The 57,671-nt window shown below is 42.7% G+C and carries 54 protein-coding genes, 1 tRNA gene, 1 rRNA gene, 1 other RNA gene and 1 pseudogene (1 of these 58 running past the window's edge); 10 read left to right on the top strand and 48 right to left on the bottom strand.

The genetic code is table 11. The annotated features are described in order from the left end of the window. Both DB729_RS08320 and DB729_RS08315 read right to left on the bottom strand, forming a co-directional pair. Positions 1 to 675, bottom strand: the 5' portion of a protein-coding gene (locus DB729_RS08320) for a carbohydrate-binding domain-containing protein (protein WP_109290243.1). 573 nt of this gene lie to the left of the window's left edge; only the first 675 of its 1,248 coding nucleotides appear in the window; its start codon is at positions 673 to 675; its stop codon lies off the left edge, out of view. A gap of 285 nt (positions 676 to 960) precedes the next feature. Beyond that, entirely contained in the window at positions 961 to 1,524 is a 564-nt protein-coding gene (locus DB729_RS08315) for a sugar O-acetyltransferase (RefSeq protein WP_109290242.1), read from the bottom strand. A 187-nt stretch (positions 1,525 to 1,711) separates the two neighbouring features. Here DB729_RS08315 and DB729_RS08310 point away from each other — a divergent pair, with 187 nt between their 5' ends. From DB729_RS08310 to DB729_RS08300, 3 genes are read left to right on the top strand one after another with little or no spacing between them, the layout of a single operon-like run. Next, complete coding sequence (locus tag DB729_RS08310) at positions 1,712 to 2,020, top strand: rhodanese-like domain-containing protein (RefSeq protein WP_000468875.1); 309 nt, start codon at positions 1,712 to 1,714, stop codon at positions 2,018 to 2,020. A gap of 20 nt (positions 2,021 to 2,040) precedes the next feature. After that, the gene (locus DB729_RS08305; RefSeq protein WP_109290241.1) at positions 2,041 to 3,696 is read left to right on the top strand and encodes an FAD-dependent oxidoreductase; all 1,656 of its coding nucleotides are present in this window, start codon (positions 2,041 to 2,043) and stop codon (positions 3,694 to 3,696) included. Next, a complete protein-coding gene (locus DB729_RS08300; protein ID WP_084872143.1) occupies positions 3,686 to 3,982 on the top strand; it encodes a rhodanese-like domain-containing protein in 297 nt (98 codons plus the stop codon). Before DB729_RS08305 ends, DB729_RS08300 begins: the two co-directional genes overlap by 11 nt. 305 nt (positions 3,983 to 4,287) lie before the next feature. Here DB729_RS08300 and DB729_RS08295 read toward each other — a convergent pair whose 3' ends face one another. Then, a complete protein-coding gene (locus DB729_RS08295; RefSeq protein WP_000185161.1) occupies positions 4,288 to 4,545 on the bottom strand; it encodes a metal-sensitive transcriptional regulator in 258 nt (85 codons plus the stop codon). A 147-nt stretch (positions 4,546 to 4,692) separates the two neighbouring features. On the opposite strand from DB729_RS08295, the gene DB729_RS08290 reads away from it, so the two are divergent. Genes DB729_RS08290 through DB729_RS08280 form a run of 3 tightly spaced genes read left to right on the top strand, consistent with a single transcriptional unit; the run spans position 4,693 to position 7,230 of the window. Then, positions 4,693 to 5,313, top strand: coding sequence for a GTP pyrophosphokinase (locus DB729_RS08290; RefSeq protein WP_009729517.1), 621 nt, complete (start codon positions 4,693 to 4,695; stop codon positions 5,311 to 5,313). A gap of 9 nt (positions 5,314 to 5,322) precedes the next feature. Beyond that, positions 5,323 to 5,997: a response regulator transcription factor gene (locus DB729_RS08285; RefSeq protein WP_109290240.1), complete on the top strand. Its 675-nt coding sequence runs from the start codon at positions 5,323 to 5,325 to the stop codon at positions 5,995 to 5,997. Further along, positions 5,998 to 7,230, top strand: coding sequence for a sensor histidine kinase (locus DB729_RS08280; RefSeq protein ID WP_109290239.1), 1,233 nt, complete (start codon positions 5,998 to 6,000; stop codon positions 7,228 to 7,230). Between the two features lie 113 nt (positions 7,231 to 7,343). Here DB729_RS08280 and DB729_RS08275 read toward each other — a convergent pair whose 3' ends face one another. The 9 genes from DB729_RS08275 to DB729_RS08235 form a co-directional block, all read right to left on the bottom strand. After that, positions 7,344 to 8,198, bottom strand: a complete 855-nt coding sequence (locus DB729_RS08275) for a VOC family protein (protein ID WP_109290238.1) — start codon at positions 8,196 to 8,198, stop codon at positions 7,344 to 7,346. 110 nt (positions 8,199 to 8,308) lie between these two features. Then, positions 8,309 to 9,346 (bottom strand): aldose epimerase family protein, encoded by a 1,038-nt coding sequence (locus DB729_RS08270; RefSeq protein ID WP_000649407.1) that lies wholly within the window; start codon positions 9,344 to 9,346, stop codon positions 8,309 to 8,311. A gap of 145 nt (positions 9,347 to 9,491) precedes the next feature. After that, the gene (gene lacD, locus DB729_RS08265) at positions 9,492 to 10,487 is read right to left on the bottom strand and encodes a tagatose-bisphosphate aldolase (RefSeq protein ID WP_025169605.1); all 996 of its coding nucleotides are present in this window, start codon (positions 10,485 to 10,487) and stop codon (positions 9,492 to 9,494) included. 10 nt (positions 10,488 to 10,497) lie between these two features. Further along, positions 10,498 to 11,664 carry an SIS domain-containing protein gene (locus DB729_RS08260; protein WP_033606297.1) on the bottom strand — a complete coding sequence of 389 codons (1,167 nt, stop codon included), beginning with the start codon at positions 11,662 to 11,664 and terminating at the stop codon, positions 10,498 to 10,500. A gap of 269 nt (positions 11,665 to 11,933) precedes the next feature. After that, entirely contained in the window at positions 11,934 to 12,338 is a 405-nt protein-coding gene (locus DB729_RS08255) for a PTS sugar transporter subunit IIA (protein WP_109290237.1), read from the bottom strand. 3 nt (positions 12,339 to 12,341) lie between these two features. Further along, entirely contained in the window at positions 12,342 to 13,163 is an 822-nt protein-coding gene (locus DB729_RS08250; protein ID WP_000185285.1) for a PTS system mannose/fructose/sorbose family transporter subunit IID, read from the bottom strand. Further along, positions 13,150 to 14,055, bottom strand: a complete 906-nt coding sequence (locus DB729_RS08245; RefSeq protein ID WP_109290236.1) for a PTS mannose/fructose/sorbose/N-acetylgalactosamine transporter subunit IIC — start codon at positions 14,053 to 14,055, stop codon at positions 13,150 to 13,152. Before DB729_RS08245 ends, DB729_RS08250 begins: the two co-directional genes overlap by 14 nt. A 26-nt stretch (positions 14,056 to 14,081) precedes the next feature. Then, positions 14,082 to 14,558, bottom strand: coding sequence for a PTS sugar transporter subunit IIB (locus DB729_RS08240; protein WP_000156968.1), 477 nt, complete (start codon positions 14,556 to 14,558; stop codon positions 14,082 to 14,084). Beyond that, on the bottom strand, positions 14,555 to 16,342 hold the full coding sequence (locus tag DB729_RS08235; protein WP_109290235.1) for a glycoside hydrolase family 35 protein: 1,788 nt from the start codon (positions 16,340 to 16,342) through the stop codon (positions 14,555 to 14,557). Before DB729_RS08235 ends, DB729_RS08240 begins: the two co-directional genes overlap by 4 nt. A 280-nt stretch (positions 16,343 to 16,622) precedes the next feature. Here DB729_RS08235 and DB729_RS08230 point away from each other — a divergent pair, with 280 nt between their 5' ends. Continuing rightward, on the top strand, positions 16,623 to 17,381 hold the full coding sequence (locus DB729_RS08230) for a GntR family transcriptional regulator (protein ID WP_162281877.1): 759 nt from the start codon (positions 16,623 to 16,625) through the stop codon (positions 17,379 to 17,381). A gap of 294 nt (positions 17,382 to 17,675) precedes the next feature. Beyond that, a complete protein-coding gene (strH, locus tag DB729_RS08225) occupies positions 17,676 to 21,707 on the top strand; it encodes an LPXTG-anchored beta-N-acetylhexosaminidase StrH (RefSeq protein WP_109290234.1) in 4,032 nt (1,343 codons plus the stop codon). Between the two features lie 57 nt (positions 21,708 to 21,764). Here the strand turns inward: strH and purB are convergent, their stop codons facing one another. From purB to DB729_RS09575, 8 genes and pseudogenes are all read right to left on the bottom strand, one after another. Next, on the bottom strand, positions 21,765 to 23,063 hold the full coding sequence (gene purB / locus DB729_RS08220) for an adenylosuccinate lyase (RefSeq protein ID WP_109290233.1): 1,299 nt from the start codon (positions 23,061 to 23,063) through the stop codon (positions 21,765 to 21,767). 33 nt (positions 23,064 to 23,096) lie between these two features. Beyond that, complete coding sequence (locus DB729_RS08215; protein WP_084939640.1) at positions 23,097 to 24,071, bottom strand: hypothetical protein; 975 nt, start codon at positions 24,069 to 24,071, stop codon at positions 23,097 to 23,099. Further along, complete coding sequence (locus DB729_RS08210; protein ID WP_084852965.1) at positions 24,061 to 25,194, bottom strand: DUF262 domain-containing protein; 1,134 nt, start codon at positions 25,192 to 25,194, stop codon at positions 24,061 to 24,063. Before DB729_RS08210 ends, DB729_RS08215 begins: the two co-directional genes overlap by 11 nt. 56 nt (positions 25,195 to 25,250) lie before the next feature. Then, the gene (gene purK, locus DB729_RS08205) at positions 25,251 to 26,345 is read right to left on the bottom strand and encodes a 5-(carboxyamino)imidazole ribonucleotide synthase (RefSeq protein ID WP_084852964.1); all 1,095 of its coding nucleotides are present in this window, start codon (positions 26,343 to 26,345) and stop codon (positions 25,251 to 25,253) included. Next, entirely contained in the window at positions 26,332 to 26,820 is a 489-nt protein-coding gene (gene purE, locus DB729_RS08200; protein WP_033605793.1) for a 5-(carboxyamino)imidazole ribonucleotide mutase, read from the bottom strand. Before purE ends, purK begins: the two co-directional genes overlap by 14 nt. A 19-nt stretch (positions 26,821 to 26,839) precedes the next feature. After that, the gene (locus tag DB729_RS08195) at positions 26,840 to 28,033 is read right to left on the bottom strand and encodes an ATP-grasp domain-containing protein (RefSeq protein ID WP_084852963.1); all 1,194 of its coding nucleotides are present in this window, start codon (positions 28,031 to 28,033) and stop codon (positions 26,840 to 26,842) included. 59 nt (positions 28,034 to 28,092) lie between these two features. After that, positions 28,093 to 29,352, bottom strand: a complete 1,260-nt coding sequence (gene purD, locus DB729_RS08190; protein ID WP_084852962.1) for a phosphoribosylamine--glycine ligase — start codon at positions 29,350 to 29,352, stop codon at positions 28,093 to 28,095. Positions 29,353 to 29,472: 120 nt separating this feature from the next. After that, positions 29,473 to 29,541 (bottom strand): annotated as a pseudogene (locus DB729_RS09575) (IMP cyclohydrolase); the annotation flags it as partial. Positions 29,542 to 30,000: 459 nt separating this feature from the next. Here DB729_RS09575 and DB729_RS08175 point away from each other — a divergent pair. Continuing rightward, a complete protein-coding gene (locus DB729_RS08175; protein ID WP_084852961.1) occupies positions 30,001 to 31,173 on the top strand; it encodes an AIPR family protein in 1,173 nt (390 codons plus the stop codon). Positions 31,174 to 31,329: 156 nt separating this feature from the next. Here the strand turns inward: DB729_RS08175 and purH are convergent, their stop codons facing one another. The 16 genes from purH to DB729_RS08095 form a co-directional block, all read right to left on the bottom strand. After that, the gene (purH, locus tag DB729_RS08170) at positions 31,330 to 32,877 is read right to left on the bottom strand and encodes a bifunctional phosphoribosylaminoimidazolecarboxamide formyltransferase/IMP cyclohydrolase (RefSeq protein WP_109290232.1); all 1,548 of its coding nucleotides are present in this window, start codon (positions 32,875 to 32,877) and stop codon (positions 31,330 to 31,332) included. A 15-nt stretch (positions 32,878 to 32,892) separates the two neighbouring features. Beyond that, complete coding sequence (gene purN, locus DB729_RS08165; RefSeq protein WP_109290231.1) at positions 32,893 to 33,438, bottom strand: phosphoribosylglycinamide formyltransferase; 546 nt, start codon at positions 33,436 to 33,438, stop codon at positions 32,893 to 32,895. Further along, complete coding sequence (purM, locus tag DB729_RS08160) at positions 33,435 to 34,457, bottom strand: phosphoribosylformylglycinamidine cyclo-ligase (RefSeq protein WP_109290230.1); 1,023 nt, start codon at positions 34,455 to 34,457, stop codon at positions 33,435 to 33,437. Before purM ends, purN begins: the two co-directional genes overlap by 4 nt. Positions 34,458 to 34,495: 38 nt before the next feature. Beyond that, complete coding sequence (purF, locus tag DB729_RS08155; protein ID WP_109290229.1) at positions 34,496 to 35,938, bottom strand: amidophosphoribosyltransferase; 1,443 nt, start codon at positions 35,936 to 35,938, stop codon at positions 34,496 to 34,498. A gap of 12 nt (positions 35,939 to 35,950) precedes the next feature. Further along, the gene (locus tag DB729_RS08150) at positions 35,951 to 39,676 is read right to left on the bottom strand and encodes a phosphoribosylformylglycinamidine synthase (protein ID WP_109290228.1); all 3,726 of its coding nucleotides are present in this window, start codon (positions 39,674 to 39,676) and stop codon (positions 35,951 to 35,953) included. A gap of 66 nt (positions 39,677 to 39,742) precedes the next feature. Further along, on the bottom strand, positions 39,743 to 40,450 hold the full coding sequence (gene purC, locus DB729_RS08145) for a phosphoribosylaminoimidazolesuccinocarboxamide synthase (protein WP_165442250.1): 708 nt from the start codon (positions 40,448 to 40,450) through the stop codon (positions 39,743 to 39,745). A 169-nt stretch (positions 40,451 to 40,619) separates the two neighbouring features. Further along, on the bottom strand, positions 40,620 to 41,969 hold the full coding sequence (gene comB, locus DB729_RS08140) for a competence pheromone export protein ComB (protein WP_109290226.1): 1,350 nt from the start codon (positions 41,967 to 41,969) through the stop codon (positions 40,620 to 40,622). Between the two features lie 12 nt (positions 41,970 to 41,981). Further along, the gene (comA, locus tag DB729_RS08135; protein ID WP_109290225.1) at positions 41,982 to 44,135 is read right to left on the bottom strand and encodes a peptide cleavage/export ABC transporter ComA; all 2,154 of its coding nucleotides are present in this window, start codon (positions 44,133 to 44,135) and stop codon (positions 41,982 to 41,984) included. A 210-nt stretch (positions 44,136 to 44,345) separates the two neighbouring features. After that, a complete protein-coding gene (locus tag DB729_RS08130; protein WP_000869800.1) occupies positions 44,346 to 44,555 on the bottom strand; it encodes a hypothetical protein in 210 nt (69 codons plus the stop codon). A gap of 24 nt (positions 44,556 to 44,579) precedes the next feature. Next, a complete protein-coding gene (locus DB729_RS08125) occupies positions 44,580 to 44,768 on the bottom strand; it encodes a hypothetical protein (protein WP_109290224.1) in 189 nt (62 codons plus the stop codon). Between the two features lie 9 nt (positions 44,769 to 44,777). Next, positions 44,778 to 44,945: a bacteriocin gene (locus tag DB729_RS08120; protein ID WP_000415691.1), complete on the bottom strand. Its 168-nt coding sequence runs from the start codon at positions 44,943 to 44,945 to the stop codon at positions 44,778 to 44,780. Positions 44,946 to 44,962: 17 nt separating this feature from the next. Then, positions 44,963 to 45,151, bottom strand: coding sequence for a class IIb bacteriocin, lactobin A/cerein 7B family (locus DB729_RS08115; protein WP_049501355.1), 189 nt, complete (start codon positions 45,149 to 45,151; stop codon positions 44,963 to 44,965). Positions 45,152 to 45,591: 440 nt separating this feature from the next. Further along, positions 45,592 to 45,828, bottom strand: a complete 237-nt coding sequence (locus DB729_RS08110; protein ID WP_000136435.1) for an acyl carrier protein — start codon at positions 45,826 to 45,828, stop codon at positions 45,592 to 45,594. A 5-nt stretch (positions 45,829 to 45,833) separates the two neighbouring features. Further along, positions 45,834 to 46,826 (bottom strand): phosphate acyltransferase PlsX, encoded by a 993-nt coding sequence (plsX, locus tag DB729_RS08105; protein ID WP_109290223.1) that lies wholly within the window; start codon positions 46,824 to 46,826, stop codon positions 45,834 to 45,836. Continuing rightward, the gene (gene recO / locus DB729_RS08100) at positions 46,823 to 47,593 is read right to left on the bottom strand and encodes a DNA repair protein RecO (protein ID WP_096422951.1); all 771 of its coding nucleotides are present in this window, start codon (positions 47,591 to 47,593) and stop codon (positions 46,823 to 46,825) included. Before recO ends, plsX begins: the two co-directional genes overlap by 4 nt. Next, positions 47,590 to 48,759 (bottom strand): pyridoxal phosphate-dependent aminotransferase, encoded by a 1,170-nt coding sequence (locus DB729_RS08095; protein ID WP_045616604.1) that lies wholly within the window; start codon positions 48,757 to 48,759, stop codon positions 47,590 to 47,592. Before DB729_RS08095 ends, recO begins: the two co-directional genes overlap by 4 nt. Before the next feature lie 148 nt (positions 48,760 to 48,907). Here DB729_RS08095 and DB729_RS08090 point away from each other — a divergent pair, with 148 nt between their 5' ends. Then, complete coding sequence (locus DB729_RS08090; RefSeq protein WP_109290222.1) at positions 48,908 to 49,918, top strand: YeiH family protein; 1,011 nt, start codon at positions 48,908 to 48,910, stop codon at positions 49,916 to 49,918. A 29-nt stretch (positions 49,919 to 49,947) separates the two neighbouring features. Here DB729_RS08090 and DB729_RS08085 read toward each other — a convergent pair whose 3' ends face one another. The 12 genes from DB729_RS08085 to rrf all read right to left on the bottom strand — a co-directional run. Then, a complete protein-coding gene (locus DB729_RS08085; protein WP_109290221.1) occupies positions 49,948 to 50,385 on the bottom strand; it encodes a CoA-binding protein in 438 nt (145 codons plus the stop codon). 119 nt (positions 50,386 to 50,504) lie between these two features. Further along, complete coding sequence (locus DB729_RS08080) at positions 50,505 to 51,473, bottom strand: ribose-phosphate diphosphokinase (protein ID WP_000010175.1); 969 nt, start codon at positions 51,471 to 51,473, stop codon at positions 50,505 to 50,507. Between the two features lie 213 nt (positions 51,474 to 51,686). Beyond that, the gene (locus DB729_RS08075; RefSeq protein WP_002876632.1) at positions 51,687 to 52,181 is read right to left on the bottom strand and encodes a beta-class carbonic anhydrase; all 495 of its coding nucleotides are present in this window, start codon (positions 52,179 to 52,181) and stop codon (positions 51,687 to 51,689) included. A gap of 72 nt (positions 52,182 to 52,253) precedes the next feature. Then, positions 52,254 to 53,615, bottom strand: coding sequence for a DNA repair protein RadA (radA, locus tag DB729_RS08070; RefSeq protein ID WP_081021137.1), 1,362 nt, complete (start codon positions 53,613 to 53,615; stop codon positions 52,254 to 52,256). A gap of 13 nt (positions 53,616 to 53,628) precedes the next feature. Beyond that, on the bottom strand, positions 53,629 to 54,168 hold the full coding sequence (locus DB729_RS08065) for a histidine phosphatase family protein (RefSeq protein WP_000691249.1): 540 nt from the start codon (positions 54,166 to 54,168) through the stop codon (positions 53,629 to 53,631). Position 54,169: 1 nt separating this feature from the next. Further along, positions 54,170 to 54,613 carry a dUTP diphosphatase gene (locus DB729_RS08060; protein ID WP_000701988.1) on the bottom strand — a complete coding sequence of 148 codons (444 nt, stop codon included), beginning with the start codon at positions 54,611 to 54,613 and terminating at the stop codon, positions 54,170 to 54,172. 58 nt (positions 54,614 to 54,671) lie between these two features. Continuing rightward, positions 54,672 to 54,765, bottom strand: an RNA gene (gene ffs, locus DB729_RS08055) — signal recognition particle sRNA small type. A gap of 32 nt (positions 54,766 to 54,797) precedes the next feature. Next, positions 54,798 to 55,265 carry a tRNA adenosine(34) deaminase TadA gene (gene tadA, locus DB729_RS08050; protein WP_033583534.1) on the bottom strand — a complete coding sequence of 156 codons (468 nt, stop codon included), beginning with the start codon at positions 55,263 to 55,265 and terminating at the stop codon, positions 54,798 to 54,800. Between the two features lie 197 nt (positions 55,266 to 55,462). After that, complete coding sequence (locus DB729_RS08045; protein WP_033583615.1) at positions 55,463 to 56,749, bottom strand: adenylosuccinate synthase; 1,287 nt, start codon at positions 56,747 to 56,749, stop codon at positions 55,463 to 55,465. A gap of 242 nt (positions 56,750 to 56,991) precedes the next feature. Next, positions 56,992 to 57,228, bottom strand: a complete 237-nt coding sequence (comW, locus tag DB729_RS09495) for a sigma(X)-activator ComW (RefSeq protein ID WP_000939505.1) — start codon at positions 57,226 to 57,228, stop codon at positions 56,992 to 56,994. A gap of 266 nt (positions 57,229 to 57,494) precedes the next feature. Beyond that, a tRNA-Asn gene (locus tag DB729_RS08035) sits at positions 57,495 to 57,568 on the bottom strand. Positions 57,569 to 57,573: 5 nt separating this feature from the next. Next, positions 57,574 to 57,671: ribosomal RNA gene (gene rrf / locus DB729_RS08030) — 5S ribosomal RNA — on the bottom strand; the annotation flags it as partial.

Here is a 57,671-nt window from a genome sequence, read left to right as displayed (position 1 = left end):
ACCAGTGATATTGAGTTCATCATTAACATTAAAGGCATCGCCAACTGCTGTGATGTTATAGGTTCCACCCGTGATGTGGAGGGTGTCGTTGGCCTTGATACCATTGTTTTTCTTGCCATCTACATTGAGAGTTCCTTTCCCGTTGATGGTCAAATCCACCTTAGAAAAGAGAGCTGCGTCTGCTTTTTCGTCGCTGTTAGAGCTTGAGTCAGAGAGACTGTTGGTGGTTCCCTCTGCTAGAGTCAAGTAGACATGGCCAGCTGATGTCGCTGAAATCGCTGCATTTGTATTGGTCATGGTCGCACCTTTTAGGACTAGGTGAACATCTGCAGACTTATCTGCCTCGACCTTGATCTGCACTCCGTCAGACTGACCTGAAATCACATAGGTCCCAGATTTTGTGATGGTCACTGTGGATTCAGAGACTGTCACCCCATCTCCAGAGACGTTTGCTGATGAGCCAGATAACTCAATCTTAGAAGCTGTGCTTTCATCATAAGAGGTATCATTGTCCTTCTCTGTAAAATAGGATGATTGGCTTGTCTTTGTTGCAGTTGTTGTGGCACTATTTGTCGTTGCATTGGTATTGGATGTAGTTGTTGACTGGGCACATGCTGCCATCAACACCATTGCCGTTAAACTCGTTGCGAGCAGGGTCCATTTTTTTGATTTCATACCTTTTTCCTCTCCTTCGTATGATATAGCTAGACAGTCTACAGAAGATTCCTGAAACAAAACTAAAACTTTTCTGAAAGTTCCCTTAAATTCAGTTTCAGTTACGTTTCGCTTAGTAATTTTTTAGAAAGGACTGCTAAAAACAATTTTTGAACTCTAGGCTACATTTAATAGGTTTTTTAACACAACATTCTTCAGTGCGATGTCTCCTTGACCAAGAAAGCTAGAAAGAAGAAAAATTTATAAGAATTAAGCTCATAAAAAGAACAGCCGAGGCTGTTCTTTTTAGTTTTCTTTCACAGGGATTTCCTTAATTACGCGCGCAGGATTGCCGCCTAGGACAACATTGTCTCCAAAGGACTTGGTGATAACGGCCCCCGCTCCTGCAACTACGTTATTTCCTAGTGTCACTCCAGGAAGAACAATGACACCACCTCCAGCCCAGAAATTGTCACCGATGGTGATGGGCTTGCCGTATTCGACCCCTGAATTGCGTTCATGCGGGTCCAGTGGATGAAGAGGTGTTAGAAACTGGCAGTTGGGACCAATCATGGCATTGTTCCCGATGCGAATCGGACAAACATCCAGCATGGTCAAATTCCAATTAGAATAAAAATTTTCCCCGAGATGGATATTGATACCGTAGTCCACCATCAAGCGAGTATTGATATAAAGATTTTGCCCGGTTGAACCAAACCAAGTCTTGATGATTTCAGCTCCCTTCAAGGAATCTTCTTCCTTGTTAAAGGCAGCCTGTTTTTGGCGAGAAGCCTGCCCCAAGGTCCGTAATTCTGGGGCCGACGGACGATAAGGCTCCCCTGCTATCATTTTCTGGTATTCACTGGTCATCTTTATACCTCACACTTACTTTGACGCCATCATATCAAAAAGACTTTGAAAGGTCAAGAATAAGCTGGTCTAGGACTTCTTTCTGAACTCTCGAAACCATTCCCCATCCCAACTCAAAACAACTTGCTTGACAAAATCTTAACTTCATGGTTTAATATACCCCATAAGGGTATATTTGGAGGTGCCTATGTTTCACTTATTATTTACAAAAATTGACAGTATTTCTACCAGCGAGTTAGAAGCTAAACTCAGAGAACCGATTCAGCTACTGGATGTTCGGACGCCTACGGAATTCCATAGAGGTCATATCAAAAATGCCAAAAATGTCCCTCTATCCGAAATCGGATCTTATACACCAGCGACAAAAGAAACACTTTATGTCATTTGTCATTCTGGTGTGCGAAGCAAACTAGCTGCGAAGAAGTTAAAGAAAAAAGGCTACGATGTCATCAATGTCCGAGGCGGTATGAGTGCTTGGACAGGCAAGGTCATCTAGATGTATAAAGGAGAAAGTCAATGAAAATTATCATTGTCGGGGGAGTTGCAGGCGGAATGTCAGCAGCAACCCGTCTCAGACGTCTCATGGAAGACGCTGAAATCACTATTTTTGAGAAAGGTCCCTTTGTTTCCTTTGCAAACTGCGGACTTCCTTACTATGTTTCAGGAGAAATTGCAAACCGTGATAGTTTATTGGTCCAAACTCCTGAAAGTCTCAAGGCCCGCTTTAATCTCGATGTGCGACCATTTCACGAGGTCATCCAGATTTCGCCAGCAGAACACACTGTGACAGTGCGACACGATGGACAGGAATTCACAGAAAGCTATGACAAGTTGATCCTCTCCCCAGGGGCTAAACCATTTGTTCCTACCATTGAAGGCTTGGCAGAAGCTAAGAACGCCTACACGCTCCGCAATGTTCCCGATCTCGATGAAATCATGGCAGCCTTGGACAATCATCCAAAAGAAGCTGTCGTTATCGGTGCAGGCTTTATCGGGCTTGAAATGGCTGAAAATCTGGCCAAACGTGGATTGCAAGTTACTATCGTTGAGAAAGCACCCCATGTCTTGCCACCATTAGATCAAGAAATGGCAGCCTTTGTCCAAGCAGAATTGCTGGCAAATGGTGTTCGCGTTATCACTTCCCAGTCTGCAACTCGATTTGAAGACCAAGGAAAAGTCATCGCTCTCGAAAACGGTCAAAAGATCACTTCTGACCTCACCATCCTTTCTGTCGGTGTTGAACCTGAAAATGGACTAGCTAAGGCTGCAGGGATTGAACTGGGACTTCGTGGTGGGATCCTGGTCGATGAACATTATGAAACCAGTCAAAAAGATATTTTTGCAGTTGGGGATGCCATCGTCGTCAAGCAAGAGATTACGGGCCAAGACGCCCTCATCTCTCTCGCTTCTCCTGCCAATCGTCAGGGACGCCAAGTGGCGGACGTCATCGCAGGACTCGGGCGTACAAACAAGGGCAGTATCGGCACTGCTATCGTTCGTGCCTTTGATATGACAGCTGCTTCTACCGGTCTCAGCGAGCGTATCCTTAGCATGAATCAACTTCCTTACAAGGCACTTCATGTCAGCGGTAAAGACCACGCTGGTTATTATCCTGGCGCTACTGATATGACCTTGAAACTTCTCTTTGACCCAACCACTGGAAAAATCTATGGTGCCCAAGGAGTTGGGGAAAAAGGTGTTGACAAGCGAATTGATATCCTAGCAACTGCTATCAAGGGAAATCTCACCGTCTTTGACTTACCAGAATTGGAGTTCACCTATGCGCCACCATTTGGCTCTGCTAAGGATCCCGTCAATATGCTGGGCTACGCAGCCTTGAACCTTATCGAAGGTCTCAGCGACAATATTCAATGGTACCAGCTCGAAGACGAACTAGCCGCCGGTAAGAAATTCCTAGATGTACGGACAAGTGGCGAATTCCAGAGCGGTAGACTCAAAGTCGATACCATCCACATCCCCCTAAACGAACTACGGGAACGCTTGGACGAACTGGATAAGAACCAAGCCTACATCGTTAGCTGCCATAGTGGTTTGCGCAGCTATATCGCAGAGCGTATCCTCAAACAAGCAGGATTTACCGTCCAAAACCTTGACGGCGCTTATTCACTATACAAAATGGCTAATCCAGAAGGAGTAGAGTATGGAAACTAGTATCAGCATGGCTGACTTTTATGAAAAATATCAAAATGAAAATCTAGAGCTTATCGATGTCCGTGAAGTACATGAATTCCAAGCAGGACATGCACCAGGTGCCAAAAATGTTCCGTTAAGTACCTTAGAACAAGGCTACAAAGAACTCAAACCTGACCATGCATATCATGTCATCTGTCAAGGTGGAGTGCGTTCTGCCTCTGCCTGCCAATTTCTCAGCGCCCAAGGTCTCACCGTTATCAACGTAGAAGGTGGTATGAATGCTTGGCCTGGGCAAGTAGAATAAGCAAAAAAAGCTGAGCAACAACTCAATTTCAGGAGAAAATGAAGTAATACTAAATGAAAATCAAAGTGCAAACTAGGAAGCTAGCTGCAGGCTGTACTTGAGTACGGCAAGGTGAAGCTGACGTGGTTTGAATTTGATTTTCGAAGAGTATAAATCTCCCCACAATAAAACGCATACTATCAAGGTTTTTCAACATCTGATAGTATGCGTTTTTTAATTTTAAAGACTTTTTCCAGCCTCGCTTGATTCACATTAAACTATCCTAATAGTAGAGATCTTTGCAACTATCGTCTCAAAAAATTAGTTTATTTCCGTTTAATCAAGTATCGGATGGCCTTTTCTAGGCGTTCCTTTTGAGCCTCGGGATCATCTAGTGGTTGGTTGATGCAGGCGGTGAGATTTTCCGTAATCATCATCTCAATCACGCGCTCAACACTCGATTTCACTGCTGTCAATTGCGTCACAATATCAGCGCAGTCACGATCTTCTTCTATCATCTTTTGAATCCCACGCAACTGGCCCTCTGAACGTTTCAAGCGTGTTATATACTTTGAGTTTGTCATTTCTTTTTCCTTGCTCGATTTTTCTTCATTATATCTCGAATAAGGGGCTTTGTCAAAATTCTCATCCCATCTGTCTTTGTAGGAACTTATCTCATATCGGTGTTTTCATGATATAATAGTAAAAAACTGTTCAGAATGGACGTTCTTATGAATTCTATCTATGATAGCTGTGAAGCCTATTTACCCATCATCTTGCAAACCTTTATTCAAGACATAGAAGAGGCCGCAGCCAATTACAAAAAAGAAACCAACCTCAAACTATATGAGCATTTGCATGCGCGCATCAAAACAGAAAAAAGCATGCGTGAAAAATGCCAACGCAAGGGCCTTCCTCAGACAAGTCAATCTGCTCTTAAAGAAATACGAGATGCTATTGGCGTTCGAATTATCACAGGCTTTACAGATGATATCTACCGCATCGTAGAGTATATTCGCCAGATGCCAAGCATCCATATTTTCAAAGAGAAAGACTATATCCGTCAGGTCAAACCCAACGGCTACCGTTCCTATCATCTGATTCTAGAGGTGACCACTCCCTATCCAGACTGTCTGGGAAATGACCAGGGTACCTATTTTATCGAGATTCAACTGCGCACAATTGCTATGGACTCCTGGGCTAGCCTCGAACACCAGATGAAATACAAGAAAAACATCCAAAATCCTGAGCGAATCACGCGCGAGCTCAAACGTTGTGCCGATGAGCTTGCTTCTTGTGACTTGACCATGCAGACCATCCGTGATTTGATTCAGCGCTCTGATCAAGACTAAGGAGAACCTATGAAAATCCTACTTGCCGAAGATGAAACCCAACTAAACCGTGTTATCACTGTTGCGTTAGAACGCGAAGGCTACAGCGTTGATTCTGTTTTTAACGGACAAGACGCTGTCGAAAAGGCTAAATCTAACCACTATCACCTCATGATTTTTGACATCATGATGCCAATTAAAACTGGAATCGAAGCCCTCAAAGAAATTCGCCAGGCAGGCAATACGACTCACGTCATCATGTTGACAGCCATGGCCGAAGTGGATGACCGCGTAACTGGACTTGATGCAGGTGCTGACGACTACTTGACCAAACCTTTCTCGCTCAAGGAACTCTTAGCTAGACTCCGTTCTACTGCACGCCGCCTGGAAGACTACACCCCGGATACAGTCCAATTAGGAAATACTCGCTTGGATATTGAGGAACAAGAATTGGCTGCTACAAACAGCATTCGTTTAGGGAAAAAGGAAACCCAACTCTTGACTCTCCTCATCCAGCACGCTAACCAACCCCTCAGTTGTCAACAACTACTAGAGCAGGTCTGGCCAGATGAGCTGGAAGAACAGGATCACGAGCTCGTCTTTCTCTATATCTCCTACCTACGCCAAAAACTCCAAAGTGTCCAGTCTAGCTTACAAATACTTGGAGCTGCAGAAGGCCCCTTCCAATTGACAGGAGGTGACTAGATGTTTCGAAAACTTCGTATCAAATTTATCGCAACGGCCACTCTTGCCATTGCTCTGATTCTAACCTTCTTTCTAGTCTTGATGAATAGTATCGTCTACACTCAGACGGAGGGTAACATCCACACCGTCCTCTCTATCTTAACCAAGAATGAGGGCGAACTTCCTATTACAGACGAAATCAAGGAAAGTCTGACTGAGAAAAATATCCAAGAAGGAATTGTCTACAATTTTCAATACTTCTCCGTCAGAGAAAAGGAAAATGACTACGCCATCTCCCTCACAAATGTCCAGTCCTTAACTGAGGCTGAAGTCAAAAGTTTTCTCCCAAACATCCTCAAAAAGCAAGAAACTTATGGTTCTATTACTCATAAGGGACGCTATTTTACCTACCAAGTGAGCCAATCTACGACTGGGAAACTACTGGTTTTCTTTGAGACAACTAACTATATCCGCGAACGCGACACCCTACTTCAGGTCTCTATCTGGCTGGCCCTAGCTAGCTTACTCCTCCTCATACTGCTCTTCACCTTGATTTCAGGGATTGTCATTCGTCCTTTTATCAAAAACTATGAAAAACAACGGATGTTTATCACCAATGCAGGACACGAACTCAAAACGCCTCTAGCCATCATTTCGGCCAATACCGAGCTACAGGAGTTAATGGAGGGAGAGACTGAGTGGAGTATCAGCACTAAAGAACAGACGGAACGACTCAACCACCTGATTGGAAGACTCATCCGACTTGCTCGGCTCGAGGAGCAAGAGGATATCAAATTAGCTCCTCAAAATATCTCCGTCATCGCTGAAAAGGTTGCCTCAGATTTTGCTCCTCTCTTTACCAAAGAAGATAAAAAATTTGAAAGTTCTATTGAAGCAGACGTTGTAGAAAAAGTAGCCCAAGAAGAATTTTATGAGCTTCTTAGCATCCTTCTTGACAATGCCCGAAAATACTGCGATCCCGCTGGAACAATTCGCTTGACACTCCAACGCAAAAATTACCTACTACGCAAACGAACCTGCATCACTATTTCTAATGATTACAAGGATGGACAAGCAGCTAATATTAAGCGTTTCTTTGATCGCTTTTATCGTGCGGAGACTTCTCACAACAACCAAACCATATCTGGACACGGAATTGGCCTCTCCATGGCTCAGCATCTCGTCAGCCTATTTAGAGGTAAAATATTTGTCACCTACAAAAAACAAGTGATTACCTTTACAGTCTGGTTATAGCTATAGCTCTTTTACCCTTTATCATTTCATAAAAAAGCGAACAAGTCCGCATTCTAAAAACAGAATACGAGCTTGTCCGCCTTTTTCTATGTCTATGATGTGTTTTTCATATCTCATCGTGCCAAGCGAATACGGGTCACAATCCCATCTGGATCTACCAAATCCAACTCACTCGAATTTAACCACTTGATCGGTGCTTCTAGCTCTTGTGCTTGCTTAACGATGTTCAAAAGTTCCTCCTTGCTTTCGACCTCAAGGACATAGTAGACCAAGCCCGGCAAGCCTTGTTCACGCGGAGCTAGCCCTTTTCCAGCCCATTCGTTGACAGCCAGGTGGTGATGGTACTGACCAGCCGCTATCCAACTAGCACTAGGAATGCTAAATTTATCTTCTAGCCCTAACACCTTTTGATAAAACTGACTCGCCGCGCGGCTATCCTTCACCGATAGATGGATATGCCCCATTCTCGTCCCTTCAGCTAGGATAAAGGGATCCACCTTTTCCCCTAACTCATAGATATCCTGTGCCGCAAGGGCTTCGGTCACACCGATAATGCGGCCGTCTTCTCGAATATCCCATGAAGACACTGGCTTATCACGGTAGAGTTCAATGCCATTTCCTTCCAAATCCTCTAGATAAAGAGCCTCGCTGTATCCATGATCTGCACCCCCAACCAGAGGAATGCGTAAATCACTTAGGTGTCTCAAGACATCTGCCAAGGCTTTTCGTGTCGGCAACAAAATCGCCAGATGGTAGAGTCCATAATACTCCCTTACTTCCCCTGTCTTTTCTGCCTGAATCAAGTGAACCAAGGCTTTTCGACCAAGTCCCAAAATCGCTTCTGTCTCTGTTTGGGATAAAATCTCCAAGCCAATAATCTGGTGATAAAAAGCCGTTTGACTCGTCAAATCCTTGACATTTAAAACAGCCTCTGCTAGATAAATGTGGCTTTGGTATGCATAAGTCATCGGGTGTCTCCTTTCGTTTGTTGTAACTTAATTAATTACATCAATTATACACTATTGAGATAGAATGTCAACGAAGACAACTCAAAAGAGCTGGAAACCAGCTCTTCTTTTTATTTCACAACAAGCTCGTAACGAGTTTTGCTGGTGAAGGTTTCCCCTGCTTTGAGAATGACTTGGTCTTTGAGGTCGCTATGAATAGCATCTGGTAAAGCCTGCGCTTCAAGGGCAATCCCATTGTGCTGTACCATTGGCTGACCAGCTATGAGCACACTCTCATCCACAAAGTTTGCTGTGTAGACCACAAAACAAGGGGCCTCTGTCTTGAAAAGCAGGAAACGACCTGAGTTTTGGTCATAAAGAAAACCAGCATTGTCATGACCTGCAGGAAGGGCAAATGGGTGATCCAAACCAGATACCAACTGGATTTGCTCATCGTCCTCTGCAAAGATGTCCTTCAACAAGGCTCCATTGTAGATATGTTTCACCACATCACGAGTAGCATCTGGAGTCTTAGCCGGAACACCGTCCGGAGCGATTGGGTAAATGCCCTCCGTATTTAGCTGGAAGACATGGCGGTCAATTGTCTGCGTAAAATCACCAGACAAGTTGAAGTAGCTGTGGTTGGTTGGATTGACAAGCGTATCCTGATCAGTCGTTACCTTGTAGCTGACTTCGTAAGCACCAGTCTCTTCCAAGTGATAGCTGATCCAGATCTTGAGATTACCAGGAAATCCTCCTGTCCCGTCTGTACGCTCTGTGTAGAGAGTCAAGCCATGGTCGCTCACCTCTACCAATTCAAACAAGCTCGAATCCCAACCTGTTGAACCACTGTGGTTACAGTTGCTGGCATTGTTGACTTCAAGATTATAGGTCTGACCATTGAGCTCAAATATCGCACCTGCAATACGGCCTGCTACAGGACCTACACTTGCTCCATGCTTGGGACTATTACCTACATAGCTATCAAAATCATCAAAGCCCAAAATCACATTGGCAAAATTTCCAGCCTTGTCAGGTGTGACATAGCGCAAGATAGTCGCACCATAGGTCATAATTTCTAGTTGGTAGCCACTGTCAGTCTCAAAGCGATAGGCCAAGACATCCTTGCCCTCATGATTTCCAAATACACGCTCTGTGTATGCTTTCATTTTTGTCTCCTTTAATCCATTTCTCTTAAGTAAACAAACCATAGAAAGTGTATGCACCATCTATGGTTGTAGTTTCTATTTTCAGAATCCTTTGTCAGAAAACCTAAGCATTTGCTTAACAAAAAGGGATTCTTCTATACCTGTTTTATGCTTCTACACGTTCAGTCCATGAAGTCGCTGTGGTTTGGAGAACCTTGTTGAGTTCGTCAATGTTCTCAAAACCTGTTGTGCGTAGCCATTCACGAGCTGCTGCCTCACCGTCTTTGATGTAGGCTTCAACTGATCCAGCCCAAGTTGCACGGCCGCAAAGAACACCGTTGAAGTTTGCGCCTGATTCGTGGGCAAAGACAAGTGTTTCTTGGAAGAGTTTGGCTGATACTCCCGCACTCAAGTAGATATATGGCAAGTTAGTTGCTTCATCTTGTGCTTTGAAGAAGGCTGCTGCTTCTTCACGAGTATGGACGATTTCTCCATCACCAAAGCCTTCAACGTATTTGACGTTGACTGGAACTTCCACTTTCAAGACATCGATGTTGAAGCGTGGGTCTGAAAAGACCTTCATGGCACCGATAACCTTGTGTGGTTTGACTTTAGCGTATTCTGCAGAACCTGCGTCAGCGATTTTTTCATCGTAAGCAAGGATTTCAAGGAAGAATGGAATGTCCTCTGCCACACACTCAGAACCGATGCGTTCGATGTAGGCTTGTTTTTCTTGGTTGAGTTCGTCAGCGCTGTCTACGTCATAGTAAAGCAAGAATTTGACTGCATCTGCACCTTGTTCTTTAATGCGTTTTGCAGACCAAACATCTAAGCAGTCTGGCAAGCGTTTGGTGCTTGTTGTGTCGTAGCCAGTTTTCTCATAAGCAAGGAGAAGACCGGCATTGGCATCAAGCGCTTTTGTAGCTGGGAGACCATACTCAGGGTCAAGAAGCATAGAGGATGCGTATTTTGTCAATTCATCTGCAACCAAGACCTTGAGTTCTTCCATTTGAGCCACTGTTGGTTCCTCTGTTTGGTATTGAGCCATGAGGCGTTTCAAAGCACCACGTTGGTCAAAGGCAAGAGCTGAGATGATGCCGTTCTCGTCAGAGAGTTTTTGCAGGCAAGCTACTTTATTGGGACTTAATTGTAATTTACTCATAGACACTTCCTTATTTTTGATAGTCATGAATGATCACACCTTGTACCACACGGTTTACGGTACCAGTAGGAGACGGCGTATCTGGTTTATTTTCTACCTTGAGTGAAGTCAATAGGGCAAAGAGTTGGGCATATACGATATAAGGGAAGACACGGTAAATATCGTTCAAGACACCGCCACAACCAAGGGATACTTCTTTGACATTTTCAAGACCAAAGGCTTGATCACTTAAGAGCACAACACGACGAGCAATCTGGTCACCAGCCACTTCACGAACCAAGTCCAAGTCGTACTTGCGAGTGTAGTCTGTTGTTGTGCCAAAGATCAAAACAACTGTATCTTCATTGATAAGAGATTTTGGACCGTGACGGAAGCCAACTGGACTTTCATACATGGTCGCAACTTGACCAGCTGTTAGTTCCAAAATCTTCAACTGAGCTTCATGAGCAAGTCCAAAGAAAGGACCAGCGCCCAGGTAGATAACACGGTTAAAGTCGAGGTCAACCAGCTCCTTGACATCTGCTGCATTGTCTAGAACTTTACGCGCAAGGCTAGACACAACTTCAAAACGTTCAGCTTTCACAGCAAATTCTGTAGGGTCAAAGACCAAGAGAGCTGTTAGCATCATGGACGTAAAGCTAGAAGTCATGGCAAATCCAGCGTCATTGGAAGCAGCTGGTTGCAAGAGCAAAAGATTGCGGTCATCGCCATGAGCTTGAAGAGCTAATTTCCCTTCTGCAGCACATGTAATGGTCACTTGATAGAGGTCATCCACCAAGGCTTTAGCCAAATCAACAGTCGCCACACTTTCAGGTGAATTCCCACTACGAGCAAAGGAAACAAGGACAGTCGCCACATCTTTTTTCAAATAAGTTTCTGGATTGGCTACGATATCTGTTGTCGCAATAGCATTGAAATTCCATTTGCGTTCGTCATAGACTTCCTTAAAGTATGGTACCAAGGTATCTCCCACATAAGCAGAAGTACCAGCACCCGTCAAGATAACCTTGATATAGTCATGTTTATCAGCGATTCCTTTCAGAAAGGCTGCAATTTCTTCCCGTTTCGCTTGATAGGCTTCAAAAGCCTCTTTCCATACATCAGGCTGTTGGTAGATCTCACGAGTCGTGATTTCTGCACCCAGTTCAAGTAATTCTTCTTTTGTGTAATTTAGCATAGAGTTCCTCTAATCTATTGTTGTTTCATTCCTATTGAAAATATGGGAATGGGATTGACTCCCATTCCCATGTATATTCTATACAAGCTGTTCTAACGATTTTCACGTTGTCACATCTTATACTCAATGAAAATCAAAGAGCAAACTAGGAAGCTAGCCGCAGGCTGCTCAAAGCACTGCTTTGAGGTTGCAGATAGAACTGACGAAGTCAGTAACATCTATACGGCAAGGCGACGCTGACGTAGTTTGAATTTGATTTTCGAAGAGTATTATTCATCTTCGTCATCATCGAAGCCTGCTAACAGATCATTGACTTTTACAATGCTTTCTGCACCACGGCTCTTATAGTCCGCATCTGCACCTGTAAGGCTCGCATTGATAAATTCAATCACCATTGGCAGATTCATTCCCGCGTAGAGTTCGATGTCGCGACCTTCCATAATCAAACGGCTTACCACGTTACAAGGTGTACCACCGAGAAGGTCCGCAAAGACTAGGAAATCATCCAATCCTTCGATAGCAGCTTCAAATTTTGCAGTAAATTCTTCTGGACCATCTTCTGGAAGAAGAGCCACTGCATGAATGTTGTCTTGTGGACCCATAATCATTTCCGTGCTACCTTTAAGTTCTTCACAGAAACGACCATGACTCACCAAAATTAACGATTTCACCATAAATTATGCGCCCATTCCAAGCAAGAATTTACCGATGAATGAAAGACCTACTGCAAGAACGATAATGATACCGATCGCTTTAGTAGAGTTCATACCTTTCTTACCAAGCAACCAGAAGATAAAGGCAGTAAAGATTGCTGGAAGCAAGCGTGGGAAGATTGAGTTCAAGATGTCTTGGAAATCAATCAATTTTTCACCGATTGGCAATTTGTAAGAAATCTCAAAGTTGATCATTGTTGCTACAAGAGCACCCATCATGAAGACACCAAGTACAGATGCAGCATCAATCAAAGCTGTCAAAGTACTTTGCATGTTGTTGATAAGGTTAACCCCTTCTTTGTAGGCAAATTCCAATTGTTTCCAACGGAAGATGTCATATGCAACTGCAACTGCGATCCAAAGGAAGATACCCCATGGTTGGCCAGCGATAGCCATAGTTGCTGCGATAGATCCCATGATAGCAGGTACAAGTGAACCAAAGATTGTGTCTCCAAGAGGAGCGAATGGTCCCATCAAACCTGTCTTGATACCGTTAACGGCATCTTTTGAACCTACACCATCTTTTTCTTCCATGGCAAGGTCAAAACCAGCGATAATTGTGTGGAAGAATGGAGAAGTATTGAAGAATTGAGTATGAACTTTCATCATTTCTTTCAATTCAGGTGTTCCATCCCCATACATTTTACGCAATTGAGGCAAGATCATGTAAAGGTAACCAGAAGCTTGCATACGCTCATAGTTCCAACCTAATTGGAAAGTAAACAAGCTACGTTTGTTGATTTGATTAAAATCTTCTTTTGTTAGTTTGTAATTAGAATTCGTCATCTTCGATTTCCCCACTTTCTGATGGTGTAGAAGGTGCTGCTACAGCAACTTTTTGGCTGTTCTTGAAGTGAACAACTGCAAGGAAGATACCCACGATAGAGATACCGATCATAGACAATCCTTTGAAGTTGTTAACAAAGCCAATTTTTTCAGCAACTTCAGCAGGAAGAGTGCCAATGATTCCAGCAACTGCTCCACCAAGACTTGTTACGTTTGAGTAAAGAACAGTCAACATAGCTGTCAAACCGAATCCCATAGCAAGGTAGTGAAGGTTACGTTTAACTGGAAGGTAACGAAGCAAGATTGCAAATCCAAGACCTGGAAGCATACGTCCTGCAAGTGTCAAACCATCTGCAATCCATTGATATTCTTTAACAAGGTCTACTACTGATTGTACGAAAGCGCCACCAAAAGCAAGAGCGAAGAATACTGGAAGGGCACGAGAAAGAGCCCAAGGCACTGCACCAAGTAGGTAGTTGCGTTCGATACCTTTGTAGTCAAAGCGTTCGATCGCAGCATCAATACGGTGTGCAAAGAAAGTAGTTGTCATACGTCCAAGAACGTCGAAGTATGTCAAAAGTGCTGCTACTGGTACAGCGATTGTTGTGATTGCAAGATCTGTATCAATACCTTGAGAGATAGAGAATGCTGTTGCAAGAACCGCACCAGAAGTTGCATCGATACGAGAAGCACCACCGAAGGTACCAACCCCGAGAACGAACAACTGCAAGCTACCACCGATAAACAGACCAGTTGTCACATCTCCCATGATCAAACCAGTAATGAAACCAGCGAATACAGGAGAACCTGCAGATGAAACGATTGTCAACTCATCACAGATTTGATAAGCTGAGTACAAAGTGAGAAGTAAAATTTGCCACCATTGTATCATAACAATGACCTCCTAAAAATTTTTTCCTATTTTAACAAGCTCAAAAAGTCTGAAACTGGATCATTTGGAACCATTTGAGCAGTGAGTTTTACACCTTTTTCTGCTAGTTTGTGGAAGTCTTCCACATCCTTGTCTACCACGTTGATAGAACGTGTGATAGAGCGAGTTTCTGGTGTTTGAGACATATTGCCGACGTTGAGTGTTTCAAGCGGAACACCTGCTTCGACCAAACCAAGGAAACGGTCTGGTTTACGTGCAACGATAAAGAGACGTTGGCTATCGTATTTACCAGCAAGGATATTTGCTGCTGCTTTCTCAACTGGCAAGATACTGAGTTTCACACCTGGTGGTGTCGCAAGTTTCAAACCACTCTTTTCAATATCGTTGTTAACAACTTCGTCGTCTACAACCATAATGCGTGAAACATTTAGTTTTCCAGCCCAAAGATTGGCTACTTGACCGTGGATCAAACGTCCATCGATACGGCATCCTACAATTGTCATAAGTTTTCCCCCTTTATGTGTTTTAGTGTAGGTTTACGAGTTAAATGAATCTCTTCTTTATATTCTCCCTCAGTTTCAAAGATGATGATGCGATTAGCACCTTCCTTGAGATAGCTATGAGGGATATAAAGTGAGAGGGTCGGGCCGACGTTCCAGAAACGCCCTAGGTGACGCCCATTGACAAAGGCAACTCCCTTACCAAACTCAGACAAGTCTAAGTAGGTATCCTTCGGCTCTTCGGCCGTAAAGTCGAAAGCGTAAAAGGCTGGTTGTCCCTCTGTCCATCCTTTTGAAAAATCAATCTTCTCAGGATTATCCAGTGGCAGTGGATATTGTTTCCAATTCAGTAAGAAATGTAGATCTTTGCAGACACCTGTACGAATTCCTTTATGTTGCGTATCTGCTAAGAACTTGTGTCCATAGTTAACACGCCCCATATTTTCGATCAGGATATCAATCTCTGAACAGCCTTCTCGGTTTCCCTGACAGTAGATGTCTTCACCAATCTCTGTCTGGTATTGAGTAGCAATCCATTGACCATCTACAAATAGTTGAGCTCGGTCACGTCCATCGATGATACGGAGACGTTCCTCTTCTGCATCCCAACTTGCCTCAGTGCGGTAGAGAAGGTAGCCATAGCTTTGACCAAGTTCTTCCATCGCTTTTGGATAGAGGCTTTCAGTAGGACTAGAGAGACTATCCAGAGTTTCAAACAAGGAAACTTTTTCGACCAATGGAATGGACCCTATCTCCATGCTTTCCTTATAGAGTGGTTCCAACTGTGGATACTCTGGGAAGTGTGTTGCCATCATCTTCTTGACTGCTAGGTATTTAGCAGTTGGATTTCCTTCTTCATCGAGAAGGGCATCATAGTCGTAAGATGTGACTTGTGGCAAATCCAGAGTCCCTCTAGCCGAGCAACCATTCATGAAACCAAAGTTTGTTCCACCATGGAACATGTAAAGGTTGATAGAGCCTTGCTCCAATACCTCTCGAACAGCTTCTGCCAATTCTTTAGGATCCCGTGTGATAATGGGTTCTTTCCAACGGTTGAACCAACCATCCCAGAATTCCATACACATGAGAGGCCATTTCTTGCCATGCTCATCAAAGAATTCTTGCATTTGTGAAAAGTTGTAAGGAGCCTTAGAACCGAAGTTCCCTGTCACAAAGAGGTCATCTTCGATCAAGGTTCCGGCTTTCAGAGTAGCCCTCCATGGACCATCTGAAGTAAAGAGTGGGCAATCAATCCCTCGTTCTTCCATCAATTTTCGAATTGCTCGTAGATAAGACTTATCTTCTCCATAGGAGCCATATTCATTTTCGACTTGCATCATGAGAATATTCCCACCATTATCCAACAAACGAGGCACAAGCCTTGGCAATAATTGGTCATAATAGCGAGCAACCGCCTCGATGTAGGCCGGGTCGGACGAGCGGATTCGCATGTCCTTGGTCAAGAGCCAAGCCGGCAAGCCACCAAATTCCCATTCCGCACAGATAAATGGAGACGGGCGTACAATGGCATAGAGACCCAAATCTTGTGCTATTTGAAGAAACCTCTCCAAATTTCTGGCACCTTCAAAATCAAATTCCCCTTCAACGGGTTCATGTAAATTCCAAGCCACATAGGTCTCGACCGTATTAAAGCCAAGCGCCTTTAAGTTATAGAGAGAATGATACCAATCCTCTGCTGGAATCCTAAAATAATGAATGGCGCCAGACAAAATCTTGAACGGCTTCCCATCTAAATAGAAATCGTCCTCAATTTTAAATCTTGTCATGTTACCACCTCTGACGAATTAAGTTTGCGCTTTCATTTATTATAATATTAAATATAATCAAATCTTTTGCATTTGTCAATAGGTTTTAGAAAATTCTTTAAAATTTTTCTATTTTTTTACTTACCATTTACCAAAATTATCTAAAAATAGCATGAAAGCGATATTTTAATGTATGATAATTCACAAGGTTATAAAATGGAATTTTTTACATGTAACATAACATTTTTAGTCTATTATTTTAATTTTTTTTTACCTAAATACTACTATTTTGTCTGTATTTATGGTAGAATCAAAATTGGAGAAAGAGAATCGAGGTGAAATTATGGCTATTCCAAAATACCAATATATTAAAGATGAATTAAAAAACAAAATCATCTCTGGTCAATTTGCAAGTGGAGATAAATTTTATACAGAAGCAGAATTGATCGCGATGTATGATGTTAGTTCAATCACTGTTGTGCGTGCTTTGAATGACCTTGCAAAAGACGGCTATATTGTCCGCCAACAAGGGAAAGGGACTTTTGTTTCTCGTGCCCGCAAGCACAAACTCGTTGAATTTTCAGATGTCGAAATCTTTGAAACAAAAGATGATAAAGTCACTGTCCTTTCTATCGAGCGCGGAAACAAGCTTGAATACCTAGAGAAGCTTGGATTACGTGGAGATCAGTTCTACTACAAAATTGAACGTACCCGTCAAACAAATGGCGTAACTTACATCTACCACACATCTTATATTCCTGAACAATACATCAATGCCAACTATCCAAATCTTGACTATTATAGTTCTATCTATAAACGCTTCAAATTGGATTACCGCATTCACATGAACGATGAACATTTTGAGGAAATCAATGAAATCGCATTTCCAACACCAGAGCATGTTGCTTCTGTACTTGGAATCGATACGCAATTTCCAACTGTCTTCCAAACGAAGACTACTAAACTTGAGGCTACTGGCCAAGTCCTCGCCTATAGTGAAACGTATAAGCGAGCAGACTACTACAAAATTAAATTCCTCTCATGTAATCGAGGTCATTAAGAGAAAGCTTGAGCCCAGCTCAGGCTTTTTCTATACCTATTATAGCATGAGGCCGAGGCTATGGAAATGCTCTGAAAGGTTCTTATTTAATTAGTAGCGTTTTTACTAAAAACAAGTTAAATATCGGCTTTCTCTTTCTTATTTCTGGAAATAATTTTCTTCTAAATCTTATGATTTCCTCTATTTATTATAGTTCTTATATAAATGTACTTGACATTTTACTCCTTAGATAATAAAATAAAATCGGTTTTATGTAAACGCTATCATACATAATAATAACAAGGAGGTTTTGTCATGAAACTAGAAAAGAAACAGCGCTTCTCCATTCGTAAATACGCGGCTGGGGCAGCTTCTGTACTGATAGGATTTGCTTTTAGCGCACAAGTCGTATCTGCTGACGGGGTTACTCCAGCTCCAACAGCTGAAGAAACTGTCCAAACTATTCAGGAGAGTCCTCAAGCAGTCAAAGAAGCTGTAGACTCCAAGGTTCCAGAAAAACTGGAAGAAAAGGCTGACAAGCCTGTAAAAGAGGAGGTCAAAGAAGACAAGGATGCTCCTCGAACAGTTGCTCCAAAAACAGAAGAGTCAAGCGCACCAGTTGTGACAGAAAATGCTACTCCAACTCCTACTGCCGAGAAAGAGAGTCCTGCCCCAGCTGAAACTCCTGCTGAAAGCACTCCTTCAGAAAAGAAAAATGAAGCCGTCACACCTGCAGTAGCCACTCCTAGCACGGAACGAGCAGCTCAGGTAAATGAAAAACTGGCAAAAAGAAAAATGATCTCAATCGACGCTGGACGCAAGTACTTCTCTCCAGACCAACTCAAAGAAATCATCGACAAAGCCAAACACTACGGTTATACTGATCTTCATCTACTAGTTGGAAATGACGGCATGCGTTTTATGTTGGACGACATGACGATCAAAGCCAATGGCAAAACCTATGCAAGCGACGATGTCAAACGTGCACTCGAAAACGGAACCGATGCCTACTACAAGGATCCAAACGGCAACCATTTGACAGAAAGTCAGATGACGGACTTGATCAACTATGCTAAAAACAAAGGCATTGGTCTCATCCCAACTGTAAACAGCCCTGGTCACATGGATGCGATTTTGCATGCCATGAAAGAACTAGGCATCCAAAAGCCGAACTTCAACTACTTTGGTAAGGAATCTGCTCGTACCGTTGACCTTGATAACAAAGAAGCTGTTGCATTTACCAAAGCTCTGATCGACAAGTATGCTGCTTACTTCGCTGGCAAATCTGACATCTTCAACATCGGGCTAGACGAGTATGCCAACGACGCTACAGATGCCAAAGGATGGAGCGTTCTCCAGGCTGATAAATACTATCCAAATGAAGGCTACCCTGTAGGAGGATATGAGAAATTTATCGCCTACGCCAATGACCTTGCTCGCATCGTCAAATCTCACGGTCTCAAACCAATGGCCTTTAACGATGGTATCTACTACAATAGCGACACTAGCTTTGGAACTTTTGACAAAGACATCATCGTTTCTATGTGGACTGGTGGATGGGGCGGATACGACGTCGCTTCTTCTAAATTTCTAGTTGAAAAAGGCCACCAAATCCTTAATACCAACGATGCTTGGTACTACGTTCTCGGACGAAATGCCGATGGCCAAGGCTGGTACAACCTCGACCAAGGACTCAATGGTATCAAGAACACTCCAATCACTTCTGTACCAAAATCTGATGGGGCTACTATCCCATTCATCGGTGGTATGGTAGCTGCTTGGGCGGATACCCCATCTGCACGCTATTCACCATCACGCCTCTTCAAACTCATGCGCAGCTTCGCAAATGCCAATGCTGAATACTTCGCAGCTGACTATGAGTCTGCTGAGCAAGCTCTGAAAGAAGTACCAACAGACCTTAACCGCTATACTGCAGAAAGTGTCGCAGCTGTAAAAGAAGCTGAAAAAGCCATTCGCTCACTCGATAGCAACCTCAGCCGTGCCCAACAAGACACCATTGACCAAGCAATCGCAAAACTCCAAGAAGCTGTAAGCAATTTGACCTTCACACCAGAAGCTCAAAAAGAAGAAGACGCGAAACGCGAAGTTGAAAAACTTGCCAAGAACAAGGTAATTTCCATCGATGCCGGACGTAAGTATTTCACGCTCGACCAACTCAAACGCATCGTAGACAAGGCGAGCGAACTCGGCTACTCTGATGTCCATCTCCTTCTTGGAAATGACGGACTTCGCTTCCTCCTTGATGACATGACCATCACAGCTAACGGCAAAACTTATGCAAGTGACGATGTCAAGAAGGCCATTATCGAAGGAACAAAAGCTTACTACGATGATCCAAACGGAACCACTCTTAGCCAGGCTGAAATCACTGAATTGATTGAGTACGCAAAATCAAAAGGGATTGGACTAATTCCAGCGATCAACAGCCCAGGTCACATGGATGCCATGCTTGTCGCTATGGAAAAATTGGGTATCCAAAATCCTCAAGCCAACTTTGACAAGGTCTCTAAAACAACCATGGACCTTGAAAACGAAGAAGCGATGAACTTTGTCAAAGCCCTTATCGGCAAGTACATGGACTTCTTTGCAGGCAAGACTAAGATCTTCAACTACGGTACAGACGAATACGCTAATGATGCTACCAACGCTCAAGGCTGGTACTACCTCAAATGGTATGGACTCTATGGCAAGTTTGCTGAGTACTCTAACACTCTTGCTGCCATGGCCAAAGAACGAGGCCTTCAACCAATGGCCTTCAACGATGGTTTCTACTACGAAGACAAGGATGATGTTGAGTTTGACAAGGATGTCATCATCTCTTACTGGTCTAAGGGATGGTGGGGCTATAACCTTGCAACGCCTCAGTACCTAGCAAGCAAAGGCTATAAACTCCTCAACACCAACGGAGACTGGTACTATGTTTTAGGTAATCACAAACCAGACGAAGCCTATCCACTATCAAAAGCACTTGAAAACTCTGGCAAAGTACCATTTAACCAGCTTGCATCTACCAAATATCCAGAAGTAGACCTTCCAACCGTCGGAAGCATGCTTGCTATCTGGGCAGACAAACCAAGTGCTGAGTATAAGGAAGAAGAAATCTTTGAACTCATGACTGCCTTTGCAGATCATAACAAAGACTACTTCCGCGCTAACTACAACGCACTCCGTGAGGAACTTGCTCAAATTCCTGCAAACTTGGACGGATACAGCAAGGAAAGCTTGGATGCCCTAAATGCAGCTAAAGAAGCTCTCAACTACAATCTCAACCGTAACAAACAATCCGAGTTAGACGCTCTCGTAGCCAAACTCAAGGCAGCCCGCCTAGGCCTCAAACCAGCAGCAACCCACTCAGGAAGCCTCGATGAAAACGAACTAGCTGCCAATGTTGAAACCAAACCGGAACTCATCACAAGAGCAGAAAAGATTCCATTTGAAGTTATCAAGAAGGAAAATCCAAATCTCCCAGCCGATCAGGAAAAGATCATCACACCAGGTGTAGAGGGCGAACGCACTCATTACATATCTGTCCTTACTGAAAATGGGAAACAAACAGAAACGGTTCTAGATAGCCAAGTAACCAAAGAACCTGTGACCCAAGTGGTTGAAATCGGCGCCCCTACTACGCACAAAGGGGATGAACACGGTCTTGCCCCAGCCACAGAGGCAAAACCTAGACTGGACATCCAAGAGGAAGAGATTCCGTTCACTACCGTAACACGTGAAAATCCACTCTTGCTCAAAGGGAAGACTCAAGTCCTTACCAAAGGTGTTAACGGTCGTCGCAGTCATTACTACTCTGTAAGCACTACTGCTGATGGCAAAGAAGTGAAGACTCTTGTCGATAGCCTTGTAACGCAAGAAGCAGTGACACAAGTCATTGAAGTCGGAACCCTTGTTACCCATGTAGGGGATGAACACGGTCTTGCCCCAGCTGCAGAAGCAAAACCTAGACTAGACATCCAAGAAGAAGAGATTCCTTTCACTACCGTGACACGTGAAAATCCGCAATTGCCAAAAGGACAAAGTCAAGTCGTCGTTTCCGGAGTAAATGGTCGCCGTACCGTCTTCTACTCTGTTAGCACTACTGCTGACGGCAAGGAAGAAAGAACCCTTGTCAATAGTGCGGTATCACAGGAAGCGGTCGCTCAAGTTGTCGAAGTCGGAACTGCCGTTGAGAAAACTGAGCAAGCTGAACCAACTAATAGAAAAGCAGATGAAAAACAACTCCCTGCAACAGGAAGTCAAGACTCTGCAGGCTTGGTCGCAGCAGGACTCATGGCCACGCTAGCAGCTTACGGGCTCACTAAGAAAAAAGAAGATTAACCCCCTTAGACAAGCATATAAAAAAGCGAGATTCAATCTCGCTTTTTATTGTTAGGATTAATCACCCAGTCCGATACGTTCAAAGATATCATCCACTCGTTTGGTGTAGTATGCAGGGTTGAAGATTTCGTCGATTTCTTCTTGAGTGAGGCGTGAAGTTACTTCTGGATCTGCTTCAAGAAGCGGTTTGAAGTCTACTTGGTTGTCCCAAGAGTAGGCCGTTTTTGGTTGCACCAAGTCATAGGCTTGCTCACGCGTCATGCCTTTTTCGATCAAGGTCAACATAGCACGTTGGCTAAAGATAAGACCAAACGTAGAGTTCATGTTGCGGATCATATTTTCTGGGAAGACCGTCAAGTTCTTGACGATATTTCCGAAACGGTTGAGCATGTAGTCAATCAAGATAGTTGTATCTGGTGTGATGATGCGCTCAGCTGATGAGTGGGAAATATCGCGTTCATGCCAGAGAGCAACGTTTTCATAGGCCGTCACCATGTGACCACGAATAACACGCGCCAGACCAGTCATGTTTTCAGAACCGATAGGGTTGCGTTTGTGAGGCATAGCAGATGAACCTTTTTGCCCTTTGGCAAAGAATTCTTCCACTTCGCGCTGCTCAGACTTTTGCAGACCACGAATCTCCGTTGCCATACGTTCGATTGAAGTCGCGATGCTAGCAAGAACCGCAAAGTACTCAGCATGAAGGTCACGAGGAAGAACCTGTGTAGAGATTTCCTGAGCACGGATACCCAATTTGTCGCAGACGTATTTCTCTACAAATGGTGGGATGTTGGCAAAGTTCCCAACCGCACCAGAGATTTTACCAGCTTCCACACCAGCAGCCGCATGCTCGAAACGCTCGATGTTACGTTTCATTTCGCTGTACCAAGTCGCTAATTTAAGACCAAAGGTTGTCGGCTCAGCGTGTACCCCGTGGGTACGCCCCATCATGATGGTGAACTTGTGCTCTTTAGCCTTATCAGCGATGATGTTAAGGAAGTTTTCAAGGTCACGACGGATGATGTCGTTGGCCTGCTTGTAGAGGTAACCATAGGCAGTATCCACCACGTCGGTAGAAGTCAAACCATAGTGGACCCACTTGCGCTCTTCACCAAGAGTCTCAGAAACCGCACGCGTGAAAGCAACCACATCGTGACGAGTTTGCTGCTCAATCTCCAAAATACGGTCAATGTCAAAGTCCGCTTTTTCACGAATCAAAGCCACATCTTCCTTAGGGATTTCCCCCAACTCAGCCCATGCCTCGTCAGCCAAGATTTCCACCTCAAGCCAAGCACGGTATTTATTTTCTTCACTCCAAATGTTCGCCATCTCAGGGCGAGAGTAACGTTCGATCATGTCGTTTCTCCTTAATATTCTACAAAATATTTCTTATCTTATTCTACCAAAAAATATTTCTTTATCTTTTATTTTTATCGGAAATTTTATAAATGTTCTGTTATCCTTTGCTATATCTGCTAACCGAGAACACTTTGACTCCATAGCAACTTGACCACCTAATCCTCTCCATTCCCTTCTAGGCCTCATTAAGTCTTGAGATAATATTGTAAACTCCGATTCTGGGATACCTGACTTTAGGAAGTTATTATCTTCCTTTTTTGAGTCATCCATCATAAGAAATTGTTTAAAAACTATCTCCCACTCATCTTTTGAAAATTGTTCCTTAACCTTTGAATTGATATTTGTCGAAGGTTTGTTTTTTAAATAAAACATTTCAATCCCCTCGGAAAATTCCTTCACAAAGTATTCCGTATATCTATCTATAGAAAAGAAAATACTTCTTTCATTTCTATCATTTATAATTGACTCCAACTGTTGATAATAATGTTCTAAAAATAACAAACAATAATCATAAAATTTTTTTATCTTAGAAAAATTCAATGTGAAATTTGGCTGAGTTTCGTGTGCCGCCATATTTCTATTTTTATTGATTATTTTTTCAAACTCAATTAAATCTGAATTCCCTTCAAAAAACATTATACGTTTATTTTGGTTGATTTTTTGAGATGTAATACTATCTACATCTATACCAAAGCTTGTAAAAATAGAATCTCCACTATTTTTCTTTACATAAAGAGGCTCCTTTTCATTTTTCAATTCAAAATATTTTTTAATATGTGCAGGAATTTCTTCATTAGCATTTACAATATCATCTCTGAACAATTTTAAAGCTTGCTCAGTAAATGTTGCTATAAGAAGAATTAGATGACGTTTCTCAATATTATTCTCCTCATCTTTTGTTACTAACTTTTCTTCCAATCTATCTAACTCCGACTGTATATAACAAATATCTTCTTCAAGATAGTTTGGCAAGCTTACAAAAAAACGCCTCATTTCAATCCCCACTCAATATTTCTTTAAAAATTTCAATGCGCATTCGTAAATTACTTATATTTGTTGTTCTACGAGTAAAGGGAAGCTTTTTATCTGAGTCTAAATTCTTAATTTTATCGTAACTTTTTTCAGTAAAGTTAATTCTTTCACCGCTTCTAATCGCCGACATTAGAAGTATAAATACAGTTTCAGCATACACTGCATTTATATTATTTTTATTTCGACCTAGAAAATTCTGATATTCATCTGAATAATATGTAGTCAATGCCTTATCAAAAATATCTATATCCTTATAACCGCTTTGATATTTTTCCATAAAACAATCAAGTTGATTTTTCAATATGATGGATGTTGAGATTGGGGAACGGATAATCTTCCCGGCATTATTCCTTACTAATCCTTCATAATTATTACTAACAATACTATCGACAGTAATTATTCGTAGAATCAATTCATCTATTTTATACTTTTTATAATCTTTTTCAGTAAAACGTCTTTCAAGTTTACTCCATCTAGCAGATAATTCTTTTATTTTTTCCATCAAATCACCTGGATATAGGGCATTTCTTATTTCTTGAGAAGTCAGCTTAACTCCACCAGTATTGATTCTTTCAAATACATGTTTTTTTATATCATTCTTTCTTGTTGATGGAAAACGTTGTTCAAAAAAAACAATATTTGCTTCACCATCTCTCAATCGATCCTGCTCTTCTGATGTTAATTCATCAAATGATTTTCCTCGCCATTTAGAACTCACTGAGTTATTATTACTTAATTTAAAAACGACTTTTTTATCGGGGAGATTTTCTTCATTTATGAATGTTGAAATTGTAATAATTCTCTGTAAACCATCTATAATATCATTTGTATCATCTTCATTTTTGTAAATGAAAAAATTTGGTAGAGGTATTCCAAGTAAAATAGAATCGATTAATCGTGAAGCCATATCTTGTGTCCAAACGTATGCCCTCTGTAAGTCAGGAATAACAAACTTTCTTTTTTTATAAAGTTGAGATATTCTATCAAATGTATATGTCGTATTCCAATACCTAATTTTAAATACACTTTCATCAATACTAGATAGTTCATCAGATTGCATATCAACTTGTTCTATTCCTGTTTCCTTTTTTGACACTTTCGCACTCTCCTTACGATTTTTTGGTTAATATAATAACATTTATATTTTATATTCTAGTTTCCAAATTCTTCTTTCCCAAACTCCTCAACCTCATCCGGCACATCACTAAACAAAGTCACATGTCCCATCTTGCGGTTGTGCTTCGCTTCTATTTTACCATACAGGTGGAGGTGGGCGCTTGGATTTTCTGTGACATATTTTTCAGCGGCCTCGACGTGTTGGCCGAGTACGTTGAGCATGATAGCTGGCGCATGCAGGTGGATGAATGGCAACGGTGCTCCAAGGACGCCCAAGATATGGGTATCAAACTGGGAGAAGTCGCAGGCTTCGATTGAGTAGTGGCCAGAGTTGTGTGGCCGAGGGGCAATCTCATTGACAATAATATCATCAGCCGTCGCAAACATTTCTACGCAAAGCGTTCCAGACAAGTTGAGTTGCTCAGCGATTCGCACGGCCATGGTTTTAGCTTTTTCAGCTAGACTTTCTGAAATGCGGGCTGGCACGATGGTCTTAGACAGGATATTGTTGCGGTGGATATTTTCCTGAACTGGGAAAACCGTCACGTCCTTGCCATTTCCTGATACGATGACAGAAATCTCAAGGTCAAAGTTGACGAATTCTTCCAAGACGCAGTCTGCTGAGTCGGCTAGTGCACGGGCTTCTTCCAAGTCTTCTTCCGAACGAATAACCTTTTGTCCATGCCCATCGTAGCCACCAGTCGCAGTCTTTAGGACATAGTTTTTGGACAAGTCAATCTCCGCCAAATCTTGACTTGAAGTCACAACCTTGTAGGGTGCCACAGTGACTTGAGCCTTGTTTGAGAGAAAGTCCTTTTCAAAGATACGATTTTGCGAAATGCGAAGCAGGTCTGTTCCTTGAGGAAGCTGACCATCCTTGATAACAGCATCCAAACCGTTGGCATCGACATTTTCAAACTCATAGGTGAGGACATCACATCGCTCAGCCAGCTGACGGAGAGCGTTCACATCGTTATAGGGAGCCACGATGATTTCCGCCACACGAGAAGCTGGGCAATCCGCCGCAGGATCCAGCGCGATGACCTTGTGCCCCATGTAGATAGCAGAAATGGCCATCATCTGACCCAGCTGACCGCCACCGATAATTCCGATTGTTTTAGATGAGCTCATTGGTAGACTCCTCTGCGATTTTTCCTTGTTCTTCTGCGAAATCTGCCAAAGCTGTCGCGATAGCCTGATCCTCTACTGACAGGAGACGGAGGGCAAAGAGTGCCGCATTTGTCGCACCTGCTTCACCGATAGCCATTGTCGCCACAGGCACGCCACCCGGCATCTGTACGATAGAGTAGAGCGAGTCCACACCGCTAAGAGCACGCGATTTGACAGGTACACCGATGACAGGAAGGGTTGTTTTGGCTGCGACCATTCCTGGCAAATGGGCTGCGCCGCCAGCACCTGCAATAATGACCTTGATACCACGGCTACGAGCTTCTTCAGCATGTCTGAACATGAGGTCTGGTGTACGGTGGGCAGAGACAACCTTCTTTTCGTAGGCCACACCGAAACGGTCTAGGACTTCGGCTGTTTTTTGCATGGTTGCCCAGTCGGATTTTGAGCCCATGATAATGGAAATAATTGGTTTCATATTTTCTCCTCTGAATAAACTAATTCTTTTGCTCAATATTTTTTACAGTAGCTGATTCAACACTATAATGTTGAACAGTCTGATCAACCAGATTTTCAACGCTCTTAGGTTTTATCAATAAACGAAGTATAATTGTCGCAAGAGGTATAATGCTCGGCAAATCCTTCCATACAGGTGTCAACACTTCTTCACTATCACATCTTAAAAGCCAGTACTTTATTGTCTGCAATATTTTTCTTCTACTTTTCGTCTTCTCAGCTGTTCCAATAATCAAAGCCATCAGACTATGCGTCTCAACGCCTGCTTGACCAAGAATGACCTCAGATTTAGCGTAGCTATGACTGGCTAGTTCTATCATGATTTTTGGAAAATTAACTCCTGCTTTATAAGCGTTAGCAGGCTCTACCATTCTAGGGTTACACTCTATATAGTAAAATTGATCTCCCCTACGTATAAAATCTAGGGTTAGGCAGCCATGCCATTGTATATATTGTCCTAATTTTTCAACATGCTCTCTCGTTCTTTTAGATTCTATGCTTAATCTTGCCGCAGCCGAACCACCCGCGCCAGAACCTACTTTTACGCTAGAATGCACTGCGAGTAATTCTCCATGATCAAACACTGCTTGAACCTGACCATAGTCTCCAACTATGTCTTGCTGAACCATCCATTCCTCATCACTCGCTGTTAATTTGCTCGTCACTTCAGCCAAATCTTTCTTACTTGAAATCTTATAAACCGAGCGACCGGCAGTACCATAATCTGCTTTCAGCCAATAAGGATAGTCTAACAGTATAGAGTCTGCATCTTTCACGTACTCCCACTTAGGTGTGGGAAGTCCTAATAAATCCGCAGTTTCAGCAAAAGCAATCTTTCCAGCCAACATTTTAAACTGCTCTTTATCAGCAAGGGCGATTGGTAGCGATTGAGGCAAAAATTGTTTCCCATTTGCCAATAACCAGCCTTCTTCATGTGTTGGCAAAATGGCCTTGTAATTGGTTTTATGAAGCAACTGACTAACCTGTCTCAGATAATCTACAGGAAAACGATTCACATCAACTATCGGAACTCTATGGGTTAGACGACTGAAGTATGCAATGGAAAATCTTCTAGGAGATAACACATCAATTTTATAGCTTTCTTTCAACAAAACTGTCAAAGTTTCTCGTGAGGTCAAGCTTGAACCTTCTAAAAATAGCAATCTATTTTTCATTTTTCAAACACCTGAAGTCTATTTTTAAGTCTCACGGCTAAAAGTTTCATAGATTTGATTTACAAAGCCTTACCACCAATATCATGCCTATAAAAAAGACCTGTTGTGTCTTGTTTTTTTAGTTGGTCGTAGATTTTTTCCTGCGCAGCTGAGACAGTATCTGCTGTGGTGACCAGCATGTATACTCGACCGCCATTTGACAGCAGTGCTCTGCTATTTTCCGCAAACTTAGCCCCAGCATAGTAGGTAATGATGTCGTCTTCGGTCTTGGCTGGAAGCTTGACGCCTTTTTCATAGTCTAGCGGGTAGCCCTTGGATGCGACAACCACACCCAGAGTCACGCCCTTGTCCGTCCACGTGATGTTCGGCTCCTTGCTATCGAGAATATCCGTGATATTTTGCGCAAAGTCAGATGTCAAGCGAGGCAGGATAATCTGAGTTTCGGGATCACCAAAACGAGCGTTGAACTCGATAACCTTCGGACCGCCAGCAGTCAAAATAAGCCCCGCGTAGAGGACACCAAGATAAGGACGACCTTCTTTGATCATCCCTTCAAGGACTGGCTTGACAATGGTGTCAACAGCTGTGTCAACCACGCTCTGTGGCAAGTGAGGAACTGGCGCATAGGCACCCATCCCACCAGTGTTAGGGCCCTTGTCGCCGTCGTAAGCACGTTTGTGATCCTGAGCCGTCGGCATGATGTAGAACTTGTCCCCATTGACAAAGGCAAAGAGAGAGAACTCTTCTCCGTCAAGGAATTCCTCGATAACCACACGCGCGCCTGAGTCACCGAACTTATTGTCCAAAAGCATCTCATGAGCGGCTTCGACCGCTTGCTCAACCGTTTCAGCAACGACAACACCTTTCCCAAGCGCCAATCCATCCGCCTTAACAACGATTGGAGCGCCTTTCTCTTCGATATAAGCCTTAGCTGCCTCGAAATCCGAAAATGTGCCATAGGCTGCTGTCGGAACGTCGTATTTGACCATGATTTCCTTAGCAAAATCCTTAGACCACTCTAGCTCCGCTGCAGCTTTGGTCGGGCCAAAGGCTTTGAGCCCAGCTTGATTAAAGTCATCCACGATACCTGCAGCCAGGGCATCATCTGGACCGATGAAGGTCCAAGCAATATCGTTGGCCTTTGCGAAGTCAATCAACTTAGAATGTTCGGAAATAGAGATATTTACCAAATCAAGTCCATCTAAGGTCATCCCGTCATTTCCAGGAGCTACAAAAACTTTTTCAACGTCTTTTGATTCAAGCAACTTCTTAGCAATCGCATGTTCACGACCACCAGAACCGACAACTAACAGCTTCATCTCTCAACCTCTTTTGCGAATTATTTACTAATATTATATCATAAACGTTCGTTTTAATCTTGTTTCACTTAGCATTTTAAGCCAAAAAAGGAAAGAAACTGTTTTCTTCCCTTTCGTTTTTTAATGTCTAAAATGCCTCACGCCTGTGAAGACCATGGTCAAGCCATATTTATCCGCAGCTTCGATGGATTATGTTTACAAATTAATTTTTTAATATAGAAAGGTTTCTTAAATCTAAGTTGAAATAGAAATTGATTAAAGCAAGTCCAATATTTCTTTAACAAATTCAAGCTCATCAATTTCTAAAGCAATAGATAGGTTACGAATATTTTCTAACGATGGAATATTTTTACCATTTTCGTAGTTACATAGCGTTTTTTCACTAATCCAATCATCGCAATCAAAAAATTTTTGGCTACGATCATCTATAAATCACTGTCTAGATTTTGGTAAGTCTGTTAAGCTCGCTCTGTGTTTTCTTATTAAATTTCCTATTTCTCTGTGTTGTGTTTCATTTTTTCTCAAAGTCATATTTTTATTATAACACAAAAGGAACCTAGGTTCCTTTATTTTTTTTAAAAAAAAGATATAATACTAGTATAGCAATTGAAAAATCAACTTGCTGAATAAATTTTTAGGAGGCTTACTATGAGCTCAACATTTAATTTTAAGGCTAGCGCCGTTCGAACTATCGAATCCCCCTCACAAAAAGGTGTCACTACCTATTTTGTATATCTCAACTTTAGAGATCTCCCTTCCAACTTACCGATGGAAGTCAATCCGAGACAACCTAAAATGACTACAGCAGTTGCCAAATCGTTAATTAATGCTGTCAAGTCGCCTGACACTGATTTCGATATCAATAATCGGGGAATAGTAATTGTTGCTAAACAATTCAAATTCACACCCAATCAAAACTTGGTATCTTTAGATTTAGGAGATGATCCTCAAAATTACGGAATCCTGGATGGTGGTCATACATACAAAGCGATTATAGATAATAGAGATCAGATTCACTCCGGACTAGATAAATTTGTCAAACTTGAAATTATTGTCGGTGAACAATTGACAGTTTCACGTATAGCTGATGCACGAAATACTTCTGCTCAAGTTAGTGATATCGCATTATTTGAACTAGATGATAAGTTTGATCTAATTAAAGACTCGTTGTCGAATGAGCAATACGCCTCAGAGATTGCTTATAAAGATAACGAGAATAAAAGAATTCCAATTGCTGAATTAATTCGTTTGATGTTTACTTTCAATATTAAACGTTTTCCAGACGATAGTACTGCACCAGTATCTGCATATTCTGGAAAACAAGCAGTATTCAAAGATTACCAAAAGGAATTCGGAACAGACAATAATATCTATGAAAAATTAGCACCTTTTCTTCCTGACCTAGTTGATCTTTATGAGCTAATTCAAAAGGAACTTCCTAACAAATACCAAGAATATAAAAATTCTGAAGGAAAGAATGCAGCATTCGGAAGAATTCGTGGAGTAGAGGGATCTGGAAGTTATTATACCGACTTCACTGAACAATCTATCAATTACAATATCTCTACTGGTTTTTTGATGCCTATTTTCGGTGCCTTTAGAGCATTACTTAGAGAGTCCGATGGAAAAATCAGTTGGGAATTCGATCCTAAAGACGTATGGAAAATCGCTGGAACAAGACTGGTACAAAATACTTTCGACACAGATACTAACCCTCAACAAGTTGGAAAAAGCAAAACACTATGGCAAGCTAATTATAGAATCGTTGACAGTGTTAGAAAAGATTTGCTATTAGACAAGCTTTTGAATGAAAGAAATTAGGATAAATTTTCTATAGAAGAATCTGCATAGTTTGTGTAACTTAAACTATCAAAAAAGCGCTCAACTTTGACTTGAGTGCTTTTTCTATATTTTAAAAATTTTTATCATTAATACTGGTATACGATAAAAAAAATTTAACGAAAAATGAATAAAATCTTAATGCCTAAAATGTCTCACGCCTGTGAAGACCATAGTCAAGCCATATTTGTCAGCAGCTTCGATAGATTCTTGATCACGGACAGAGCCTCCTGGTTGGATGATGGCTTTAATGCCTGCTTTGGCGATTTCTTCCACGTTATCCGCAAATGGGAAGAAGGCATCCGAAGCAAGCACAGCACCGTCAAGACGGTCTTTAGCTTGGTCAATGGCAATACGGACTGAAGCTACACGGTTGGTTTGCCCTGGGCCAACACCGAGTGTCATATGGTCGTTGGTTACGATGATACCGTTTGATTTGACGTACTTGATAGCTTTCCAAGCGAACTCAAGAGCAGTTGCTTCTGTCTCCGTTGGTTGGCGTTTGGTCACCACTTGCCAGTCAGCTGGGCTTTCTTTAACCACGTCTTGGTTTTGCACAAGAAGTCCACCAACCACACCTGTGTATTCTGCTTCCACTTCGCTGGCATCTTGAGCGTCGAATGGCAAGGCAAGGATACGCAAGTTTTTCTTTTTGTTGGTCAAAATGGCTAGCGCTTCATCTGTATAGCTCGGTGCGATAATGATCTCAAGGAAAACGCCGTGCATCTTCTCAGCAGTCGCAGCATCCACCTCACGGTTAAGGACGACAATTCCACCAAAGATAGACACTGGGTCAGACTCATAAGCGTAATCCCAAGCAGTTTCGATGTCATCTGCCTGACCGATACCGCACGGATTCATGTGTTTGAGAGCCACAACGGTTGGACGGTCTTTGAAATCACGGATGATACGGATAGCTGCATCCGCATCACGGATATTGTTAAAGGACAATTCTTTCCCGTTTAGCTGTTTAGCGGATGCAATGGAGTATTCCGTAGGAAGAGCTTTTTGGTAGAAGTCTGCATCTTGTTGAGGGTTTTCACCGTAACGCATGGGTTGCTTGAGGTCATAGGTCAAAGTGAGTTTTTCAGGTTTGCTTTCGCCCACTTGAGCAGTGAAATATGCCGCAATCAAAGCATCATAAGCTGCTGTGTGGCGGAAAACCTTAGCCGCCAAACGTTGACGAGTTTCATAAGTAGTTTCACCATTTGCTGCCAATTCATCAAGCACCACTGCATAGTCAGCAGGGTCTACTACAACCGTTACGCTAGCGTGGTTTTTCGCTGCTGAACGAAGCATGGATGGCCCGCCAATATCGATATTCTCCACTGCATCTGCATACATCACATCTGGTTTGAGAATCGTTTCCTTGAATGGGTAAAGGTTTACCACCACAAGGTCAATCAATTCGATATTATTGTCCTTGGCTGCTTGAAGGTGGCTATCAAGATCACGACGAGCCAAGAGCCCACCGTGGATATTTGGATGAAGGGTCTTAACACGACCATCCATCATTTCTGGAAAACCAGTCACATCATCAATCGCAATGGTCTCCACCCCAGCATTGTCAAGGACAACTTTGGTCCCACCTGTTGAGATAATCTCCCAACTAAGTTTTTTGAGTTCTTGGGCAAATTCAACAATGCCCGCTTTGTCTGAGACGCTGATTAAGGCGCGTTTAGTCATGTTTTTTCCTTTCATTTACTTGTCCAACAATTCTCTAATAACTTCCGGATACAACTTGTACTCCGCTTCATGAATGCGAGCTTCAAAGTTTTCAATCGTATCACCAGCTAGACGTGGTACACGCACTTGTTTGATAACCTTGCCTGTATCCACACCGGAATCCACCCAGTGAATGGTCACGCCGCTCTCAGCAACCCCAGCATTCCAAGCGTCCTCAATCCCATGAGCTCCTGGAAATTCTGGAAGGTAGGCTGGATGAATGTTAATGATCCGACCCTCGTAAGCAGCGAGCAAAGTTGGCCCGACGATTTTCATATAACCCGCCAAACAAACCAAGTCAATCTGGTGTTCTTCCAAGAGCTCGACAAGAGCTGCTTCGTAGTCCGCCTTGTTCTCAAACTCCTTGAGTTCAAAAGCATAGGACAGGACGCCGAGCTTGTCTGCACGTTCCAGCACATAGGCGTCACGATGGTCTGAAAAAACAAACTCCACCTGAAATTCTTCGGCAATCACCTGAAAATTTGAGCCATTACCAGAGGCAAAAACCGCTATTTTTTTCATTTGATGATGACACTTTCGTTTTCTTTCTTGACGATGCGACCAATTTCATAGACTGGTTCATCCAACAATTCCTTGACGCGACCTACATTTTCAGGGCTAACTGCCAGCATGAGTCCCACACCCATATTGAAGATTTCAAACATTTCTTCATGCTTGATTTCACCGTATTTTTCAAGAGCTTTGAAAATAGGAAGGACTGGAACCTTGTCTTCTTCAATTTCCGCAGCTAGGTCAGCCGCAAACATACGAGGAACATTCTCGATAAAGCCGCCACCTGTGATGTGGGCAATGCCGTTGACTAACTCTTCCTTGATGAGTGGCAAGACAGCCTTGACATAGATACGAGTCGGCTCAAGAAGGACTTCCTTGAGTTTCTTGCCTTCCAATTCCGGCAAGACTTCCTCACCTGTGTAGTCCGCAAAAACACGACGAACGAGGGAGTAACCATTTGAGTGAATCCCACTTGAGGCAAGTCCGAGAAGAACATCGCCTTCAGACACCTTTGAGCCGTCTATAATTTGAGATTTTTCAGCCACACCGACTGCAAAACCAGCCAGATCGTAGTCATCTGCGCCATACATACCAGGCATTTCAGCCGTTTCCCCACCGATGAGAGCAGCGCCTGCCTGCACACAACCTTCTGCCACACCAGCAACGACTTGTTCTAGTTTAGCTGGTTCATTCTTCCCTGTCGCGACGTAGTCAAGGAAGTAAAGAGGCTCCGCACCTGCAGCGATGATATCATTGACACACATAGCCACACAGTCCTGCCCGATGGTATCGTGCTTGTCGTACTTGATAGCCAGCATGAGCTTGGTTCCGACACCGTCAGTCCCTGAAATCAAGACGGGCTCTTTGACACCTGTTTTTGAGAGGTCAAACATGCCACCGAAACCACCTAGAGCTCCCATAACACCTGCACGCTCCGTACGAGCCACGTGCTTTTTGATCCGCTCAACAACTTCATAACCTGCTTCAACATCTACACCAGATTGCGCATAAGCATTTTTATTTGTCATCTTCTCTTCCTTTCCTTTCACGGAGAGTCTTTATCCGTCTATTTGTAAAAACTGGTCTTATCCCCCAAGCTTCTACGATATTCTTCCTCATAGTCGTAGAGAGGAGTTGGGTAGTCTCCATCAAAATAAGCGACACAGAGACCACCATTCGGCGCATCTGTTTCGATGCCGATGGAGTTAATCAAGCCATCAATCGAAAGATAGGTCAGGCTATCTGCGCCAATGATTTGGCAGGTTTCTTCGACTGTATGATTAGCCGCAATCAGCTCCTGACGCGTCTGGATATCAATCCCGTAGAAGCATGGATAAGCCAGCGCTGGACTACCAATGGCAACGTGAACCTCAGACGCACCTGCTTCTTTCAAAAGCTGAACGATACGGCGAGAGGTTGTCCCACGAACAATGGAATCATCAATCATCACCACACGTTTGCCTTTGACAACGCCCGAAACAGCAGACAGTTTCATCCGCACCCCTTGCTCCCGCAATTCTTGAGTCGGTTGGATAAAGGTGCGTTGCGTGTATTGGTTTTTGATGAGACCCATTTCATTTGGCAGACCAGATTCTTCTGCAAATCCCATAGCTGCGCTGAGTGAGGAATTTGGCACACCGACCACAATATCTGCTTCGTGCTTGAACTCACGCGCTAATTGGGCCCCCATACGTTTGCGAGCTGTATGGACATTGACCCCATGGATGTTAGAGTCAGGACGGGCAAAGTAGATATACTCCATAGAGCAGATCGCCAACTGGGTATCATTCGTATAGCTATCGTACTGAATCCCTTTGTCGTCTACGATTACAATCTCTCCTGGTTTTACATCGCGAATCCACTCAGCACCAATAACTTCAAAAGCACAGGTTTCTGACGAAACCACCACCGCTCCGTTGGCCATTTTCCCAATAGAAAGTGGACGGAAGCCATTAGGATCAAGAGCCGCAATCAACTTGTCCTCAAACAGCAAGATATAAGCAAAGCCACCTTTTACAAGGCTGAGCGCCTCTTTGATTTTGCCCATCAAGTTCGGATTGTGACTCCGACGAATGAGGTGAGCCAAGATTTCCGAGTCCGAAGTTGAACTGAAAATTGCTCCTCTTTGTTCCAATTCTTTCTTGAGCGATTCAGCATTGGTCAAGTTTCCGTTATGAGCAAGTCCAAACTGCATATCATGAAAGCGAAAGAGGAAGGGCTGGATGTTGTCCACAGAAGCTTCGCCAGCAGTCGCATAACGCACATGCCCAATCGCGCTCATTCCTGTCAATTTATCCAAATTAGCTGGATTTCTGAACACTTCTGATAAAAGCCCCATGTCACGATGACGCTTCAAGTTCCCCTGATCATTGGAGAGGATTCCTGCCCCTTCCTGACCACGGTGCTGAAGACTGTGGAGACCAAAATAGGTCAATTTAGCAGCATCTGGATGTCCCCAGATACCGAAAACACCACATTCTTCATTAAGAGATTTTACTTCGTATGTCATTTTTTATACCTTTTATTTCCCTGTGAAATAACGCACAGCCGACGCGAACAGGTGCTGGTCTTTATTTCCTGGGATGTTTTGGAAGAGACCGTCTTCATAACGTTCTGAGTGTCCCATTTTACCGATGATTTGGCCGTTCTTGCTGGTAATTCCTTCGATTGCATTTACAGAACCATTTGGATTGTACTTAGAATCCATGCTTGGTTTGCCGTCAAAGTCAACGTATTGGCTAAAGATTTGGCCATTGTCGCGGAGCTCCGCAAATTCCTCGGCCGTCACAACAAACTTCCCTTCACCGTGCGATACTGGGATGGCATGGATATCGCCCACTTGCACTCCAGCCAACCATGGTGAGTTGGTATTGGCAATCCGAGTTTCCACCATCTTAGCCACGTGCTGGTTGGCATCATTGTAGAAGAGGGTTGGACTCGTGCTGCTGGCATCTTCAAAGTTGCCATATGGAAGAAGACCTGATTTGACGAGGGCTTGGAATCCATTACAGATACCGATAATCAAGCCACCACGAACGATAAAGCTATCAATGGCTGCACGCACTTTTTCATTGAGCAAGATATTCACGATAAATTTAGCTGATCCATCCGGCTCATCCGCAGCTGAGAATCCACCTGCAAAGAAGAGAATGTTTGCCTTGCCGATATTGTCAACCATGGTTTCAACTGACTTGACAATAGCTTCTTCATTCAAGGTCACAAATGGCACCAAGTTAACCTCTGCACCTTCTTTTTCGAAGGCCTTAGCTGAGTCATATTCCGAGTTGGTCCCTGGGAAGACTGGGATGTAAACCACTGGTTTTTCAATAGTTTCCTTGGTTTTGATGAGTTCATCAGAAGCGACAGCTGGCACTTCAGCCAATTCTTTAGATTGGGCAAATTCAGTTGGGTAAACTTCTTCCAGTTTTCCTTGGAAAGCACTGTCAAGCTTGTGTCCATCTAGCTTCACACCGTTGACAAGGAGTGTAAAGTTGACACTTGTTTGTCCAATCTTCCCCACTCCAATGATTTCTTCAGGAGAGGTGAAGACAAATCCACCTAATTGAGCTGTCAAAGCCGTTTCAAGTTCAGGCAAGGTTACCTCTGCACCGATATGGTTTCCAAAAGTAGCAAGAGCCAAACTTTCAATAACACCACCATATTTAACAGCTGATGCAGATGTTACTTTGTGGTCAGCTTGGATGGCTTCAAATTGAGCAAAGTTTTGCTTAATTAAATCAAAATCAATCTCTGCAGAGAGGGCTTGACCTGGAATGTAGTAGATGTTTTCACCAGCAGTCTTGAACTCAGGAGAAAGGACTTTACGGCTATCTGCCGTCGTCACCCCAAAAGCGACCAAGGTTGGCGGTACGGTCAATTCTTCGAAAGTACCAGACATAGAATCCTTACCACCGATAGATGGCAAACCAAGCTGGATTTGTGCTTCGATAGAACCTAGGAGAGCTGCTACTGGTTGACCAAAACGCTCTGCTTGTTTATCCATCCGCTCGAAATATTCTTGGTATGAGAAACGAGCCTTGGACCAGTTTGCACCAGCAGCCACCAAACGAGCGGTTGCTTCGATAACTGCATAGGCAGCTCCGTGATATGGAGACCATTCTGCTACATAAGGGTTGAACCCTTGCGCCATAACAGAAGCAGTTGTTGTCACACCATGTTGGACTGGCAATTTCTGTACAGAAGCTTCAGTTGCTGTAATTTGGTAGCGACCACCAAGTGGGTGATTGACTGTTGAACGACCGACCGAGCAGTCAAAGATGGTCTGTAAACCTTTTTGACTCGCATGGTTGAGATCAGATAGAACCGCAAGGGTATCTGCTTCAAGTGTGTTAGTGCTTGTTGTGCGTTCTTCTGGGAGTTTGACATCCTTGTCCACAACCTTGGCATCGACGACCACGCGCACACCGTTTGTATCAAGGAAACGACGTTCCAAGTCGACGATGATCTCACCATTCCAGTGCATGACTAGATTTGGTTTTTCAGTCACTGTTGCCACCACAACCGCGTCAATATTTTCTTTATTACATTCTGCAACGAAGGCATCTACATCCTTAGGACGCACCACAACTGCCATCCGTTCTTGTGATTCAGAGATAGCAATTTCTGTACCGTTCAAACCTTGATATTTAAGAGGAACCTTATTGAGGTCAATTTCAAGACCATCTGCCAATTCACCGATAGCCACACAGACACCACCAGCACCAAAGTCATTGGATTTCTTGATAAGACGAGTGACATCGCCATTACGGAAAAGACGTTGAATCTTGCGTTCTTCAATGGCATTCCCCTTTTGAACCTCAGCTCCAGCAGTCTCCACAGACTCAACTGTTTGAACCTTAGAAGAACCCGTCGCACCACCGACTCCATCACGGCCAGTCTTACCACCGAGAAGGATAATGACATCCCCCGCTTCCGGTTTTTCACGGACGACATTGCCCTTTGGAGCCGCACCGACAACAGCTCCCAACTCCATGCGTTTAGCTACAAAGCCCGGGTGGAAGTACTCACGAACATAGGTCGTCGCAAGCCCAATCTGATTCCCGTAAGAAGAATAACCATGAGCCGCTGTTTTAGAAATGACTTGTTGTGGCAATTTCCCAGCACGAGTTTCTGAAATCGGTGCTGTAATATCACCCGCACCAGAGATACGCATGGCTTGGTAAACGTAGGAACGGCCTGATAACGGGTCACGAATGGCTCCACCGATACAAGTAGCAGCCCCACCAAATGGTTCAATTTCCGTTGGGTGGTTGTGAGTTTCGTTTTTAAACATGAGGAGCCAAGGTTCCTTGACACCATCAACGTCCACTTCTATTTCGATCGAGCAGGCATTGATTTCGTCAGACACCTCCATATCGTCCAAACGACCATTAGCACGCTCATAACGACCAAAAATAGTCGCCATATCCATCAAGGTTTGTGGTTTCTCCGAACGCCCCAACTCATCACGCATGGCAATATACTTGTCATAAGTCGCTTGCAATTGCTTTTGGAATTTAGAAGCTGAGAAATCAATCTGTTTCAACTCCGTCTCAAAAGTCGTGTGACGGCAGTGGTCAGACCAATAAGTGTCCAAAACCTTGAGCTCTGTTTCCGTTGGCACGCGCCCGATTGACTTGAAGTAGTCTTGGATAAAGAGCAAATCATCCACTTCCATGGCCATCCCTTGCTCTGCCTTGTAGCGAGCAAAGTCTTCTGCCGTATAACTTTCAAAGAAAGTCAATTTAGGAATGGTCTTGTCTGACTCTGAAAATTCCTGTTTGGCAATCCCTGTCGTGATGTCCTTAAAACGAGAATCCACTGGATTGAGCAGGTAGTTCTTGACCGCTTCTAACTCAGCAGCATCAATATCTTTATTAACCAAGTAAAGTTGGGCTGTATTGACCATAACATCACTCGAACTTCCCAGCAAAAGCAAAGCTTCCTGTGAAGAAGCTGCACGCTGGTCAAACTGACCAGGCAGGCTTTCAATGGCAAAGAAAGCATAGTTAGCAAGATCTGCTTGCACAGCCGCTTCATCCAAGACATGATCCGTCACCTGCTCAGAGAAGATGTGCTTCTCTGCAGGTGCAAACAAGTCCTCTGCCAAATCAAAAACATCATAAACTTGCACAATGCGAATACTTTTTAAGGTTGAAAGCCCCAAGTTGTGCTGGAGTTCTCTTACCAAACTCTCTGACTTAACCTGAAAATCGGCCTTTTTTTCAACAAAAATACGTTTATCCATCAATTCTTATTCCTTTATTTCAGCTCTTGCAATGTTCCCAACGACCTTGAGAGTATTGCAAACAGATTATTTCAAACCCTGCAATTTCTCCCAGACAATCTCGTAAACGTCTGTTAATTCTCCGAGACCTCTACGGAAAACATCCTTGTCCATGTGATTGCCATCTGCATCCCACAAACGGCAGTTATCTGGTGAAAATTCGTCTGCCAAGATAATCTTGCCATCCTTGTCAAAACCGAACTCTAGCTTAAAGTCAATCAATTTAAGACCAATCTCAGCAAACCAAGCTTTCAAAAGTTTATTGATACGACGGGTTTCTTCCTTCAAGTAGGCAATCTGCTGGTCATCCGCAATTTTAAGGAATTTCACATGCTCATCATTGATAAACGGATCATCCAAATCATCATTTTTATAGTAAAATTCGACAATCGGAGTCTCAAATGCGATGCCCTCTTCCACGCCAAAACGTTTTGAAAAGGAACCAGCCGTGTAGTTGCGGAGCACAACTTCTAGAGGAATAATCTCAACCTTTTTATTGAGTTGTTCCGTGTCCGAAATTTTCTCCACAAAGTGAGTCGCTACACCAGCCGCATTTAATTTCTCAAAAATAAAAGATGAAATCTGATTATTTAACACTCCCTTGCCCGCAATCTGCTCCTTCTTGACACCGTTGAAAGCAGTCGCCTGGTCCTTGTAAGTTGAAATAATGAGATTTTCATCCTCAGTTGTATAGATATCCTTGGCTTTTCCCGAATAGATCAGTTTTTTTGACATGTTAAAGTTCGCCTTTCGTTTTACTTGAGCACATTCTAACATAAAAGCATGAAAAATTCAAGGTTTTTACGAATAAATAACGTTTTTCCTATTTTAAGCGTAAAGAAAAACTGCAAGATAAGCTCCTCTTACAGTTTTAAAATCATTTATCCTCTGAAAAACACGAATATTACCCTCTATTTAAAAATTGATCCCAAAAATAACGGAGATAGCTTTTCTTTCCCGTAATCATCTGCAGGCGACCTTCTAAGCCATAGCGAAGTGTTGTAGCCTGCTCAGAAGTCAGATGGGTCTCCACCTCAATTTTAAAGAAATTTCCTTTTTCAGTCTTGGTAGCTGTCGCATCAATACTTGTAATCGTAGAATCTAGGAAAATTTGATTCTTCGCATCATTAGTTGTAGTATAACGAACAGAGTCCCCAATCTTGACTCTAGCAACATCTTTTGAACTGAGATAGGCTGTGAGTTTGGTTTTTCCTTCTTTTTCCAAGGATGGATAGAGCTGGGCTAGCAAGGTTCCTTCTGCGACCATCGTAGATTCACTAGTCTCAGGATTAAGGTGAAGCACCCCATCCTCACTCGCCGTAATTTTCCCCTTATCGAGGAGACCTCCCTGTACCTTCTTACCCGATTCCGCCTCCAAAATTTTCTGATCTAGAAGAGCTAATTCCTGACCGACCTTTGCCAAGTGTTGGGATTTAAGGGATTCCAATTGACTGCTTAAGCCTGACGCATAGGCTTGCTGGGTTCCGGAACCTGCATACTGGACACGGTAAGTAGCAAGACTTGATTCTAACTGAGAAAGCTGTGCTTCAACCTGTGCAACAGCCTGAGCCTTAGCTTGCGGATTTTCCTCTCTCTGAGACTTGTAGGACTGGTAGAGAGAGTAGGCCAGATTCTGACTGGTCAAGGAAGCACCTGTTTCAATAGCTGACTTAGCTATCTGGTAATCGCGAATTTTAGCCTCTGTTTGACTGATGAGGTTCCCGATTTCAGCTTGGGTTTGACTAGCTGCTGCATTCTGGGACGCGATGGTCTCATTTTGCTGAGAAACATTACTTCTTAGACCATTCGCTTGGCTGAGATAATCTCTAAACATCTCCTGATATCCAAACTTATCCGCCTCTGGAAATTGATCACTCCCCTCTTTCAAACTGGATTGCAAATAACCCAACTGCTTTTTTTGATCCTTTAACATCTCCAATTGACTGGCATATGCTTCGACCTGGACAGCCTCCGCCCCTTGCTGGTACTCAACGAGTAGTTCGCCTTGCTTGACCAACTTGTTTTCTTCCAGATAGTTGGCCACAATCCGTTGATTGCTAGTCGACTGGATGTTGGCAATGATCCGACTAGGTTCGACAGTCGCTCGGGTAGACAAACTAATCTCTTTCTCTGCAAAAACTGCAAATCCTAGTAAAAACACGAACAGAAGTGACATAGGTAAAATCACGCGACTGGAAAAATTATGGTAACGGCGATGGTAAAACTCCGCACTTTCTAAAAATTCTGGTTTCATCTTCTCCTCTTTCTAGCTATTGACCAAATGGGCGTAAAAGCCATCCTGTGCAAGCAAGTCTGCATGGGTGCCTTCTTCGACAATCTTGCCCTGATCCAAAACAACAACCTTTTCTGTCCGCTCAGCAATGGTCAAGCGGTGAGCGATGAAAATCAAGGTCTTGTCCAAAGCCATAAGATTATCCACAATCCGCTTCTCTGTCAAAATATCCAAACTGCTAGTCGCCTCGTCCAAGATCAAGACAGGCGCATCTGTCAAGAGAGCACGCGCCAGAGCGATTCTCTGACGTTGTCCACCTGAAATCCCTGCCCCATCCGAAGTTAATTCTGTCTGGTAATTCAGTGGCATGCGCTCGATATCCTCCCGAATCTCGGCCAACTCAACCGCCCGTAAGATATCTTCCTGTGTCGTCCCCTCCTTGGCTCCAAGGAGCAGATTCTCCAAAATCGTTCCGTTAAAGACATAGGGCTGTTGAGTCAGATAGTTGATGTACTGGCGCAGGGCTTTTTTATCAACCTGATTGAGATTGACACCACCCAGACTAATCTCTCCCTGACTAGGGTCGTAGAAATTAACCATCATCTTTGCCAAGGTGGTCTTACCCGAACCTGAAATCCCCACAAAAGCCATCTTAGACCCTTGCGGAATGGTCAAATTGATATCCGACAAGACGTCACGACCATAGCCATACTTATAGTGGACTTGTTTAAACGTCATATCCCCTTTCATCATGCTCAAATCTTCTACCGTTTTCTTCTCCTCAAACTCCGAAGCTACTAGATAAACCTCATTTAAGCGATTATTGGCAACCTGCGCTGTTTGAAGTTTGGTTTGCAGATTGATGATATTTTCCAAAGGATTGGTAAAGTAAACAAGCAAAGTATTATAGGTAATCAATTGCCCCAAACTCATCTTCCCATCCATGACCAGAACTGCTCCCAGCCAGAGAACGACAACATTGAGCAGGAGCTGGGCAACTTTTTTCAGAGCCTTTTGCTGGCTTTCTGCCCGACTATAGGTAAAAGATTTTTTCAGATAAGTCACAAATTCCTTGTCAATCTTTTGATAGCGTGAACTTTCACTGGTCAAAGACTTAATGGTCTCAATACCGTTGATGTCCTCGATGATAGAAGAAGACAGAACTGCATTGGCTTCCATAGTGTCCCGATTCATCTTTTCAAACGGCTTCATAAAGGCAAAGATAATCACTGTGTAGATAGGAAGTGCCAATAAAGTTATGAAAAAGAGTGTCATATTTTGTGAAAACAAGACAAGCGAGATAATCAAAATCGTCGACACATCTAGGAAAATCGACAGAATGGTCGATGCCAGCGCATCGATGATACTATTGGCATCTGTAAAACGAGACACAATTTCTCCTGTCCTGCGTGTCGCAAAAAAGGACATCGGCAGGTGAAAAACATGCTTGATGTAGGACAAAATCACGTCAATTGACAACCGTTGCCCCAGAACAAGTAAGAGGTATTCCTGCGCATACGATAAAATCTGCTGGAGAATATAGACAATGACTAGTCCCATTGAGATAATGCCCAAGGTTGAACGCATCTGGTCTGGTACGTAACTGTCAATGATAGACTGCAGATAATAAGAACCTACAATGTTAATCAGGGTTACCAAGAGTGTTGCCAAAACGATATTAGCAATCAAGCCCCGCTGTTTGAGTAATATTGGCAAGAAGGATAGGAGTCCCTGTTTTTTCTCCTTATGGGGTTTATAGTCTGGAGACGGAGCCATAAAGAGACTGACTCCTGTCCATTCTTGCGCAAATCGCTCACGAGAAATCTTGGCCAGCTTGACACCAGGATCTGGATCAGCGATATGGATTGTCTTCTTATCCTGACCTATCACCACATAGTAGTGAAGCAATTTCCCTTCCTTAAGCACATGAGCCACAAACGGAAAGGTCAAATCGGGCAAATCAAAGAGCGTCATATCCGCCTTGATAGCCCGCGTTTCAAAACCAATCTCCTCTGCTACCTTTACAAGCCCCAAAGCAGTCGTCCCATCCATGGTCGTCTTGGCTAACTCTCGTAGATGAGCCAAGGAGTAATAACTACCGTAGTAACCAAATACCATGGCCAAGGAAGCCACGCCACAATCCATCTGATCCACCTGAGGACGATAGTGCCTTTTCCCAAATTTCATATCCATCTCCTTTTTTCTAATAATCTCTAAAAACTTTGTAAGATTATTTTAACCAAACAAGGAAGAAATAAGGGAATTATTTCTGAAAAAACTATTTTTACGCCTAAAACGCACTTTAAAAAGCATAAACTATCGTTTAAATGTAAAAAGGCAGAACGAAAGTTCTGCCTGCTTAAAGCAACCGTTAAAAAATGAATGCCCAGAAATAAATTATTCTGAAATGATATTTTCTTTACTTTTATAAAGTAAGATAAAGGTCATCAAAAATAATGAAATCGTAGGTATATCAAAACATTCAAACCATGTAGGTAAATTTATTTTGTTTACATCAGCCACAATTCTAATCATTAGATAAGCCATTGAACTAAACAATACAATAAACTCTGGCCAAGCTTTTTGTAGTAATTGAACGACTTTCATCTCAAACTCCGATCTGATGGTTCATCAATTCCCTATCTTACTTTCTTTTGTTTTGTACTTGTATACTAGATAAAACAGACCAAGTAGAATTGGATAGGTTTCTGGATAAAACAGAGTATTGATCGGATTTTTCATAATCAAATACGTTGCGATATAAAGAATAATCGATACGACAAAATACCCCTCAGCAAATCCTAATAAGATTTTTTTCATAGCAGACTCCTATTTACCTGAAAAGAGTGCTCGAGTTGTTAAAATAGCTCCACCTGTATATACAAAACCTTTTACAAAACCAACTGCCACAGGGATAAGAAGGGGAAAGGCTCCCCCTTGAATTTCCTGCAAGTCCGTATCAGTCATTGTTTCAAATTTTAAAATAGATTTTTCCATATCATCTCCTCCTTCTATTACCATCTACCCGTCACATAATTATAACCTGCAATTCCTGCTGCAGTAATTCCACCAGCAATTTTAGCTGCTGTCACAGGATTAGCAATCACCCAAGCTACAATCGGCCATGCTCCCCCATTCACATCCGTCAACTCTTCTTCTGTAAGAGCTACAAAGTTCTGTTCCATGTTGTCAAAATTTGTCATCTTTTTTCTCCTTATTTTTTCTATATAATATTTAATCTTTAACCTCTAAGCCACTTAAATAGCCAGATTGGGTAAATTACTGAAATCATTTCCTTCTCTCCTTCCTTTTCTTCTCACTTTTTTATTCGAGAAGTAATTTAAAATGAACAGGTAAATTTCATTTATTTTAAATACCATTTGATCAACCATGGCAATAAGATTGGTAAATACATCACATAGTCTCCTTCCCTTTTCCTTACCTATCTATTCGAAAAACAATTCGAAAATGAACAATTCATTCATTTTTATTTTAAAAACCACTTAATGAACCACGGATAAAAACCAATCACATACATAAATGTTCCTCCTTTTTCTTTCTCATCTCTTTATTCGCAATTTCTACTAAAAGTTTCTCTTTTTTCTGCAAATAAAAAACAACATGATTTGCATGTTGCTTTTGGCTATTTTTTATCTTTAATAATCGCTACTACATCCGCTACACTTTGAAGTTGATCGATTTCCTCATCAGTGATTTCGATACCAAATTCATCTTCTAGTGTCAAGACAAACTCCATCAAGTCCACTGAGTCCGCATCTAGATCGTCTTTCAAACTTAAGGCTTCTGTTACGGCAAAGTCTTCTCCCTGTCTCTCTTGGATAATGGTTACAATACGGTCAAAAATTTCTTTTTCTGTCATCTTTTTTATTCTCCTGAAAATTCACGCGCAGTCTGGGCGACTACGTCTGTTTCTAGCATGGTACGAATCTGGCGAATCGTACTATACACAGCCTTGGCATCACTTGAGCCATGAGTCTTGACAACCGGTGCCTTAACACCAAACAAGACCGCTCCACCAACATCTGAATAGTTGAGTTGCTTTTTCAAACCTTTAAGGCTATCCTTGAGAAGAAGAGCACCTAGTTTCGCTCGAAGACCACCACCTGTGATAGCTGTCTTAAGCAAGCCCATGATACCCATGGCTGTCCCTTCAATAGATTTGAGAACAGCGTTTCCCGTGAAACCATCTGCCACAACAACATCCGCAACGCCATTCATCAAATCACGCGCTTCCACGTTTCCGACAAAATTCAAGCTTTTATCAGCTGCTAGCAAGGCGTAGGTTTCCTTACGAAGGGGATCACCCTTGCTGCTTTCTGTTCCATTGTTGAGCAAACCAACACGTGGTTTCGAAATCCCACGAACATTTTTCGCATAAAAGGAACCCAAAACAGCGTATTGGTGCAGATGATGGGCTGTATTTTCCGCATTGGCTCCAAGGTCTAGCATGTCAAAGCCTTTGCCATCAATGGTCGGTAAGGTCGACATGAGTCCAGGACGGTCGATATTCTTGATACGACCTACAATGAAGAATCCTGCAGCCAACAAGGCACCTGTATTCCCAGCCGAGAGGACAGCGTCTGCCTCTCCTTCTTTGACTGCCTTAGCCGCTAATACCATACTGGCATTTTTCTTCTTACGAATAGCTTTTGTAGGTTCATCATCAAAATCAATCTTCTCATCCGTATGGATAATGCTGACACGTTCTGTCGCTGTTAGATATTGCTTGATTTTGCTTTCGTCTCCATAGAGTTGAACCTCAATATCTGAAAAGTCAGCCAGGGCTTGATTGACACCCTCAACGATAGCTTGAGGTGCATAATCGCCCCCCATAGCATCTACTGCAATTTTTTTCATTTGTCTTCCTCTTTTAGTAATTGTCCCCAGTCTGCTAGGGAATCAATAAATTTCTTTGATTTTAGGTGAATTCCAACATACTCTTCGTAGATTTGATCTATAAACTTGCGCAAGTCTTGCTTAATTTCGGGCTTGAGCGAAATGGTCTCCAAGGTCTCAAAATCAATGGCTTGAAATTGATTGAGTAGATAAGGGATATTGGGATTGAGATGGCAACGTCTCTCATCTTCATGATAATGCTCTGGGCAGAGGCAGGCTCCATATTTGAAAGAAAAGTCAAAAGCCTGACCGATCCGATGGCAAAAGACACACTCATTAAAATTAAGGCTAATCCCAAATCGGGTCAAGATTTGAATTTCAAAAATATTGGTCAAAACCTGATAATCCAAACCCTCTTCCATCAACTCCAAAGTCTTTTGCAAAAAAGTAAACAAGGGAGCATCCTGCTGGTTATCCTGCAAACTAGCATCTGCAAGAGCAGCAACATAGGTCGCATAAGCCATGACAAAGAGATCACTATTAATCTTAGGAAAGGTCATCACCTCATGGTAGTCCTCGATATAGCTGAGCCCATCATCATTGATTCGTAAGAGAAATCGCGCCAACACCAAGGGCTGAATAACCGGAGCTAGTTTGGACTGACCAGCGTGTTTGACGAAAAACATGCGCTTGCCAGCCTGCTCGGTAAAAATCTTGACTAACTTGTCATCCTCACGAAAATTACGATTGTAGAGCACCAAGCCTTGACTCGTGATAGACTGAATCATGCTTCTCTCATGTACTCCTCAAGTCGTTTCATGGCTTCTTTGATAGTCTCCATGCTAGCTGCATAAGATAGGCGAACATAGCCTTCTCCGTAGCGTCCAAAGGCGGCACCAGGGATAAAGGCAACAGCCTTCTTCTGAGCAAAATCCTTCAGAAAAGCAAAGGAATCTTGATTGTAGCCAGCAGGAATCTTAGCAAAGATATAGAAGGCACCGTCTGGTTTGATAATCTCAAAACCAAGAGCAGTCATTTTCTCGATAATATAATCACGACGCTGAATGTACTCCTTCTTCATAGGCTCCGCGTCGTTTTTACCCGCCGTCAAAGCCTCCACCGCAGCATGTTGAGCCATAGTGTTTGCGGCAGTTACCAAGTACTGGTGACTCTTAATTAACTGAGCTGTAAAGGCCACAGGAGCAAAGATAAAGCCTAAACGCCAACCTGTCATAGCATGAGACTTAGATAAACCATTGATAATAATAGCCTGATCTCTCAGCATAGTTCCCAAAGATACATGGGCTTCGCCTGTATAGGTTAATTCTGAGTAAACCTCATCACAGACAACGAAAATCTCATACTTGCGTAAAACGTCCGCCAAGGCTTCCAACTGCTCCCGACTATAGGTAATTCCTGTCGGATTGGCTGGATAGTTGAGAATGACCGCCTTGAGCTTGTCGCCTTGCTCCAAAATGGCCTTTTCCAACATCTCAGGAGTCAAGACAAAACCATTTTCAGTCGTATCAATCTCGACAACCTCTGCCCCAACTAGATTGACAATCGGCTCATAACCTGGATAGGCAGGAGCTGGCAAGAGCACCTTATCTCCCTCTTCCAAAATAGCTGTCAAAGTAGCCGATAAAGCCTCTGTCGCCCCAATTGTAACCAAGATCTCATTTTCAGGATTGTAATCTAGCTGGTATTTTTCTTTTACAAAATCACTAGCTGCCTGACGTAATGTTAACAGACCACTCATCCCTGTATAGTAGGATTGGTTCTGGTCAATGGCCCGCTTAGCCGCTTCCTTAACATGATCTGGCGTTGTAAAATCAGGTTCTCCCAAGGTCAAACGCAGGACCCCAGGAATCTCCGAAATAGCCTGGTCAAACTGGCGAATCAAGGAAACTTGAATCTTATCTAATTGTTTATTAAAGCGCTTAGTTAAGTCCATAGATACCTCCTACTCTCAAAACGTATCTCTATTATACTACAAAAGCCCCCCGACCGCAAAAATACATTATATAATATCTTTCCACTTTCTATTTTACTTTTCCTGTTTACAGGTCTATAATGGTAACAGATTATGATTGGAGGTTTTTATGTCATTTCTATCAAAAAATGGAGCAGGCATCTTGGCCTGCCTTCTCATTTCTATCATTTCTTGGTTTCTAGGAGGACTTTTCCCCGTCGTGGGTGCACCCGTTTTTGCAATCTTTATAGGAATGCTCCTACACCCCTGGCTCTCCCCCTACAAACAACTAGATGCAGGTTTGACCTTTAGTTCCAAAAAATTACTCCAGTATGCTGTTATCTTGCTTGGTTTCGGTCTCAATATCTCGCAAGTCTTTGCAGTTGGACAAACTTCACTCCCTGTCATCCTATCAACAATTTCAATTTCCTTGATTGTTGCCTACCTCTTCCAGCGCTTCTTTGCACTGGATACAAAACTGGCTACCTTGATTGGAGTGGGGTCTTCGATCTGTGGAGGTTCTGCCATTGCGGCGACAGCGCCTGTTATCCATGCTAAGGAAAAGGAAGTCGCCCAAGCCATTTCCGTTATCTTTTTCTTCAATATCTTGGCTGCGCTCATCTTTCCAACTCTAGGAACCTGGCTTCATCTATCTAATGACGGCTTTGCTCTCTTTGCAGGAACTGCGGTCAATGATACTTCTTCTGTAACGGCCACAGCTAGTGCTTGGGACAGTCTTTATCAGACCAATACCCTCGAGTCTGCAACCATTGTTAAACTCACGCGCACCTTAGCGATCATTCCTATTACGCTCTTTCTCTCCTACTGGCAAAGTCGCCAACAAAAAAACAGCCAAGATTTCCAACTAAAAAAGGTCTTCCCACTTTTTATCCTTTATTTCATCCTGGCCTCTCTCTTAACGACTCTTCTCACCTCTCTCGGTGTGTCTAGTAGCTTCTTCACCCCTCTCAAACAACTCTCCAAATTCCTCATTATTATGGCCATGAGTGCTATCGGTCTCAAAACCAATCTAGTAGCTATGGTCAAATCCAGCGGTAAATCCATTCTTCTTGGAGCACTTTGCTGGATTGCCATCATCCTCACCAGTCTTGGCATGCAAGCATTGATTGGTACTTTATAATACAAAAAGGTAGCCTACTGGCTACCTTTTTATTGCTCAAGAATTAAGCGTGTGTGTTCTCTCTTGATACAGCGATTCATCACGATGTCATCGCATCCTCCAGCACGCAAGATTTCTTCCGCTTCTATATTTTCAAGTCCTAATTGCGCCCAAAAAATCTTGGCATCAGCCTTGAGAAAATCACGCGCCACATCTGGTAAAAACTCGCTCCGTCGGTATACATTGACAATGTCCACAGGAAAAGGAATCTCAGCTAGACTCGCATAAGCCTTCTCTCCCAAAATTTCCCCACCTGCAGCCTTGGGATTAACTGGAATGATTTTATAGCCTCGATCCTGCATTTCCTTGGTCACTCGATTGCTAGTTGTTTCTTCACGATCGGACAAGCCCACTACCGCTAACGTTTTACTGGTCTCCAGATACTGACGGATCACACCATCACTTGGATTGATAAATTCTTGACTCATAGAAATCCTCCTTTTTTCTCAGTATAGCATATTTTGAAAAGGCTTGCAGATTTTGACTATAAAAATCTCCTAGCAAGAAAAGAAGCCTGCTAGGAGAACGATCTATTTCAAGTGAAAGTTTAGATTTTTTTCTCGATACTAAATAACGGAGAAAGAGGACGTTTTTCGTGGATACGGATAATAGCGTCTCCCAAAAGATGAGCAATCGAAATTTGTTCAATCTTATCAATCAAACGCTCTTCTGGTAGGTAGATAGTATCCAAAACAACCAATTTCTTAATAGCTGATTTTTGGATATTGTCCATAGCTGGCCCAGAAAGAACTGGGTGCGTACAGCTTGCGTAAACTTCAACAGCACCTGCTTCAGCAAGAGCATCTGCCGCATGACAAATAGTTCCAGCTGTATCGATCATATCGTCAATCAAGATACAAGTCTTACCTTCTACCTTACCGATAATATTCATCACTTCACTGGTATTCATCTTGTCTACACTACGGCGTTTGTCAATAATCGCAATTGGAGTTTTCAAAAACTCTGCCAATTTACGAGCACGAGTCACCCCACCATGGTCTGGACTGACAACCACGTAGTCAGAGCCAACCATGCCACGACGTTCAAAATAGTCCGCAATCAAAGGAGCACCCATCAAGTGATCTACAGGAATATCAAAGAATCCCTGAATCTGCGCAGCATGCAAGTCGATTGTCAATAAACGATCCACTCCAGCTACTTCAAGCATATTTGCAACGAGTTTTGCAGTGATTGGCTCACGCGCGCGCGCCTTTCTATCCTGACGTGCATAGCCATAGTAGGGCATAACAACATTGACAGATTCTGCACTAGCACGCTTCAATGCGTCCACCATAATCAAAATTTCAAGTAAATTATCATTTACAGGTGAACTAGTTGATTGTAGGATAAAGACGTGTTTTCCACGGATTGATTCTTCAATGTTGACCTGAATCTCCCCATCTGAAAATTGGCGAACAGTCGATTTCCCCAACTCTATCCCAATTTCTTGCGCCACACGCTCTGCCAATTCTCTATTAGAAGAAAGGGCAAACAGCTTTAAATCAGAAAAAGACATGATTTCCTCCGGTATTTATGTATCACTTGTTTTTTCACAACATTTTCCATCTACCATTGTAGCGCTTTTTCCTTTATTTTTCAATCAAAAATAAAACAAGAGTAAACATTTATACCCTTGTTTTTTACTATTTTATATTAGCTATATTAAAACTAAAAATCCTATATTTTAACAATCGATTTTATGCTAGGATGAAATTTTTTCGAGACAAAGTTAGTATACTTCTCTCATACTTCCTGTATCCACATCATAGACAGCACCTGAAATAACCACATCATCAGGAATCAGTGGAGATTCTCGAAGCAATTGCATATCCTCTCTCACACTCTCTTCAACATCCTGAAATGGTAAAAAATCTTGATCAGACACATCAACCCCGAGCTCGTGTTTCAAATGTTCATGAAAACTTTCATTTTGAAAGGTTTGAGCTCCACAGTCTGTATGGTGAAGCACCACGATTTCTCTTGTCCCCATTTGTTGCTGGGAAATCACCAGTGAACGAATCATGTCCTCAGTTACTCGACCACCCGCATTCCGCAAGATATGAGCATCCCCAAGGGCCAAACCTAGAGCTTGCGCAACGTGCAGACGTGAGTCCATACAGGTCACGATCGCTACTCTGGTTTTGGGTTTAAGTGGCAGATTTAACTGCCCATGTAGGGCAACATAAGCCTGATTGGCTTGCATAAACTGTTCAAAATACGACACGATTCCCTCCTCAAAAATTTGATAATCAAATATTTCTCCTATCTTATCATTTTTAAGAGGATTTGTCACGGATTATGCAAAGACCTTTTTCAAAACTTCCTGAATAGTCGTCACACCAATAACTTCAATTTCCTTGGGTGGAGTGATTCCTGTCAAGGAATTCTTGGGTACATAAATCTTGGTAAAGCCCAGTTTTGCAGCTTCATTGATGCGTTGTTCGATACGATTCACGCGCCGAATCTCTCCAGTCAGGCCCAGTTCACCCACAAAACATTCCTGAGGATTGGTAGGCTTGTCTTTGTAGCTCGAAGCAATGGCAACCGCAACAGCCAAGTCAATCGCAGGTTCATCCAATTTCACGCCACCAGCAGATTTGAGATAGGCATCCTGATTTTGCAAGAGAAGCCCTGCCCGTTTTTCCAAAACAGCCATAATCAGACTTGCACGATTGAAATCAAGTCCTGTCGTCGTGCGTTTAGCATTTCCAAACATGGTTGGTGTTACCAAAGCCTGGACCTCCGCCAAAATCGGACGGGTCCCTTCCATGGTCACAACGATTGACGAGCCAGTAGCCCCATCCAAACGCTCCTCTAGGAAAACTTGACTCGGATTGAGTACCTCAACCAATCCGCCCGACTGCATCTCAAATATGCCAATCTCATTAGTCGAGCCAAAACGGTTTTTGACCGCTCTCAAGATACGGAAGGTATGGTGGCGTTCCCCTTCAAAGTAAAGCACCGTATCCACCATATGTTCCAACATACGTGGACCAGCCAAGGTTCCTTCCTTGGTCACATGCCCTACGATAAAAATAGCAATGTTATTAGTCTTCGCCAACTGCATGAGTTCAGCTGTCACCTCACGCACCTGAGAAACAGACCCCTGCACCCCTGAAATTTCAGGAGACATAATGGTCTGGATAGAGTCGATGATGAGAAAATCTGGTTGGATGCGCTCCACCTCAGCTCGAACGCTCTGCATATTGGTTTCTGCATAGAGATAAAACTCGCTATCAATATCTCCCAAGCGCTCTGCTCGTAGCTTAATCTGCTGAGCAGACTCCTCCCCACTGACATAGAGAACCGTACCCACTTGGGACAACTGGGTTGAAACTTGTAGGAGAAGGGTTGATTTCCCGATTCCTGGATCCCCACCGATAAGGACGAGACTCCCTGGTACCACTCCACCTCCAAGCACACGGTTGAATTCCTCCATCTCCGTCTTGGTTCGATTGACGTTGATTGAAGTCACCTCAGCCAGTTTCATAGGCTTGGTTTTCTCACCTGTCAAGGACACACGCGCATTCTTGACCTCTGCAACCTCAACCTCTTCTACAAAAGAAGACCAAGACCCACAGTTAGGACAACGTCCCAGATATTTAGGGGAATTATACCCACAATTTTGACATACAAATGTCGCTTTTTTCTTTGCGATGATAAACCTCTTTCTATATCTCTAACTCACACTCAATCACTTGGCAAAAATCAATCTTCTCATTTGGCACAAACTGGCGCATGAGCATTCCGTGAGTTACAATGATAATAGTTTTATAATTTTTATATTTTTCCAAAGTTCTTAAAAAACGATGACGCATCTCTAGATCAGTTTCATAGCGATAAGGAGAATCTTCAGATAAACCTCCTTGATGTTTTAGATAATATTCATGAGCTACCAATACACTAGTTAAATCAGAGTTAGTGCCATCTAAGTCTGGACGCCACTCATGAAAAAACGGCTCCACAAATAAGTCCAATCCTGTTTCAACTGCTATATAATGGGCTGTTTCTAAAGCCCTCGTCACAGACGATGAAATAATAATCTCTGCCTTTCCAAAACATGCAGTTTTAGCAACTTCTTTTGCCAGACTGCGACCTTTTCCTGTCAATGGTGCTAAATCACGACCAAAACCACTATAGAGTTGCGGATTTTCAAGTTTATCAAGCATACTATAATCTGGCTCCCCGTGGCGTACAAAGATAATTTTCATCTTAGTGCCCAGTCGAACCAAATCCACCTGTCCGAACCCCGTCTGCCTCATCTCCGTCTGCAATTAAGAAAGGCGCAAAGACAGCCTGAACCACACGTTCCCCAACTTCAAGAACTACTTCCTGGTCCGTAATATTTTTCATCTGAGCAAAGATATGTCCCTCATTCCCGGGATTGCCATAATAATCCCCATCAATAACTCCAACTGAGTTAATTAAAACCAAGCCCTTTTTACGAGGGTTTGAAGAGCGATCATAAAGGTAGAGGACCTCAGTTGGTTGCATATAAGCCTTAACCCCTGTCGGAACTAAGACAATCTCTCCTGGTGCGATCACCGTACGCACGGCAACCTTTAAGTCATAGCCAGCCGCATGAGCTGTCTCACGCTTGGGCAATAAATTTTCATCTGTAAAACTCGAAACCAATTCAAAACCACGAATTTTCATATTTTTCTCTTTTCTATTATCATTATTCTAGGCTATTTTATCTTATTTATTCGAAAAAAGCACGAAAAAAGAGCACACAATTCACATCGCTTAGGGCTGCTGGATTCCTCCCCTGACCCGCTTCACGCAGAACTGTTGCTCCACTATTTATTATACCACATTCCCCTCTGTTTTTAAAGAGAAATTATTTTTTCCGTCGATTTCGGAAAAAATCCTGCATAATCGCTGCACACTCACTCTCCAAAACTCCCGTTTCAACCTTTACACGATGATTGAGACGCTCATCTGTCAAAATATCATACAAACTTCCAGCTGCACCAAATTTCTGATTCTTAGCCCCGTAGACTACGTTTGGAATACGGGCAAGCCCGATTGCCCCACTACACATCACACAGGGCTCTATGGTCACAAAAAGGGTGCAATCTAGTAAACGCCAGCTCTCTTCACTCAGATTAGCATTCTCAATAGCCATGATTTCTGCATGCATGACTGCCCGTTGCAACTCCTCACGAGCATTATGCCCCCTACCAATGATTTCTCCATCCTTGACAATCACACAGCCAATTGGAATTTCATCGTGTTCTAGAGCAATTTCTGCCTCTTTCAAGGCCTCTCTCATGAAGCTTTCTTTTTCTTCAACTGTATAATTCATTGATTATTCCTTTTCCTACTTGTCGATTCTATTATATCATGATTCCCAAGACAAAAAAAGCCACCGAATGCGGTGACTTAATAGGGAGATTATTATGAAAAAGAAAAGTTTAGGATATTTGTTACAACAAGTTAGGAGGTCTTCTTGTAACTGTCTATAGTATACCCGACCTATCTTAAACTAATCTTAAAAATCTCCTATGACCAAACACTTTCTAAAATATTAGTTTGTTCACGATCAGGACCTACTGAGAAAGTAGAAATACGAACCCCAACCAACTCGCTTACACGACGAACATAGTTACGTGCATTCTCAGGAAGGTCTTCTAAATTACGGACTCCAGTGATATCTTCTGACCAACCTGGCAATTTCTCATAGATTGGCTTGCAGCGTTTCAACTGCTCAAGACTAGCAGGATAGTAGTCAATACGTTGACCATCAAGATCATAGGCCACACAGATTTTCACAGTATCCAAACCACTCAAAACATCTATAGAGTTCAATGAAAGATTGGTAATCCCAGATACACGGCGGCTGTGACGCATCACAACTGAGTCAAACCAACCCACACGACGTGGACGACCAGTTGTTGTACCGTATTCATGACCTACTTCGCGAATGCGATCTCCCACTTCATCAAACAATTCAGTCGGGAAAGGTCCGTCCCCTACACGACTCGTATAGGCTTTACAAACACCTACAACCTTGTCAATCTTACTTGGACCAACACCAGACCCAATTGTTACACCACCAGCGACAGGGTTTGAAGAAGTAACAAATGGATAAGTACCTTGGTCAATATCCAACATAACACCTTGCGCACCTTCAAACAGCACACGTTTGCCATTATCAAGCGCATCGTTCAAGATAACAGAAGTATCTGTCACGTATTGCTTGATTTGTTGACCATACTCATAATACTCTTCAAAAATATCATCAACTGAAATAGGTTCACTATCATACAATTTTTCAAACAAACGATTCTTTTCCGCAAGATTGCGTTCCAAACGCTCACGGAAAATTTCTTTATCCAAAAGATCTGCAATACGGATACCTACACGGGCTGCCTTGTCCATATAGGCTGGACCGATTCCCTTTATTGTAGTACCAATCTTATTGTCACCTTTAGCCTCTTCTTGCAAGCGATCCAACTCAATGTGGTAAGGCAAAATAACATGCGCACGATCAGAGATACGTAGATTATCTGTTGTAACACCTTCTTCATGCAGATAAGACAATTCTTTCACAAGAGATTTAGGGTTTACAACCATACCGTTTCCAATAACTGAAATTTTTTCAGGGAAGAAAATTCCAGATGGAATCAAGTGCAACTTAAACTTTTTACCATCAATAACAATGGTGTGACCTGCATTATCACCACCTTGGTAACGAGCAATCACTTCCGCATTGGCTGAAAGAAAATCTGTAATTTTTCCTTTACCTTCATCGCCCCATTGGGTACCTACAACAACAACTGAAGTCATAATAAATTTCGTCTGAGCTACTAGGAGCTCGTCCTTTCTCATACACATGGCAGGAATTTCACCCACAATTATATCTTACAACTTATTATAAGAAAAAAACACTTTTTTATCAAGAAGAAACAGTAGAAAAGATTTGGGATTTCTGTAAATAACAAAATCCAAAACCTTAAAAATTAAATAAAATCCTAAAAAATATAAAATCAATACAGATTATTGTTCGTGATATATGATTTATGAGTTTCTTATTGGATAAGAGTTGTACCACCTTGCAGGAATTCATCTAGATATAGACGATAAGCTGTTTTAAAGTGATATAGTGAAAAGTCCCTGTCACTTTTTATTTTAAATCGGATTAAATAATATAGTAAAAAACGAAGATGAAGTGATTCCCACTCAGCACAACTCTGGCCTAAAGAGGCATATTCTTGTTCAACTAGTTTCAAAAAAACAAATGCTCGGTCATAAAATTTCTGAAGCATATAAAAATTCCCTTTCTTATTACTAACACTAGTCTAACAAAAAAAGGAACTAAAAAAGCTTCAAATCCTATAAAAGAAGAATTTAAAGCTAAACGAACTAAAAATAAAATAAAGAGGTAATTATAGGTACAAAAACTAAGACTTAGATTTTCAACTATCTACTTCACTTAAAAGTCATAACTACCCGTCTATGTACTTCACCTGACGGAGCAAGACGAACTAATAGTCACATAAAAAAACGTTCAATTGAACGTTTTTTGTCAGTACTCCGCCAGTAGGACTCGAACCTACGACATCATGATTAACAGTCATGCGCTACTACCAACTGAGCTATGGCGGATAAAAGCTAAGCGACTTCCATATCTCACAGGGGGCAACCCCCAACTACTTCCGGCGTTCTAGGGCTTAACTGCTGTGTTCGGCATGGGTACAGGTGTATCTCC

This window comes from Streptococcus halitosis (assembly GCF_003143695.2).
GTDB classification, from domain to species: Bacteria; Bacillota; Bacilli; order Lactobacillales; family Streptococcaceae; genus Streptococcus; species Streptococcus halitosis.
Note: the sequence above shows the minus strand (reverse complement) of the source record. Positions and strands in the feature narration are given on the sequence as shown.

Bases quoted from the DNA above. Each gene is read 5' to 3' on its own strand.
- DB729_RS08315 (WP_109290242.1), bottom strand. From the start codon at position 1,524: ATGACCAGTGAATACCAGAAAATGATAGCAGGGGAGCCTTATCGTCCG.
- DB729_RS08310 (WP_000468875.1), top strand. From the start codon at position 1,712: ATGTTTCACTTATTATTTACAAAAATTGACAGTATTTCTACCAGCGAG.
- DB729_RS08305 (WP_109290241.1), top strand. From the start codon at position 2,041: ATGAAAATTATCATTGTCGGGGGAGTTGCAGGCGGAATGTCAGCAGCA.
- DB729_RS08300 (WP_084872143.1), top strand. From the start codon at position 3,686: ATGGAAACTAGTATCAGCATGGCTGACTTTTATGAAAAATATCAAAAT.
- DB729_RS08295 (WP_000185161.1), bottom strand. From the start codon at position 4,545: ATGACAAACTCAAAGTATATAACACGCTTGAAACGTTCAGAGGGCCAG.
- DB729_RS08290 (WP_009729517.1), top strand. From the start codon at position 4,693: ATGAATTCTATCTATGATAGCTGTGAAGCCTATTTACCCATCATCTTG.
- DB729_RS08285 (WP_109290240.1), top strand. From the start codon at position 5,323: ATGAAAATCCTACTTGCCGAAGATGAAACCCAACTAAACCGTGTTATC.
- DB729_RS08280 (WP_109290239.1), top strand. From the start codon at position 5,998: ATGTTTCGAAAACTTCGTATCAAATTTATCGCAACGGCCACTCTTGCC.
- DB729_RS08275 (WP_109290238.1), bottom strand. From the start codon at position 8,198: ATGACTTATGCATACCAAAGCCACATTTATCTAGCAGAGGCTGTTTTA.
- DB729_RS08270 (WP_000649407.1), bottom strand. From the start codon at position 9,346: ATGAAAGCATACACAGAGCGTGTATTTGGAAATCATGAGGGCAAGGAT.
- lacD (WP_025169605.1), bottom strand. From the start codon at position 10,487: ATGAGTAAATTACAATTAAGTCCCAATAAAGTAGCTTGCCTGCAAAAA.
- DB729_RS08260 (WP_033606297.1), bottom strand. From the start codon at position 11,664: ATGCTAAATTACACAAAAGAAGAATTACTTGAACTGGGTGCAGAAATC.
- DB729_RS08255 (WP_109290237.1), bottom strand. From the start codon at position 12,338: ATGGTGAAATCGTTAATTTTGGTGAGTCATGGTCGTTTCTGTGAAGAA.
- DB729_RS08250 (WP_000185285.1), bottom strand. From the start codon at position 13,163: ATGACGAATTCTAATTACAAACTAACAAAAGAAGATTTTAATCAAATC.
- DB729_RS08245 (WP_109290236.1), bottom strand. From the start codon at position 14,055: ATGATACAATGGTGGCAAATTTTACTTCTCACTTTGTACTCAGCTTAT.
- DB729_RS08240 (WP_000156968.1), bottom strand. From the start codon at position 14,558: ATGACAATTGTAGGATGCCGTATCGATGGACGTTTGATCCACGGTCAA.
- DB729_RS08235 (WP_109290235.1), bottom strand. From the start codon at position 16,342: ATGACAAGATTTAAAATTGAGGACGATTTCTATTTAGATGGGAAGCCG.
- DB729_RS08230 (WP_162281877.1), top strand. From the start codon at position 16,623: ATGGTAGAATCAAAATTGGAGAAAGAGAATCGAGGTGAAATTATGGCT.
- strH (WP_109290234.1), top strand. From the start codon at position 17,676: ATGAAACTAGAAAAGAAACAGCGCTTCTCCATTCGTAAATACGCGGCT.
- purB (WP_109290233.1), bottom strand. From the start codon at position 23,063: ATGATCGAACGTTACTCTCGCCCTGAGATGGCGAACATTTGGAGTGAA.
- purK (WP_084852964.1), bottom strand. From the start codon at position 26,345: ATGAGCTCATCTAAAACAATCGGAATTATCGGTGGCGGTCAGCTGGGT.
- purE (WP_033605793.1), bottom strand. From the start codon at position 26,820: ATGAAACCAATTATTTCCATTATCATGGGCTCAAAATCCGACTGGGCA.
- DB729_RS08195 (WP_084852963.1), bottom strand. From the start codon at position 28,033: ATGAAAAATAGATTGCTATTTTTAGAAGGTTCAAGCTTGACCTCACGA.
- purD (WP_084852962.1), bottom strand. From the start codon at position 29,352: ATGAAGCTGTTAGTTGTCGGTTCTGGTGGTCGTGAACATGCGATTGCT.
- DB729_RS08175 (WP_084852961.1), top strand. From the start codon at position 30,001: ATGAGCTCAACATTTAATTTTAAGGCTAGCGCCGTTCGAACTATCGAA.
- purH (WP_109290232.1), bottom strand. From the start codon at position 32,877: ATGACTAAACGCGCCTTAATCAGCGTCTCAGACAAAGCGGGCATTGTT.
- purN (WP_109290231.1), bottom strand. From the start codon at position 33,438: ATGAAAAAAATAGCGGTTTTTGCCTCTGGTAATGGCTCAAATTTTCAG.
- purM (WP_109290230.1), bottom strand. From the start codon at position 34,457: ATGACAAATAAAAATGCTTATGCGCAATCTGGTGTAGATGTTGAAGCA.
- purF (WP_109290229.1), bottom strand. From the start codon at position 35,938: ATGACATACGAAGTAAAATCTCTTAATGAAGAATGTGGTGTTTTCGGT.
- DB729_RS08150 (WP_109290228.1), bottom strand. From the start codon at position 39,676: ATGGATAAACGTATTTTTGTTGAAAAAAAGGCCGATTTTCAGGTTAAG.
- purC (WP_165442250.1), bottom strand. From the start codon at position 40,450: ATGTCAAAAAAACTGATCTATTCGGGAAAAGCCAAGGATATCTATACA.
- comB (WP_109290226.1), bottom strand. From the start codon at position 41,969: ATGAAACCAGAATTTTTAGAAAGTGCGGAGTTTTACCATCGCCGTTAC.
- comA (WP_109290225.1), bottom strand. From the start codon at position 44,135: ATGAAATTTGGGAAAAGGCACTATCGTCCTCAGGTGGATCAGATGGAT.
- DB729_RS08130 (WP_000869800.1), bottom strand. From the start codon at position 44,555: ATGAAAGTCGTTCAATTACTACAAAAAGCTTGGCCAGAGTTTATTGTA.
- DB729_RS08125 (WP_109290224.1), bottom strand. From the start codon at position 44,768: ATGAAAAAAATCTTATTAGGATTTGCTGAGGGGTATTTTGTCGTATCG.
- DB729_RS08120 (WP_000415691.1), bottom strand. From the start codon at position 44,945: ATGGAAAAATCTATTTTAAAATTTGAAACAATGACTGATACGGACTTG.
- DB729_RS08115 (WP_049501355.1), bottom strand. From the start codon at position 45,151: ATGACAAATTTTGACAACATGGAACAGAACTTTGTAGCTCTTACAGAA.
- DB729_RS08110 (WP_000136435.1), bottom strand. From the start codon at position 45,828: ATGACAGAAAAAGAAATTTTTGACCGTATTGTAACCATTATCCAAGAG.
- plsX (WP_109290223.1), bottom strand. From the start codon at position 46,826: ATGAAAAAAATTGCAGTAGATGCTATGGGGGGCGATTATGCACCTCAA.
- recO (WP_096422951.1), bottom strand. From the start codon at position 47,593: ATGATTCAGTCTATCACGAGTCAAGGCTTGGTGCTCTACAATCGTAAT.
- DB729_RS08095 (WP_045616604.1), bottom strand. From the start codon at position 48,759: ATGGACTTAACTAAGCGCTTTAATAAACAATTAGATAAGATTCAAGTT.
- DB729_RS08090 (WP_109290222.1), top strand. From the start codon at position 48,908: ATGTCATTTCTATCAAAAAATGGAGCAGGCATCTTGGCCTGCCTTCTC.
- DB729_RS08085 (WP_109290221.1), bottom strand. From the start codon at position 50,385: ATGAGTCAAGAATTTATCAATCCAAGTGATGGTGTGATCCGTCAGTAT.
- DB729_RS08080 (WP_000010175.1), bottom strand. From the start codon at position 51,473: ATGTCTTTTTCTGATTTAAAGCTGTTTGCCCTTTCTTCTAATAGAGAA.
- DB729_RS08065 (WP_000691249.1), bottom strand. From the start codon at position 54,168: ATGAAAATTATCTTTGTACGCCACGGGGAGCCAGATTATAGTATGCTT.
- DB729_RS08060 (WP_000701988.1), bottom strand. From the start codon at position 54,613: ATGAAAATTCGTGGTTTTGAATTGGTTTCGAGTTTTACAGATGAAAAT.
- tadA (WP_033583534.1), bottom strand. From the start codon at position 55,265: ATGAATTATACAGTTGAAGAAAAAGAAAGCTTCATGAGAGAGGCCTTG.
- DB729_RS08045 (WP_033583615.1), bottom strand. From the start codon at position 56,749: ATGACTTCAGTTGTTGTTGTAGGTACCCAATGGGGCGATGAAGGTAAA.
- comW (WP_000939505.1), bottom strand. From the start codon at position 57,228: ATGCTTCAGAAATTTTATGACCGAGCATTTGTTTTTTTGAAACTAGTT.